General features: G+C 38.1%; 48 protein-coding genes (2 of these 48 running past the window's edge). 12 read left to right on the top strand and 36 right to left on the bottom strand.

Annotated elements, in window-relative coordinates; genetic code table 11:
• Both BANA01_RS04535 and BANA01_RS04530 read left to right on the top strand, forming a co-directional pair.
• Positions 1–629 carry the 3' portion of a S1C family serine protease gene (locus tag BANA01_RS04535; RefSeq protein ID WP_063251851.1) on the top strand. Its footprint begins 196 nt before the window's first position, so only the last 629 of its 825 coding nucleotides appear in the window; the start codon falls outside the window, past its left edge; it ends in the stop codon at positions 627–629.
• Positions 630–752: 123 nt separating this feature from the next.
• A complete protein-coding gene (locus BANA01_RS04530; RefSeq protein WP_082799395.1) occupies positions 753–1,535 on the top strand; it encodes an aldo/keto reductase in 783 nt (260 codons plus the stop codon).
• A gap of 53 nt (positions 1,536–1,588) precedes the next feature.
• Here the strand turns inward: BANA01_RS04530 and BANA01_RS04525 are convergent, their stop codons facing one another.
• From BANA01_RS04525 to BANA01_RS04500, 6 genes are all read right to left on the bottom strand, one after another.
• The gene (locus BANA01_RS04525) at positions 1,589–2,683 is read right to left on the bottom strand and encodes a hypothetical protein (RefSeq protein ID WP_063251849.1); all 1,095 of its coding nucleotides are present in this window, start codon (positions 2,681–2,683) and stop codon (positions 1,589–1,591) included.
• A gap of 140 nt (positions 2,684–2,823) precedes the next feature.
• Positions 2,824–4,167: a hypothetical protein gene (locus BANA01_RS04520; protein ID WP_063251848.1), complete on the bottom strand. Its 1,344-nt coding sequence runs from the start codon at positions 4,165–4,167 to the stop codon at positions 2,824–2,826.
• Positions 4,168–4,461: 294 nt separating this feature from the next.
• The gene (locus tag BANA01_RS04515) at positions 4,462–6,015 is read right to left on the bottom strand and encodes a DUF4145 domain-containing protein (RefSeq protein ID WP_235847060.1); all 1,554 of its coding nucleotides are present in this window, start codon (positions 6,013–6,015) and stop codon (positions 4,462–4,464) included.
• Between the two features lie 126 nt (positions 6,016–6,141).
• On the bottom strand, positions 6,142–6,618 hold the full coding sequence (locus BANA01_RS04510; RefSeq protein ID WP_063251847.1) for an MltG/YceG/YrrL family protein: 477 nt from the start codon (positions 6,616–6,618) through the stop codon (positions 6,142–6,144).
• Positions 6,608–6,988, bottom strand: a complete 381-nt coding sequence (locus BANA01_RS04505) for a hypothetical protein (RefSeq protein WP_063251846.1) — start codon at positions 6,986–6,988, stop codon at positions 6,608–6,610. The genes BANA01_RS04510 and BANA01_RS04505 overlap by 11 nt, the downstream gene beginning before the upstream one ends.
• A 211-nt stretch (positions 6,989–7,199) precedes the next feature.
• Positions 7,200–7,703, bottom strand: a complete 504-nt coding sequence (locus BANA01_RS04500) for a DinB family protein (RefSeq protein ID WP_063251845.1) — start codon at positions 7,701–7,703, stop codon at positions 7,200–7,202.
• A gap of 259 nt (positions 7,704–7,962) precedes the next feature.
• Here BANA01_RS04500 and BANA01_RS04495 point away from each other — a divergent pair, with 259 nt between their 5' ends.
• The 3 genes from BANA01_RS04495 (at position 7,963) to BANA01_RS30285 (ending at position 10,081) form a co-directional block, all read left to right on the top strand.
• Positions 7,963–8,190, top strand: a complete 228-nt coding sequence (locus BANA01_RS04495; protein WP_063251844.1) for a hypothetical protein — start codon at positions 7,963–7,965, stop codon at positions 8,188–8,190.
• 228 nt (positions 8,191–8,418) lie between these two features.
• Positions 8,419–9,309 (top strand): thiamine pyrophosphate-binding protein, encoded by an 891-nt coding sequence (locus tag BANA01_RS30295; protein ID WP_063251843.1) that lies wholly within the window; start codon positions 8,419–8,421, stop codon positions 9,307–9,309.
• 136 nt (positions 9,310–9,445) lie between these two features.
• Positions 9,446–10,081 carry a thiamine pyrophosphate-dependent enzyme gene (locus BANA01_RS30285; protein ID WP_235847059.1) on the top strand — a complete coding sequence of 212 codons (636 nt, stop codon included), beginning with the start codon at positions 9,446–9,448 and terminating at the stop codon, positions 10,079–10,081.
• Between the two features lie 136 nt (positions 10,082–10,217).
• Here the strand turns inward: BANA01_RS30285 and BANA01_RS04480 are convergent, their stop codons facing one another.
• The 19 genes from BANA01_RS04480 to BANA01_RS04390 form a co-directional block, all read right to left on the bottom strand.
• Positions 10,218–10,616: a PaaI family thioesterase gene (locus tag BANA01_RS04480; protein WP_063251841.1), complete on the bottom strand. Its 399-nt coding sequence runs from the start codon at positions 10,614–10,616 to the stop codon at positions 10,218–10,220.
• Positions 10,617–10,753: 137 nt separating this feature from the next.
• A complete protein-coding gene (locus BANA01_RS04475) occupies positions 10,754–11,599 on the bottom strand; it encodes a 3-hydroxybutyryl-CoA dehydrogenase (RefSeq protein WP_218008379.1) in 846 nt (281 codons plus the stop codon).
• Positions 11,600–11,627: 28 nt separating this feature from the next.
• The gene (locus tag BANA01_RS04470; protein WP_082799387.1) at positions 11,628–12,404 is read right to left on the bottom strand and encodes an enoyl-CoA hydratase/isomerase family protein; all 777 of its coding nucleotides are present in this window, start codon (positions 12,402–12,404) and stop codon (positions 11,628–11,630) included.
• Between the two features lie 23 nt (positions 12,405–12,427).
• Positions 12,428–13,210, bottom strand: a complete 783-nt coding sequence (locus BANA01_RS04465) for an enoyl-CoA hydratase/isomerase family protein (protein ID WP_063251840.1) — start codon at positions 13,208–13,210, stop codon at positions 12,428–12,430.
• 34 nt (positions 13,211–13,244) lie between these two features.
• Positions 13,245–14,432, bottom strand: coding sequence for a CaiB/BaiF CoA transferase family protein (locus BANA01_RS04460; RefSeq protein WP_063251839.1), 1,188 nt, complete (start codon positions 14,430–14,432; stop codon positions 13,245–13,247).
• 31 nt (positions 14,433–14,463) lie between these two features.
• A complete protein-coding gene (locus BANA01_RS04455) occupies positions 14,464–15,480 on the bottom strand; it encodes a hypothetical protein (protein ID WP_063251838.1) in 1,017 nt (338 codons plus the stop codon).
• A gap of 16 nt (positions 15,481–15,496) precedes the next feature.
• Positions 15,497–16,264 carry an SDR family NAD(P)-dependent oxidoreductase gene (locus BANA01_RS04450; RefSeq protein ID WP_063251837.1) on the bottom strand — a complete coding sequence of 256 codons (768 nt, stop codon included), beginning with the start codon at positions 16,262–16,264 and terminating at the stop codon, positions 15,497–15,499.
• 12 nt (positions 16,265–16,276) lie between these two features.
• Positions 16,277–17,065, bottom strand: coding sequence for an enoyl-CoA hydratase/isomerase family protein (locus BANA01_RS04445; RefSeq protein WP_063251836.1), 789 nt, complete (start codon positions 17,063–17,065; stop codon positions 16,277–16,279).
• Positions 17,066–17,092: 27 nt separating this feature from the next.
• Entirely contained in the window at positions 17,093–18,001 is a 909-nt protein-coding gene (locus BANA01_RS04440; protein WP_082799386.1) for an acyl-CoA dehydratase activase, read from the bottom strand.
• A gap of 98 nt (positions 18,002–18,099) precedes the next feature.
• Positions 18,100–19,404: a 2-hydroxyacyl-CoA dehydratase subunit D gene (locus BANA01_RS04435; RefSeq protein ID WP_063251835.1), complete on the bottom strand. Its 1,305-nt coding sequence runs from the start codon at positions 19,402–19,404 to the stop codon at positions 18,100–18,102.
• Positions 19,405–19,447: 43 nt separating this feature from the next.
• Positions 19,448–20,602 (bottom strand): 2-hydroxyacyl-CoA dehydratase subunit D, encoded by a 1,155-nt coding sequence (locus tag BANA01_RS04430; protein WP_063251834.1) that lies wholly within the window; start codon positions 20,600–20,602, stop codon positions 19,448–19,450.
• 42 nt (positions 20,603–20,644) lie between these two features.
• A complete protein-coding gene (locus BANA01_RS04425) occupies positions 20,645–21,415 on the bottom strand; it encodes an SDR family NAD(P)-dependent oxidoreductase (protein WP_063251833.1) in 771 nt (256 codons plus the stop codon).
• Between the two features lie 52 nt (positions 21,416–21,467).
• The gene (locus BANA01_RS04420; protein ID WP_063251832.1) at positions 21,468–22,607 is read right to left on the bottom strand and encodes an acyl-CoA dehydrogenase family protein; all 1,140 of its coding nucleotides are present in this window, start codon (positions 22,605–22,607) and stop codon (positions 21,468–21,470) included.
• Positions 22,608–22,624: 17 nt separating this feature from the next.
• Positions 22,625–23,863, bottom strand: a complete 1,239-nt coding sequence (locus BANA01_RS04415) for a thiolase family protein (protein ID WP_063251831.1) — start codon at positions 23,861–23,863, stop codon at positions 22,625–22,627.
• A gap of 90 nt (positions 23,864–23,953) precedes the next feature.
• Positions 23,954–24,574: a TetR/AcrR family transcriptional regulator gene (locus BANA01_RS04410; RefSeq protein ID WP_063251830.1), complete on the bottom strand. Its 621-nt coding sequence runs from the start codon at positions 24,572–24,574 to the stop codon at positions 23,954–23,956.
• 215 nt (positions 24,575–24,789) lie between these two features.
• Positions 24,790–26,442, bottom strand: a complete 1,653-nt coding sequence (locus BANA01_RS04405; RefSeq protein ID WP_218008378.1) for an AMP-binding protein — start codon at positions 26,440–26,442, stop codon at positions 24,790–24,792.
• 225 nt (positions 26,443–26,667) lie between these two features.
• Entirely contained in the window at positions 26,668–28,320 is a 1,653-nt protein-coding gene (locus BANA01_RS04400) for a class I adenylate-forming enzyme family protein (protein ID WP_218008377.1), read from the bottom strand.
• A gap of 482 nt (positions 28,321–28,802) precedes the next feature.
• On the bottom strand, positions 28,803–29,408 hold the full coding sequence (locus tag BANA01_RS04395; RefSeq protein ID WP_063251827.1) for a TetR/AcrR family transcriptional regulator: 606 nt from the start codon (positions 29,406–29,408) through the stop codon (positions 28,803–28,805).
• 185 nt (positions 29,409–29,593) lie between these two features.
• Positions 29,594–30,571, bottom strand: coding sequence for an aromatic ring-hydroxylating oxygenase subunit alpha (locus BANA01_RS04390; RefSeq protein WP_063251826.1), 978 nt, complete (start codon positions 30,569–30,571; stop codon positions 29,594–29,596).
• 263 nt (positions 30,572–30,834) lie between these two features.
• On the opposite strand from BANA01_RS04390, the gene BANA01_RS04385 reads away from it, so the two are divergent.
• Positions 30,835–32,178, top strand: coding sequence for a uracil-xanthine permease family protein (locus tag BANA01_RS04385; RefSeq protein WP_063251825.1), 1,344 nt, complete (start codon positions 30,835–30,837; stop codon positions 32,176–32,178).
• A 42-nt stretch (positions 32,179–32,220) separates the two neighbouring features.
• Here BANA01_RS04385 and BANA01_RS04380 read toward each other — a convergent pair whose 3' ends face one another.
• The 3 genes from BANA01_RS04380 to BANA01_RS04370 form a co-directional block, all read right to left on the bottom strand.
• Positions 32,221–32,973 carry a GNAT family N-acetyltransferase gene (locus tag BANA01_RS04380; protein WP_063251824.1) on the bottom strand — a complete coding sequence of 251 codons (753 nt, stop codon included), beginning with the start codon at positions 32,971–32,973 and terminating at the stop codon, positions 32,221–32,223.
• A gap of 23 nt (positions 32,974–32,996) precedes the next feature.
• Entirely contained in the window at positions 32,997–33,677 is a 681-nt protein-coding gene (locus BANA01_RS04375; RefSeq protein WP_063251823.1) for an NUDIX hydrolase, read from the bottom strand.
• Between the two features lie 107 nt (positions 33,678–33,784).
• Entirely contained in the window at positions 33,785–34,279 is a 495-nt protein-coding gene (locus BANA01_RS04370) for a hypothetical protein (protein WP_063251822.1), read from the bottom strand.
• Between the two features lie 246 nt (positions 34,280–34,525).
• On the opposite strand from BANA01_RS04370, the gene BANA01_RS04365 reads away from it, so the two are divergent.
• The 3 genes from BANA01_RS04365 to BANA01_RS04355 all read left to right on the top strand — a co-directional run bounded on the left by BANA01_RS04365 (position 34,526) and on the right by BANA01_RS04355 (position 38,301).
• The gene (locus BANA01_RS04365) at positions 34,526–36,553 is read left to right on the top strand and encodes a M14 family zinc carboxypeptidase (RefSeq protein WP_063251821.1); all 2,028 of its coding nucleotides are present in this window, start codon (positions 34,526–34,528) and stop codon (positions 36,551–36,553) included.
• Between the two features lie 178 nt (positions 36,554–36,731).
• The gene (locus BANA01_RS04360; RefSeq protein WP_063251820.1) at positions 36,732–37,487 is read left to right on the top strand and encodes a serine/threonine-protein kinase; all 756 of its coding nucleotides are present in this window, start codon (positions 36,732–36,734) and stop codon (positions 37,485–37,487) included.
• Between the two features lie 49 nt (positions 37,488–37,536).
• Positions 37,537–38,301 carry a glycosyltransferase family 2 protein gene (locus BANA01_RS04355; RefSeq protein WP_034672990.1) on the top strand — a complete coding sequence of 255 codons (765 nt, stop codon included), beginning with the start codon at positions 37,537–37,539 and terminating at the stop codon, positions 38,299–38,301.
• A gap of 63 nt (positions 38,302–38,364) precedes the next feature.
• On the opposite strand, the gene BANA01_RS04350 is transcribed toward BANA01_RS04355, so the two are convergent.
• Together BANA01_RS04350 and BANA01_RS04345 are read right to left on the bottom strand one after the other, a co-directional pair.
• Positions 38,365–39,858: a glycosyltransferase family 2 protein gene (locus BANA01_RS04350; RefSeq protein ID WP_063251819.1), complete on the bottom strand. Its 1,494-nt coding sequence runs from the start codon at positions 39,856–39,858 to the stop codon at positions 38,365–38,367.
• 22 nt (positions 39,859–39,880) lie between these two features.
• A complete protein-coding gene (locus BANA01_RS04345; protein WP_063251818.1) occupies positions 39,881–40,576 on the bottom strand; it encodes a glycosyltransferase family 2 protein in 696 nt (231 codons plus the stop codon).
• 243 nt (positions 40,577–40,819) lie between these two features.
• Here BANA01_RS04345 and BANA01_RS04340 point away from each other — a divergent pair, with 243 nt between their 5' ends.
• Positions 40,820–41,737, top strand: a complete 918-nt coding sequence (locus BANA01_RS04340; RefSeq protein WP_063251817.1) for an NAD-dependent epimerase/dehydratase family protein — start codon at positions 40,820–40,822, stop codon at positions 41,735–41,737.
• 24 nt (positions 41,738–41,761) lie between these two features.
• Entirely contained in the window at positions 41,762–42,472 is a 711-nt protein-coding gene (locus BANA01_RS04335; RefSeq protein ID WP_034672992.1) for a glycosyltransferase family 2 protein, read from the top strand.
• A gap of 154 nt (positions 42,473–42,626) precedes the next feature.
• Here the strand turns inward: BANA01_RS04335 and BANA01_RS04330 are convergent, their stop codons facing one another.
• Positions 42,627–43,772 (bottom strand): glycosyltransferase family 4 protein, encoded by a 1,146-nt coding sequence (locus BANA01_RS04330; RefSeq protein ID WP_063251816.1) that lies wholly within the window; start codon positions 43,770–43,772, stop codon positions 42,627–42,629.
• A gap of 195 nt (positions 43,773–43,967) precedes the next feature.
• Between BANA01_RS04330 and BANA01_RS04325 the strand changes: the two genes are divergently transcribed.
• Positions 43,968–44,795 (top strand): formate/nitrite transporter family protein, encoded by an 828-nt coding sequence (locus tag BANA01_RS04325; RefSeq protein WP_063251907.1) that lies wholly within the window; start codon positions 43,968–43,970, stop codon positions 44,793–44,795.
• 65 nt (positions 44,796–44,860) lie between these two features.
• Here BANA01_RS04325 and BANA01_RS04320 read toward each other — a convergent pair whose 3' ends face one another.
• The 5 genes from BANA01_RS04320 to BANA01_RS04300 all read right to left on the bottom strand — a co-directional run.
• Positions 44,861–45,811: a ribose-phosphate diphosphokinase gene (locus tag BANA01_RS04320; RefSeq protein WP_063251815.1), complete on the bottom strand. Its 951-nt coding sequence runs from the start codon at positions 45,809–45,811 to the stop codon at positions 44,861–44,863.
• A 239-nt stretch (positions 45,812–46,050) separates the two neighbouring features.
• Complete coding sequence (locus BANA01_RS04315) at positions 46,051–49,887, bottom strand: hypothetical protein (protein WP_063251814.1); 3,837 nt, start codon at positions 49,885–49,887, stop codon at positions 46,051–46,053.
• Positions 49,884–52,052: a hypothetical protein gene (locus tag BANA01_RS04310; protein ID WP_063251813.1), complete on the bottom strand. Its 2,169-nt coding sequence runs from the start codon at positions 52,050–52,052 to the stop codon at positions 49,884–49,886. The genes BANA01_RS04315 and BANA01_RS04310 overlap by 4 nt, the downstream gene beginning before the upstream one ends.
• Before the next feature lie 25 nt (positions 52,053–52,077).
• On the bottom strand, positions 52,078–55,437 hold the full coding sequence (locus BANA01_RS04305; RefSeq protein ID WP_063251812.1) for a tubulin-like doman-containing protein: 3,360 nt from the start codon (positions 55,435–55,437) through the stop codon (positions 52,078–52,080).
• A 25-nt stretch (positions 55,438–55,462) separates the two neighbouring features.
• On the bottom strand, positions 55,463–57,671 hold the 3' portion of the coding sequence (locus BANA01_RS04300) for a vWA domain-containing protein (protein ID WP_063251811.1). It continues 14 nt past the right edge of the window; the window shows 2,209 of its 2,223 coding nt (coding positions 15–2,223); the start codon falls outside the window, past its right edge — the gene reads right to left on this strand; the stop codon is at positions 55,463–55,465.

The following is a 57,671-nucleotide window of genomic DNA, read 5'->3' as shown; positions in this document are numbered from 1 at the left end:
TTTTCAACCTCCCTGCGATTAACTTTGTTAAAGTGTCAAATCAATTATCAAAGCAGCCTGACGTGAAGGAATACAAAAAGTCGGTTGTAACGATTGAATGGAATGGAGTGAAAGGAACGGGCTTTACAGTTACTCCTACTGGATTAATAGTCACGAATGAACATGTGGTTGAACGTACGAATAGAGTAAATGTCCATTTTAAATCGGGTAGGTCATATGCAGGTAAAGTAATCGCGAAACACCCAGAAATAGATGTTGCGATTATAGAAATTTACGCAGAAAACCTCCCTTTTCTTCATCTTGCTACCGACAAGGATTGGGAAAGCTGGGTTGGTAAGGAAATCATTTTTATTGGAAACCCATTAGCTTTTACCCAAATAGCCAATAAAGGCACATTGGTTGGTAAAGTACAGTTAACCGACTGGCAGGTCCCCGTTATGATGATTGAAGCACCTATTTACCAAGGAAACAGCGGCAGCCCGGTATTAAATGAAAATGGAGAAGTCATTGGTATTATCTTTGCAACCTTGCAGGACCCGGAGATAGAGACGAAAGAAATTGTAGGAGTTGCGATTCCATCTTACTATATTAGGGAAATTATTAATAAAAATATCAATAGCGATTTTTAGGTTCTATCAATTGCCACTATCTAGCAGAACAGATTATACTAATATTTGGTATTACTATGAATCTAAGGAGGAGATCACTTGACTAGTTTACAGGATACTACCACACTACTTAATGGAGTCAAAATGCCCTGGTTTGGCCTAGGTGTTTATAAGGTTCAGGAAGGGGAAGAAGCACTTCAATCTGTAATGGCTGCAATGAAAGCTGGTTACAGAAGCATTGATACCGCAGCTCTTTATCAAAATGAAGAAAGTGTAGGTCAAGCGATAAAGGAATCCGGTGTTCCCCGTGAAGAGTTATTTATTACTACTAAAGTGTGGAATGAAGACCAGCGCAATGATTCAGTATTAGAAGCATTTGAAACTAGCCTGCAAAAACTTGGACTGGATTATGTTGATCTATATTTAATACACTGGCCAGTAAAAGAAAAATACAAACAAACCTGGAAAGTTCTTGAACAACTTTATAAAGAGGGCCGTGTTTGTGCAATTGGTGTTAGCAATTTCCAAATTCATCATCTAGAAGATTTACTATCTGTTGCTGAGATCAAACCGATGGTAAATCAGGTGGAATTACATCCGCTTTTAGCACAAACTGAACTTCGTGACTATTGCAGAAAACAAGAAATCCAAATTGAGGCCTGGGCTCCACTTGGTCAAGGCAGACTTCTTGAACATCCAGTTTTACAAGAAATCGCGGCACAGCACAACAAAACAACCGCTCAAGTCATCCTGCGCTGGGATATTCAAAACCAAATTGTCACCATTCCAAAGTCAGTTAAAGAGTTCCGTATTATCGAAAATGCAAATATCTTTGATTTTGCATTAACCGAAAGTGATATTCAAAAGATTAACTCCCTAAACGAAAACAAACGATTCGGTGCTGATCCTGATAACTTTAATTTTTAATTTTGTATAGGAAAAAACGGCCTCATGAGCTAGTCATGAGGTCCATTTTTATATCAAGATCCGTTCTGTTTCTTTAAATAGTTTCTACGCACCATTTCATCGTAAATATCTCTAAACAAGATATCTCTGTTTCTACCTTCAATAACCTCTTTTATATAAGAATCTTTAATTTTGTAAAAAGCCTCGAGGTTAAAAACATTCTTATATTTATCAATCGATCCGAGAACGTCCAATGTCAATAAGGTTCTCTTACATTTTAGACATCTGCCGCAATTCTTAATTCTGACAAGACAAACATTTAAATATTTGTAGGAGAGTTCAAATTCTGAAACCATTTGTGTTTTCCGCACTCGTGAATAATTACTCCCTGCTGAATAGAAAGTTACGTTTTCTGTAGATAACAAAGGCAGGCTAAGAAAGTCATAGGATGCGGAATCCGAATTAAATTTGGCATTAATAGTTTGATAACCAGCAGAATAGTAATAAACATGAAACAACTTTTGGAATACTAACAGCGCCGACACATTTCGTAATGTATGGGTTCTAACAAAGCTCATCTTTAAGATATCGTTTAAATTGCTGTCTACTACGATCATTTCTTTTCCTAGCTCTTTAGCACATGCGGAAGCCCATGCTACCCTGTCTTGATAAATCTTATCTTGCCACTTACGGCTTCCCATCATTTGGTTTGAACCTGTATTAAAAAAGGTAAAATGAGTAATTTGATAATTTGGTGGAACAACCCCGCCCAAATGCTCGTAGACAGTAGATAAGGAATCAATTCCGCAGGATAACCCTGTACCAACTGCTCCCTCATTAGGTAAAGGTGTTGACTGAAGATTATCGCATAGCACTCGAATCTTTTTATATCGATAGATTTGAGCAATTAACGGAAGTAAATGGTGATTTAATGCATAAAACAATTTTTCCGAGACAGCACCTTTTACTAGAATATTTTGTCCTTTTCTTATTGCAAGCCATAGCAGACCAACCAAAAATGCATCGACTCGCTCCGTAGTCATATACGTTCCGTATGTCTCATTAGTCTCATACCAAAGGATATTCTCAATTCCCTCATCATCAAATCTAGCTTGCAATCGCACTTTCCCATTCAGGTTTACTTTTTCCGGTTGGTATATCGTAAGCATACTAGTCACCGCCATAATTTAATTACCTACTATACTATGTGAAAAAGAATTCTCATGCATTGGACAAACCCACATTTTAATAAAAAAATAAAGAAAACCACCAACTGATTTGGTGGTTTACTATTCCAGAGGCATAAACATTAACGGTTTTTTCCTGCTTTCAAAAGACCCCTTAGTTGAAACATAGCAACACCTTCTTTGCGTTCATATGCTTGAACGAAGATGCTTACAACGATTAATTCAGCTAATAATCCCAGCGAGAGGCCCATAGCACCGATGACACCATTCCATTGTGCAGCAAAATTCACGCCAATGACTAAAGAAATCAATGTAACTACAAAATTAGCAGACTGTGAAAAAATGGTTACCTTTGTTCGTTTATACACCATTAATAAACCGTTAAAATAATCTACAAAGGGAAACACAAGTGCCATTAGCATCGTAACTTTGAATACTTGAATGCTTGCATCTAACAACCTGCCATTGACCCCGATTACATGTTCAAAAAATAATCCTCCAAGCGGAGTATACGCTAAAATTGCAACCAATATACACGGGACAAAGCCGATAACCAGTAAGAACTTTTTTACAAGCGCATTTTGTTCTCCATAAAAATTGATCACAATTTGATGGATATAGGAGAAAAAACTTAAAATCAATTGTGTCACACTAAGGGCAATCGCATAACTTGCAATCGCCAGTTCAATATTAACGGTTTTACCCAAAGCAATATTGATGGCTGGTCCAATCATGACGACAATTACAGAAGATAACATAAGCGGACTATAAAATTTAAATATACTTTTCTTTGACTCTATTTTTAGTTCATGTTTAGCAGGCATTTTACGAACTAAGGTCCTTGCTTCTATGAAGCTAATGATACATTCAACGATCATCCCTGTTAAAAAAATCATCGCACCGGATACTCCTGTAATATGACCAATGTTCATGAAGTATAAAGACAGCAAATACATGGCAGCAAGTCTTATGACCATACCAATTGTTAACCATTTTGTTTGTCTATTATAAATGATGACACCCTGGGCTAGACAACGGAGTGCAGAAAAAATTGTAACGAATATAAGAACTTGGTAAATAGCCTTTATATCATCCACCATAGTCTCTTTAGCTCCAAAGACTTTTGCAAAAATAAAATCTCCAGCCGGAGTATACGCAACTGCAAATGCAACCAACATTAAACTCCCGATGAGATAAAAGGAAAAATGGGACATTAATTTATACGAGCCTTTGTCTCTTACCAACGAGGAACAAGTTTGTCGAAGTAAATTTCCCAGCCGTTCCGTAATTCCAAATAAACTCATCGCAATCGCATAACTAGCCAAAATAAACTCAGAATTATCTGCTCTAACCAATGTACTGTTGATAATGATATGGGATATCGTTACCAGACTCGCAGATAAACCTAAAGGAATAAAGAAAATGAACAAGGATTTCATATTCAGTTCTTCTTTTGTTTTTTTCATTCTCTCCAACACCTTCTAATTAGAATATCTTCCTAAATTTATTTCGACACACTAAATTTATTCCATTTTATTATAAATCCTATGGTTTATTATGGATATAATTATTTTTACAAAAAGTTGGTTTTCGAGAACATTGTTGTTAAAATCTTAAAGCCGATTTTAACTTATTCTCAGTGGAAATAATGTTCAATCAATGGTATATACTTTCAAAAGGCAACAATACTTGAGAATAGAGCCTGCCAAAATGAAAATAACACCGACGTCTTTAAACAAATGTCGGTGTTAGAAACGTTTTTAATCATTACTCTCTAATAATGGAATCTTAACTTCTACCCCTAACCGTGTAAGTAACTTAGCAAGTGTCTCAAGTCCAGATTTCGGATTGATTTTCGTTTCAAGGTAATAGGTGGTGCCTGTTAGTTTCGATTTATACGTATGCAATTGCGTAAAAGTTCGATTATCTTTATGAACGGGTTCAAGCGCCATGGCATAGCGTTTTCCCGAATCAGTGGAACCGAGAACAACTCCCTCTTTTATCATTTCATGAAGAGGAAGATGATGATCTTCAATCCAATTTAAACCTTCCTTCCAAAGTGCTGGAACAGTTTCACCACGAATAACCGTGTTTCCTTTACCGAGCTTTACATTGATATACAAGGAATCCCATTTTTTATAACTAGTCCGATTATGCTCCTCAACCTCTGGTATGACGGCGGAGGCTTTTTCAGTTGCTTTTTTCTTCAGCTGGTCAAATAACTTCTCTACTGTTCCAACCCCAACATTTTCATATTTTGCTAGAATAACTAGTTCCTTCGGCAATTGACCAACACTTTCAATTTGATCTTCATTAAGTTGTCTTAATAGGCTTGGGATTCCCGTGAATTCAGCGGAGGTAAGCTGGACCTTGGAAAGTTCCTCAGTGACTATGATATAGTCAGATTTGTAAAAGAAAAATAATTCTCCTTGCCGTTCAAGCGATAGATTCCTTCTGATTTTTTCTTCCTCAATAAAGGTTCGTAATTCTTCAAAGAAAATTTCGTCATTCTTTTCGCTAAAACGTTTCACATGCTTGTGTAAGCCTAATAGGTTTTTAGGCAGCTCACTCATGATTCGTGCTTGCTGCTCTGCCCCTAATCGAATCAGAAAGGTTTCGGATTTATCAAATCGTTGTGGTAATAGGAAAGCGTCCCTAAGAAAATACGGAACTTCTACTTGTCTGCCATTAAACGTAATGGTACGAATCGTCGTTATACCTGGAATTCCCTCTTCCACTGTGTGTACAGCTGCTTCAGGCGTTTCAACACTCACTGCCGCTTCTTTTAGTGCAGACTCTGTAGAAAGCTTTTCTACCGAATTAGAAAGGAGCTCTTCAAGTGACTTGAGTCTAATTTCCAGCTCAGACATATCATATCTTTTTTCCATTATCGGAGATGGATCCTGATAATCCGGAACGGTAATATCTACTGGTCCATATACCTCGACATACCATTTAACTATTTTGTACAATGCCTCCCAAGACAATAGCGCCTCAGAATACCGGAACATTCTTGAATTATGGGCAGCTTGATTTCCAATTTGCCTAACAAAATGGAGCGCATCACATATCTCAGGAAGTAAATATCCTTTGTCATTAAGCATATCAAGATGGTCTTTTAAATTGGCTCGAGGGTCTTCTGGCAATTCCTCTGCTCGAATCACCTGTTGTAAAATATTCTCTACAAAAACACGTGCATGTGTCAGCATTGTTCTTGGGCTGGTAAAGATACTATTCTCCAATTCACGTGCAACTAACGCCAGTTCTTTAGAAATAGGCTCTATAAATTGATAGAAGTAAGATTGTTTATCCATCAGAAAACTCCTCTAAATATATAATATTCTTATTTTATCATACCGGAGCATAATTGGAATATACTAGTAGATTTCTCCATTAAGAAAAGCCGCCTCTAAAAAGAGAACGGCTTTTACATACGCTATTTAATTCGTAAAAATTGTTGCAATGATTTGGTCGTATGACATTCCACTATTAACTGTAAATGAACCTGGTCGTAGGGCATTTTGTAACCCTCTTGCTTCAATATCTTGAGTGAATTTGAAAGCATCTGGAATCAATTGAGCTTGAAGAAGAACATTAGCAACATCAATACTTGTCATTCCATCTGCTACATTTACAACTACTTGAGTTACGGGTTTATCCTTACCTTCTTTATCTGCAGGCTTCGTTTCAACATCCTTTGCTGCTTGCAAAGTCTTTTCTAACTCTTCTTTTGTTTGCACAACATAACCAGCAGATTCAAGTTGATCCTTCATTTCTGCTTTAGTTAGTTGAGTTTTCTGGGAAGATTTTGCTGATGCTTTTTGATCGGGATAATCATCAGTAAAGTAAACCACACCACAAATCGTTGTAGCAATAAGAATTCCTGCTGCAAAGCTGCTCAATAAATTAATTCGCATTGGCAACTAGTCCCCCTTCATCCTTTATTTTCAGATAAGGTGTTAGCAGCTGTTCAATTTCTGTTACTGGTACTTCTTTCATCTCAGCGATGCTTTCAATCGAGTAATTACGTCTATATAAATCTATTACTTCACGCATAAAAAGCTTCTCTTCTGCAGAAAGTTGAATTCCAGCTTCTTTTGTTACAACTTCTATATCAAGCTCGATATCTCGGATTGAGTCTTGAATGCTATTGATTTCTTTCATCATGGATACATGTACTAAATCAATTTGCTTTTTTTCAAGCTTTGAGTCACGGTATGTCTTAACTATTGAAAAAACGAGCAATAATGCGGAAAGAAGAAACAATCCGAATAAAGTCCATTCCATCGAAATCTACCTCCTTCTTGTTAATAGACCAACACAAGAATCTATTATACATCCAAAATAAATAAATTTCGATTTTATTCTACAAAATACATCAAAAGTCTGAGAGATTTGTCAAAAAACAGGTGATAAGGATTTCATTTGCTATATGTTTTTGGTTGGTGAACCGAAAAAAAGCACCCAAAAAATGGGTGCTTAACTTCTGGATAATGGTTTAAATAGATGGTGCTTCCATCCCCATTTGGCTCCATTCTTCCCTCGATGGACCATATATTCCTGGAACCTGAACGCCTGCTTGACGCATCAGGACGGTCATTTGTCCACGATGATGCACAATATGCTTGATTAGCATATTAAGCATGGAAGCTTTTTGCAGTTCTCTTCCAAACACGTTTTTAGTTTCACTAAGGTTTTCATCTGTCCATTGTTGTCTAATTGCTTCACTAGTTTCTGCACTAACGCTTCGGAACGTCTCTGCTATTTCCCTTGCCGAAGTTGGAACACTTAATTCATTCTCCACACCTTTTACCGTTACACCAAACTCCATTAGCATCCCTGGAGTACTAGCAACGATGTGCCAAGCAATAGAGCCTAATGTACGATCTTCAGGTGAAATTTTCTGTTGCAGTGATTGATCAGTTAGAGCGTCTAATACCTTTTGTGTTGAAGCCGCTTCTTGATTCCATTCATCAATAAATTGAGAGATTGCTGTATACATTGTATGTCCTCCATTACTAAATTTTTGATTACCTTAGCCATATTATACCACTTATACTGATAATACAAAATTATCCATGCTAACTAAGATTTTCTATTGGAAATCCTAATAATTAGGCGTGAATATTGGGGACTTGGAACCATTATTGCTTCGATGGCTAGAGTGAATCCTAAATTGTATATTTTAACTTTACGACTAAAAAATTCATCAATGTACATAGTAAAATTAAACCAATAAAATGAAATCAAGGAGTAGTCGTATGAAGATAAAATGGAAAATATCTATTTTGATTACTTTTCTAGCGGTAGAATTATTAACAGCTTGTAATACAGAAAAAAGAGAATCATTAAATCATGAAAATGATGTAAATTTTCGTCCTGTTCGTTACGAACGTAAACCAAATGTAAATGAGAGTAATAATGATTATAAAAACCAAGATAACAGACTAGACTTACAGAAAAAAACCCCCTTACAACCAGAAAAATAAGATAATTCTTCCATATTCAACAAACAAAACCCCTACTTTTTAAAAGATAGGGGTTTTGTTTTAACACTTTCTCTATGTTTGTAAAACGAGTAAAAAGAAGTTGCATAAAAGATGGATAACGTTTAAAACTGGAAAATAATAAAAAACTTAGTAATCATGATTTATTTCACATACAAAAGAATCCAAATATTTTAGAATGTACTTTAAAAATAGAAATCGGGTGTAGAAATGTCAGTAGTAACAGAATATTTGGATGTAGATATATTATTTAACTCTTTTAGCTCACTTGCTGTGGATTGTTTCTTTGGTTGTGATCAACAAGAATTTTTCACCTTTAAAGACTCTAAATTCCGTTATTATCAAATGAAGCATGAGCAGGCTGCCGTTCATGCTGCAGATGGGTACGCACGAGCAACTGGACGTCCTGGGGTGGTCCTGCTTACATCTGCTGCCGGAATCACAAATGGAGTTACAGGGATTGCAACAGCCTTTAGTGACTCCATACCGTTAGTCATAATCGCAGGTCCTCTTAGGCAAGATCCATTTAAAAAAGAAGCACTGCAAGAATTAGATATTTCAGGACTCACGCTGCCCATCACTAAGCATGCTTCTAAAATTAATGCCCTGCAAGGTTTTAACGATGTTTTTAAAAAGGCAATAACGATAGCTGCTGATGGCAGACCAGGTCCTGTTTTAATTGAACTCTCCTCAGAAACGACTATAAAAAATATTCCAACGAATCGTCAGAATACAACAAAAGTCAATAAGACTATCCTTGAAAAATCAGTTAATGCAGCAAAAGATTTAATTGAAAATGCCAGAAAACCTGTTCTTTTTATAGGAGGCGGTGTCATTGCTTCCGGTGCAACAAATCATTTAAGAGAGTTTGTGGAGAAGTCCCGTATGCCGGTCGTAAGTACCCTTTTAGGTATAGGTGCAATGGAAGCACGAAACCCGTTATACTTAGGGATGTTAGGGATGCATGGGACGTTTGCTGCCAATAAAGCTGTACACCATGCTGACCTTTTAATTTGTATTGGGGTTCGTTTTAGTGATCGTGTGACAGGAAGAATTAAGCGGTTTTTCACCAAAGTCGAAGAAGATTCATATCGATATTGACCCTGCTGAAATCAATAAAATCATTTCAGTAGATTTACCCATTGTCAGTGATGCCAAAGAGTTCATTTTAAAACTAAATAATTATTTAGATTATCAACAAATTAGTAATAATACCGAAATCTGGACAAACGAAGTGGTGGAATGGAAACGGACTGTCCCCCGATTTGATAAATCCAATAGTCTGCTTAAACCTCAGACCGTAATTCGGCTCTTAAGTGACTATTCCGCTCCTGATACCATTGTAGTAACAGATGTAGGTCAGCATCAAATATGGACGGCTCATCATTATGCGTTTACTCAGCCAAGAACACTTATTACATCCGGCGGCCTAGGAACGATGGGATATGGATTGCCTGCTGCTATTGGGGCAGCTGCCGCCCATCCGGGAAAATCCATTATTTGTGTATCTGGTGATGGCAGTTTTCAAATGAATATTCAGGAATTGATTACGATAGTGAAGTATCAGCTTCCAATTAAAATTGCGATTTTAAACAATTGCTATCTAGGCATGGTCCGCCAATGGCAAGAACTGTTTTATCAGGGACGTTATTCAGAAGTTAAAATGATTTCCCCAAATTTCGTTCAACTCGCCGTGGCCTATGGTGTGACAGGATTCAAGGCCCAATCAGAGAATGAAGCCAAGCTGATTATTGCTGAGGCATTTCAACATAAAGGGCCCGTTCTCATCGCGTTCAATGTAATGGAAGAAGAAAACGTGTATCCGATGGTGCCCCCGAATCATAGCAACGATCAAATCCTACTATCCCGTTAAAAAAACTCCAAACCTTTGTATAATACAAAGGTTTGGAGTTTTTCTCCTTAATCCTTTAAGACGACAATCAACTGTCCACCCCAGGCGGACAAAATGGGTGGTTTGTCCACGAGCGGTGACAGGCACCAATTTATATCTATTCTAAATTAGCAAATATGCCGGCTGCATTTGCGACTAGTTCGTCTTGGTCATTGTAGATATTACAGTAAAGATGGTTAAGGGTCCTTCCCTTTTTGATGAGGTGGGCATCTGCGGTAAGGAAATCACCTTTTGCTCCTTTAAGGTAGGTGGTTTTGAGATCGACTGTTACGACTGATTGTAGTGAATTTTCATCTTCATCAAAGGCATTACAGGCATTGCCCATTGCTAAATCTGCCAATAAACTAATAATTCCACCTTGAACATACCCTACTGTGTTTAAAAGTAATGGCTGCACTGGCAATATAACTTTTAAATTAGTATCACTAATTTTTTCATATTTACAATTCAATAAATGATCGAATGGATTTTTAATATACTGTGTTTCCAGCTTCATCACCCCATATATACACTAAAAAATAGGTTGAATCTACTCATATAGATTTCACCCTTCATTCAACCGTCTACCTCAGAAGGACAAATTAGTTGATTTGTCCACGAGCGGTGACTGGCACCAAAAATGGCACCCAAAAATTAATATTCGTAAAATCCGCGGCCGGTCTTTCTGCCGTAGTGTCCTGCGCGAACCAATTTTCTTAATAATGTAGCAGGGCGGTATTTGGAGTCGGCTGTTTCTTCGTAGAGTGTTTCCATTACCATGAGCATGACGTCGAGCCCGATCATGTCAGCTAGGGCTAATGGACCAATTGGATGGTTGGCTCCTAGTTTCATACCAAGATCGATATCTTCTTTTGTGGCAACCCCTTCTTGCAGGACGAAAATTGCCTCGTTTATCATTGGTGCCAATATTCTGTTTACTGCAAATAATGGTGCTTCATTTACCGTAATCGATTTCTTGCCAAAGCTTTCACACAAATCCTTGGCAATCATATAGGTTTCATCTGAAGTATCATTGCCACGGATGATTTCGACTAGTTCCATAAGCGGTACTGGGTTAAAAAAGTGAGTCCCGATGACCTTATCTGCCCGTTTCGTAGCAGAAGCCATTTCGGTAATACTTAAGCCAGATGTATTAGAACAGAAAATAGTCTCATGCTTACATATTTGGTCAATCTCCTTATACAACTCTTTCTTTTTCTCCATATTCTCGATAATTACTTCAAAAACTATGTCAGCCTCTTTCAAATCATCCAATCTAGTAGACGCTGTAAAACGCTCTAGAATAGTCTCAACAGTATCATTAAGTTTCCCCTTTGAAGAAAGTTTCTCCAAGCTCTTTTTGATAATACCTAAACTTCTTGTTAAATAATCCTCTTGAATATCTGACAAAATGATTTGGAAACCCGCACACGCAGCTACCTGAGCGATACCCGATCCCATGCTCCCGGCCCCAATCACACCGATGGTTTTAATAGACATGTTACACCCTCCAAATATTATTCTTATATTATACCCCTGTAAATTTAGGAGCCCGTTTTTCCAAGAATGCATTCACACCTTCTTGCATATCTTCACTTGCAATAAGATTGGCTTGAACCATAGTTTCTTGTTCTAAAAATGCCTCCCAAGGAAGTTGGGCTGTATGATTCAACATTTTCTTCACGTAACTATTACTTAATGGCGGCCCATTCATAATTTTCTGTGCGAATTCACTTGCGCCTTGAAGTAAATCACCATCCACTACCTTATTAACAATTCCCCATGTTTCCGCCTCTTCTACACCTAAAATCTTTCCGGTAACAATCCATTCCTTCGCAATGGCAGTGGGCACTCGTTCAGATAGTAACTTGATTAAGCCCAAATCCGGAATAACTCCAATATTCACAAAGCTTAAGCCAAACTTAGCTGTCGAGTCAGCTACAATGAAATCTGAAGCCAATGCTAGGCTAAATCCGGCTCCTGCTGCAAAACCATGAACAGCTGATATCACATATTTATCCATATTCAAAATTACTCGAGTTACATTTATCGCTTTATCTAAATAAGAGATAATTTCCCTTTGTTTCGTAAATTGCTGAATCGTTTCTAAATCTCCTCCAGCACAATAGGATTTCCCCTCGCCTGATAAAACAATAACTTTCACTTCTGGATTTTTATCCAGACTTATAAGCGCTTCTGTTAAATCCTCTACTAAATCAGTAGATAAAGAATTTAACTTTTTAGGCCGATTTAGAAAAATAGAACCAATACCGTTCTCAATTTTTACGATTATAGGTTGAGACATTGTTATTTCTCCTCTATAAAAAATTATTTTCCTTGAAACAGCGGCTTTTCCTTCGCTAAAAATGCTCGTGCACCTTCCTTTTGATCCTCCGTTGAACAAAGGCTTTTAAATTGAACTGCCTCAAGCTCTAATGCTTCATCCATTGGCAAATTTAGACCTTGGGTAATCGCCTTTTTGGCAGCTTTGATAGCAAGTGGCCCTTTTTTCTTTATCTTCGCAGATAAAGTATGTGCACGATTTAGTGCTTCACCTGCTGGAACAAGGATATCTACTAAACCGATTCGGTATGCCTCACTAGCATCGATGTTATCTCCGGTAAAAATAAGCTCTTTCGCTTTCCCAGCTCCTACTAATCTAGGCAAACGCTGCGTTCCTCCATAGCCTGGAATAATTCCTAAATTCACCTCAGGCTGTCCGAATAATGCTTTTTCACCTGCAATCCGAATATCACACGCCATCGCTAATTCACAACCAGCTCCAAGAGTAAATCCTTCAATCGCAGCAATTACCGGAACTTCAAAACTTTCAATCTTATTAAAAATTTGGTGGCCAATTTTCACAAGGTCGTATCCTACTTCAGGAGTCATATCAATAAACTGTTTAATGTCTGCTCCAGCTACAAACGCTTTGTCACCGCCACCAGTAATAATAACGGTTTGAACATCAGAATTTACCCTTACCAAGTCCAAAGTCTGATCCAGTTCTTCCATAATCTGTGCGCTCAGTGCATTTACTGGTGGATTTTCAATCGTAATCACTGCTGTCTCTTTTTCTAGATTTAATTTTACAAAAAGTGTCTTCAACATCATTCTTACCTCCATCTATGAAAAATGAACTCTATTAACGGAATAGACCAGTTGCACTAAATTCCTCGATTTCTTCTAAAGAATAGCCAAGATTTTTCATCACCTCTTCTGTATTCGCCTCTGATAGTGGTATACCCGTATGACGATACTGAGGAATAGATTCAGAAAACTTTATCGGATTGGCAATTTGTTTGACGGTTGACCCCTTTGGTCCTGGAACTTCAACCACCATCCCTCGCTCTTCAACAAGAGTTCCCTCTAATACTTCACCTAATGATAGTACGGGCTCGACACAGGCGTCTGCAGCATTAAATAATCCCATCCATTCTTCTAACGTCTTCGTCCTTAAAATCTCACGAATCTCTTCTTTGATTTGAGCCACATTTTTTGGTTCCACGCCTCCTGCAGCCAGTTCAGGTCGACCAATAGTTTGACAAAAGGCCTTGAAAAATTGTGGTTCCACACCACCGAAACTAAGGTATCTACCATCCTGAGTTTCATAGTAATCATAAAGAGAGCCCCCGTTGAGGAGATTTTCCTCCATTCCAATGTCTTTACCATTTACTAGATAGCTAGCACCCTGCATAAATGAATTAAACGCAATCATTCCATCGGTCATTGAAACATCAATATGCTGACCATTGCCAGTTCTCTCTCGATAAATAACAGCAGACAAAATTCCAATGATAGCATTGTTGGAACCAGCAGCAATATCTGCTACTTGTATGCCAATCAGCGGAGGTCCTGACTCTTTTTTTCCTGAATAAGAAGCAACACCCGACATGGCTATGTAGTTAATGTCATGACCTGCACGATCCCTCATGGGTCCTGTCTGACCGTACCCTGTTAAGGAGCAATAAATTAATCTTGGATTTACTTTTTTAAGACTCTCGTAATCAAGGTTCAGTTTCGCCATCACACCTGGTCGGAATTGTTCGATGATAATATCATACTCGCCTAAAAGCTGGTGAATCACGTCAACTGCACGAGGATCCTTAAGATTGAGGGGCATAACCTTTTTGTTCCTGCTCAATTGTGCCGAGACGGCTGACAACTCTGTTCCAGGGAGAAAAGGTGGTAGAAAATCGACTACATCTGGGCGCGACCCCGATTTTATCCTTAATACCTCTGCACCCATATCCGCCAAACACATAGTGGCATATGGCCCCGGAACCAATGTACTGAAATCTAATATTTTTAAACCTTCTAGTGCTCCAGCCATTTTTTTCTCCTTTCCTATCCATTTTATTTTTTCAAAAATGCTTTCGAGCCATCGCTGATATTTCTTCTGGTAGTTTAAATGATAGTGGTTCTTGATGCAGCGATTGGAAGAAGTTTGTATCACTTGTATTTAGATAACCGAGAGTAAGACGCGGTACAAGACGAACATGAATCGGCTGCTTCATTTGCGGGTATGGTGAAATATGAACCATTAAATTAAAACTAGCAAATCCCTGTTCACTTAAAGTTGCAAAAATAGAAAGTAAACCTTTCGAAAAATGAAGCCAATCTTGTTCGGTTACTTCGTCAATCGAATAGGCTTTTGTAAAAACAGCTAAGAAATCATTATGACTTTTCGGTGCAAAGGCGTGAAGCCAAGCAATATCTCCAGTTTCACCGATCCATCTTTCTTCTTGCTTTTTTTCAGTTTTACATAATGTCGCAAAATATTCCCTTCCTGTATCACGTTCAAAAGCAAGTGTTTTTACTAATGTAATTCTTTGATAATTTGTCGGAGAATCAGAAACCATTACTTGAATATGCGGATGAAGAATACTGCCTCCTGATAATGGAAGGTAATTCCAGTTGATGGACGCATACTTTGCACTACTATCTGTAGCGGCTACACGTTGTATATAGGTTTGTGCAGCAAAAAAGGCATCTTTTATCATTTCGACTGTAAAATCCTCTAACCTCACATAATGCTGTTCAGAAAAAATAACAACTCCATTATGTTTGCTATAGGGGAATAGGTTTGGAAATACAATGGCATTTCCTTGAAAAATTTTCCCTTGATCTGCTATTTCACTATTAAATAATGGTGTCAGCTTGAGAATGTTTTCGGTGCAAAACGGACATTTCTTTCCACCTGTTTGCATAGCAGCCTCGGTATAATCAGGCGGCTGTATGTTCAGCCCAGGATCAAAAATAAGCCGAGATGATTCCCCTGTCAGCGGGTCAAACCGAATTTCTGTTTTACGTTCAATACCATTTCCCTGAGTATCTCGAAAGCTGAACCATTCTTCTTGTTTACGAAAGTCTATGGTCATGACCCAATTCCTCCATTTACTTTGCTGGCAGCTGTGCTGCACCGTCTAGCATAATCGTTGTTCCATTTAAATATGGATTCTCAACAATATGTCTAACCGTTGCTGCATATTCAGACGGCTTACCGAGCCTCTTTGGGAAAGGAATATGTTGGGTTACTTCCTGTTTAAAGTTCTCAGGCATTCCACTAGACATTTGTGTATCAAAAAGCCCTGGGGAAATCGCAACAATCCGCATCCCATAATCCCCAATCTCCCGAGCAATTGGAAGAGTCATCCCGACTACTCCAGCTTTTGATGCACTATACGCCGCTTGTCCTAGCTGACCGCCAAAGGCTGCTGCAGAAGCAGTATTTACAATAACTCCTCTTTCACCATTTTCATCAGGTTCATTCTTCAACATCTCTTGAACAGCATATCGAACCACATTCATCGTACCAATTAGATTGACTTGGATTACCTTATTAAATTTATCCATTGGGAAAAGTCCCTTTTTGGAGTGGATCTTTGCACCAAAAATAAGACCTGCACAATTGACTGCCACATGAATCCCGCCAAAAGTGTTCGAGACAGTTTCCACCGCTTCACGTACAGAATTTTCATCACTTACGTCAGTCTTGCAAAAAACAACGGATTCACCAAGTTCTCTAGCAAGACTTTCTCCGCGGTCTTCATTCATATCTAAAATTCCGACATTTGCACCGTGTTCCACAAACAGCCTTGTGCAAGATTCACCAAGGCCCGATGCCCCGCCGGTTATGATAAATACACGATTTTCAATATTCATTTTTTTCTCTCCTTAATAGCCCTTAAATTCAGGTTTGCGTTTTTCTGTAAAAGCTTTAAGTCCTTCTGCTAAGTCATAGGAGCGAACATGCTGCCGTAAATGAATCATCTCATGGCGTAACGCTGCTTCCTGTGTTTGATCCACAGAAGCGTTCGCTACTTCTTTCATTCGTTGGAGCACCAATGGACTTTTAGCAGCAAGCTTCTCAACATAGTCTTCCACTTCCTCCAAAAGCTGTCCATCACCAACAACCTGATTAACTAATCCGAATCTTTCCATCTCGGCAGCAGTGATGAAATCACCACTAAAAAGAAGATGTTTAGCGCGATTTAGCCCGATTTTCTTCGGCAGCACTGCCGCACCACCCGCACCAGGAAAAACGCCAAAGTTAGAATGAGCATCCCCCATCTTAGCGCTTTCAGCAGCAAAAACAATGTCACAGCACATGACAATCTCCAGACCACCCGCGAGTGCTAAACCATTGACGGCCGCAATAACTGGTTTTGGCATTTTACGAAGCAGACCGCAAACCTCATCGAACATATCTAAAAAGTCCTTCGTCCCAGGTTCTGAATTGTTTAAGGACGAAAGAACATTTTTGAGGTCCGCCCCAGCACAGAAGGCAGAACCTGCACCTGTAAGGATAACGGCCTTAATACTGCTATCGGACTCACATTCTATTAAAGCTCGCTCTAAATCACTAAGCATGGATAACGAAACAGAATTCATATTCTTTGGAGTATTTAAAATAATCCAAGCACCGGCACCGCGGCGCTCAAATTGAATAGTTTCAAACTGCATGGCTTTCTCCTTTCCATTAAAAAAATATCAGTTTTTGTTTAATTGGTAATTCTGTACGGAACAAGTACCGCAATCCTTAGCAGGTGCCCGAGCCTTATCCAAATCTTGTTCCTCTTCTACTTTTTTCCGATTACCCGTTGCGAAATCATTTGCAAATAACGCAGCCCCTAGAGCACCTATAATCTGAGGTTCATCAGGAATAAAAATAGACTCACCTAAGGATTTTTCTAGAGCATGAACCAATCCAATATTTTTGGCCCCACCACCAGTCATCATCACTGGCTTCTGCAATCCAACACGCCCAACCAATCCTTTCATTCTCCCCGAGATCGCCTTATGCATACCAGAAAGAATGTCTACCGTTGTGTGACCTTCTGCCACTAAGGAAATGACTTCTGACTCAGCAAATGTTGTACACATGGAACTGATTTTGATATCCGCATCTGATTGCATCGACAGCTCGCCAATTTCAGTTAATTCAACGTCCAACGCTCTCGCAAGAACTTCGAGGAATTGACCAGTCCCAGCAGCACATTTGTCGTTCATCGCAAAATTTTTAACATTTCCCGAAGGATCGACCGCGATTACCTTACTGTCCTGACCGCCAATATCAATGACTGTTTTTACTTCTGGAAAAAGGTAGTTAGCTCCTTTTGCGTGACAGCTAATTTCAGTAAGATTCTTACCGGCAATTTCTAACCTTTTCCGGCCATAACCTGTGCTTACGGTATAAGCAATATCATCAAGAACCAGTCCTGCTTTTTCCAAAGCGTCATCAATCGCCATCATGACGGCTTTTTGACTAACAAATCCCAATTGTTTAACACTATATGAAACAATTCGTTTATTTCCATCAATTATTACTGCTTTTCCCGTTAAGGAACCGCTATCCACACCCATTGTAAAAAAGGAAGAACCATCACTTTTCGATGTCATTTAACTCTCTCCTTCATTATTCTGTTTTTCTTTAAGGGATTACTTCTCCCTGTTTACACCTGTCCGGGAACCACTGCCCCGGACAGATCTACAATTTATTATCCTCTGCTTTTTTGTGCTTCGAGACTTTCAATCAGTGCTTCGATTCGAGTATTAACGAGTTCTTCCTTATAGAAGGAATCATCCACCATATCACCCTCAAAAGAAGTAGATTGAATGCCCATCTTTTTATTTAAGTTTTCAGCTAATAAGAAATGCGAACGTGAGAAGGATCGGCAAGTTCTTGCACCATGGAAGACAATACCGTCGATGGAATAATCTTTGGAAAGTGTCATCATTCGCTCTTCGGTAATCGGGTAGCCAAGGTTAAGCTGACATTCCAGATGGTTAATCGCAATGCCTCTTAATGGATGTTCAGGATCGATCGTATCAGGCTCGTGCCAGAAGGCCATATGCGTATATCGACCCGCAACAACTGTGGCATCATAGCTTGCAAACTTATCAGCCATCCAGCCCAGCTTATTCCAATTCATAATTCCTTCCCAGAAAATACGATACTTTTCATTCGGTACAGCACTAACACCGTTGTCGAGTCTCTCTTGAACCTCGTCTTTAACGGCTTGCATGGCTTCGATTGTTCCTGGCCATGCTGTGAGATAGTTGACCGGTGCAATTTGAATGGACCAGTCAAAGAAGCTGGCAGGAGCTGGTTTCGCCTTACAAAGTTCCATCGCTTCCATGCGAAGCTGACCAACTTTCTTCGTAACACCCATTAGTTCTTGGAACTTATCCCAGTTATATGGCTTGCCGCTAACTACCTCTAAAAACTTAATCAAATCTTCAAACTGTCTAACAACATATTTTACATTTTCCTCAAATTCTTCCCCTTTCATATAGGTAGAACCGTTACGCCCCATATGATACGGAATAACCACATTGAACCATGGAATTTTTTTACCAAACACACGCTCGATTGCCCAATCCCACTGTGGTCCAGTTGAACAACCTGGATAACAAGTAACAATCGCATCAGGTGCTGGGATTTCGGTCGCAATTGGACCTGGGTTTAAATCATCCGGGACACCTAACTCAGCAAACATTGCACAACCCATTTGTGTTCTTGCATAAGAGCAAAGTTCACGATTAAATCCCTTGTTCTCAGCAAAGGTTTGCGGTTCTTTTTCCTCGTGTCTAGCTGCTACACGTGCACCGTACCCTTCACCGTGTATCCAAGCCATATCCTGTGCCGCCATAAATGGTCCAATTGGTAGTCCAGTAGTATAAACGACCTTTTTACCAGTCTTTTTTGCATTGATTAAATCTTCCCAATACTCATTGACAAGCTTGTTAACCAATTTTCCGGATTTTAATCGATTTGCTCTTTTCGCTTCCTGTACTGCCATCTATCATCATTCCTCTCGATTTTGTTTGCTTTTTTTAATTTTTTTAAACAGCCATTTCTACAAAGGCTTCTAATCTAGTCTTAATGGTTTCGATAGAATCTAGTTCATGTGAGATTTCTAGGAGTAGGTGTGGGATTCCAGCCTCTTGCATGGCATCTTTAATATCTGGGTAGAAGAACATATGCGGTTCACAAAATTGCGCCATCACAATGACAAGTTGATCTGCCTTGTACTTTCTCATAGAATCTACGAGGTATTGAGGCCAGTCAGTTTTAGGATCACATCTAGTCGGACAAGGGACGTTTGTATTTTTATCAATATAATGTGCAGCAATGGCTGCCAGTGGTTCCCTGTCTTCAGTAATATTGTCACTGATATATCTGTAGCCGTGGAAAAGGTCATCTCCGACCACAACAGCTCCTGATTGTTCAACAAGTTCTAATATTTCGTTTTTCGGTGCGCCGCAGAAGCTTCCAGATAAGAAGACACGCACTCCTTCTTCCTTGATAGAATCCTTGTTAGCCTGAAGCTTTGGAAGCAGGGTCTCTAAAATCTCGTTATGCTCTTCTTTCGGAATCACCATGCTTGATTTAATAATGGACAGCATGTCGCTAGAAGATAGTAGCGAAGGATGGACGGATTTTAACTCGTATATCTCTCGAATAAGACTGCGGTTTTTGTTATAGATGCGAATGCTATTTAGGATTTCCTCGTCACTAATCTCTTTAGCTGCGAATCTTTCAATGTCTCGTTTTAATTCTTTTAATCCTGTAACAATATCTCCATGAGTCCACGCTTGATTGCCTACAGGCAAGCGGAAAAACATGTTATTGACCTTGGGTAGAAGATTCCCTACAACTTCTGCACCACCGACGGCTTGGATACAATAATCTCCACCGACAAAGCCGTCTAAGAAATCTAATTCTCCCTTTGCTGCTTGATCGACGATACTGCGAGTCGGACCACAGAAATAGGAAGGATAATAAGCGTGACCTGTAGTAATCGGTTCCTCCTTCACTTGAAGAACAATTGGTAAAACACCTGCTGCATGTAGTAACTCTTCTGGAAAGTGCATGATGTAACAGCCGATAATCTTGGAGCCAGTTTCCATTTTCCATTCCTTCGCTCTTTCATAAGGGTCAGCTGCTATTTGGGCTAATTTATTTAAGATTTCATCTGATGATAAATTTTGGTACATAATCGTGTTCCCTCCTATTTTTATTAAAAGAATTATGAAGACTTACCCTGCAAATGAAAGACCACCATTAATACTTAAGGTTTGACCTGTAATTCTATCGGATTCTGGTGAAGCAAAGAAAAGTGCAGCCTCGGCAACATCCTCCGCATTTGGTAAACCAAGCTTCGCACGGTCCACGGCTTTTTGAAAAACATGCCTTGCTTCTGTAGCCATAACGGCATCAAATCCTGGAGTATCTTGGATGACCGTTAAACACAGAGCATTCACACGAATCTGCCAGCGAGCGAACTCATTTGCCAACGCTTTGTTCATTAGTACAAGTCCTGCTGCCGCTGATCCAATCAATGACTCTCTTGGGGTCGCAATTCTTCCTGCATCAGAGGTAATGATGACAATCTTTCCGTAATTTTGCTCTCTCATATGGTCGAGCAATGCACGGATTGCATAAAGCCTAGACGATTGTTGGCTATTTATGCAGCCGTCATAATCATTTGGGTCTAATTCGTGAAAGAATTTTGCATATTGAACGGTTGCACCGCCATTTGCTATTAAAATATCAATCTTTCCCATTTCAGCAACGGCTCGGTCTGCCATCTGTTTGACGGAATCATAGACAAACAAATCACATTCTAAAAATATTGCCTTTCTGCCCAGTTCTTCAATTTCGGCAACCACCTGCATTCCTGCTTCGTGATTTCTACCACTTACCACAATATCTGCCCCACTTTTTGCAAGCTTCAATGCAGTTGCCTTTCCAATTCCATTTGTTCCGCCCGTTACGAGGGCAACTTTTCCTTCAAGATTTGTAATCATTGGTTTTCTCCTTTTTTAGACAAGGTTAAATATTCAGATATTTCCATAGAGATTAAGACTGGAGTACACGGCCAATGGCCATTACCTCTGCCTCTTTCGTTCCTTCATAGATTTCAAGAATTTTCGCGTCACGGTACCATTTTTGGACATTGTATTCCTCCATATATCCGTACCCGCCATGAATTTCGATTGCCGCATTTGCACAAAAGACAGCTGTCTGTCCGCCTAAGTATTTTGCCATTGCTGATAGAGTAAAATCAGGTTTTCCTGAATCAACGAGCCATGCCGACTTATAAACGATATTTCGTAGTGCCTCAACTTTGACAGCCATCTCCGTTAATTTCGTCATTGTCGCCTGGTAGCTGCCAATCGGGTTTCCAAAGGCATATCTTTCTTTTGAATATTTGACCGCTTCATCAAGGCATGCTTGCGAGATTCCCAATGCCTGAGCCGCAACCATCATCCTAGTAATATCAAAAAAGTGCATGAGTTGTGGGAATCCTTTTCCTTCCGTACCAACCAGATTGGACTGAGGAACACGGACATTTTCAAAGGAAATTTGTGCCGTATCACTAGACCGAATTCCTAACTTTCCATGAAGCTTACTTCTTGTGACTCCCTCACTATTGGCGTCAACGATGATTTGAGAGAATCGCTTATGCCTTTTCTCATCTGGCTGTGTAGTAGCTTGAACCACCATAAAATCACTAACTGTACCATTGGTAATGAAAATTTTACTGCCATTGATGATGAAATCATCACCATCTCGAACCGCCCTTGTTTGGTAACCTGCTGCATCCGTTCCGGCATTTGGCTCGGTAAAAGCTCCTGATGAAACCCACTCTCCTTTACAAACCTTCGGTAAATATTTTTGCTTCTGCTCCTCGGACCCGTATAAGTAAATCGCTTCACATCCGAAGCTTGCCGTGATAATATTTGTACCAATTCCCATGTCTACACGGGATAGCTGTTCTGTAATGATGGCCTGACCTAATATCCCCATTCCAGCCCCGCCATACTCTTCTGGAATCCAGGCTCCAACGAGTCCCAGTTCTGCAGCTTTTTTTACAATTTCAGGGGTATATTTCTCTTCTCTATCACATTCCGCTGAATGTGGAGCGATTTCATTTACTGCAAATTTATAGGTCATATCCTTTAACATCGACAATTCTTCTGTTAAGTTATAATTCACAGTTCCAATACCTCCACTTATACTTTTTCTAAGATATGAATACACATGGCTGCTTCTTCGACTCCAATGCTGCCGCCGCCGTTTTCAGCAAGACCAATTTTTGCTCCAATTACCTGTCTGTTTCCTGCTTCTCCTCTAAGCTGGGTAACAACTTCGTATATTTGTGCAAGACCGGAGGCACCAATTGGATGACCCCTGCTTTCAAGTCCACCACTTGTATTGATTGGAATTGATCCTCCGAGAGTTGTGGCACCAGATTCTGCTAGTGCACCGCCTTCACCAGGAGGGCAAAATCCCATCGCTTCACTTTGGTGCAGTTCACCATAAGCCGTAGCGTCATGTAACTCTGCTAAATCAATATCCTGTGGACCAAGCCCTGCTTTTTCATAAGCCTCTTTTGCAAGTCTTTCACCGATATCCTCACCATCAAGGTCTCTATCCGTACCTTGGCCATGTACGGAAGCAAGAATTTTTACTGGACGTGATTTCTGTAATTTTTTCAAAAATCTCTCAGAACAAACGATAACTGCAGCTGCCCCGTCCCCAACCGGCGCACACATACTGCGCGTCAAAGGATATGTAACAGGACTGTCATTCATAACTTCCTCTATGCTCATTCTGTTCTGATACTGCGCTTTTGGATTGAGGGATGAGTGAAAATGGTTCTTCGCTGCGATCACTGCTAGTTGTCGTTGAGTCGTCCCATACTTGCTCATATGCCAACGAGTCATCATCGCATAGACATCCATAAAAACACTTCTTCCAGCACCAGGTGCTGATTCTTCAGGAGGAAGTGCAACATCTAAGTTCTTCCCATATTCCAATAACGTATTGATTTGCTTATCAAAATTTTCTACATCCATACAGCTGGAATAAGCGGATAACGATTTCGCTTTGTCTGGATTGGTCAACTTTTCAGAACCAACCGCAATGGCGACATCGTACATTCCTGCTCGAATGCCAGTATACGCTAGGTGCAGTGCAGTTGAAGCTCCCGCACATGCATTTTCAACATTGGTTACAGGTATTCGGTCAATTCCCATTCCCCTGAAAACCACCTGACCGCGTATGGAATGCTGCTTATCAAACATTCCCCAAAAAGTATTCGAAAAGAATCCAGCCTGTAAATCCTCTTTACTTACCCCTGCGTCTTCCAAAGATTGTTGGATAACCTGCTCCGCCATCGTTCTGACTGTTTCACCAGGATACTTTCCAAATTTGTTCATCCCAATTCCGATAATATAAACATCTTGCATTTTTTTCCTGACCCCCATTCCTTTTATTGATTTTGTGTATTCATATGTACCTAAACTATAGAAAGTAGCGCTAGCTACTACTCTAGTATTCTAGGCCTGGAGCTTAAACACTGCCTGATAGGAAAAGTCTGTTAATGACTCAGCAGCTATTTGTGTTTCCCTTTGACTAGCAGGCTGCCTCATTAGATGATGGCCATATCCTTCAAACATACAAGCTAGTGCTCTAATCGTGACATCGACATTCAAGTTATGGCAGTATCCCTTTTTCATTGAGCCTTTGATATCACGCTCAATCCGTCTAAATAACCTTTCACTTATTTTCAGCCATTTCTCTTTAAAGTGTGTGTCCACCATCATAGCTTCTTTTAATGCAAGAAGTACACCTCTGTTGTGATTGTAAAAGTCTAGAATTTTCTGGGCTTCCATTCTCATCGCTTCATATAGATTTACTGATAAGTTTTTGGATTGGACATCTTTGTCTACCTTTTCTAATAGTTCGTCTACCAATTGGTCTAGGAGATCATTTTTATTCTTGAAATAATGGTAAAAGGTTCCATGTCCTACATTCGCTCTTGTCGTGATGTCTTTTACAGTTGCTTTCGTGTAACCGATTTCAGAAAACACTTCCATAGCACAAATCTTGATTTGATCCTGATTCAAGGTCCTGCGGTGGTCTGGTTTCGTTGCCTCCTGAGATCTTGACATTTTCATATTTTTAACTCCCATTTTTCATAAATTTTACCTTTATCAACATTGTAGTCACATATGACACCAATGTCAATATTTAAAAACATGAAATTTTCAAATAAATCTAACTATTTTAATATGCGCCTAATACTATACTTCGCTAACTTTATACAGATTTAAAACAAATAGGGTGTCCTTTTATCGGACACCCAAGAAAGATCCCACACTTTTATATTTTTTTAAATTTCTGCATATTTTTTTTCGTATTGAAGTTCGCCTTTTAAAATCAACTCACGAAGCTTGAATTTTTGAAGTTTGCCTGTTGCAGTTATCGGAAACTCACTAACAAAACACCAAAATCGTGGTCTTTTAAAACCAGCCAAATTCTTTTTACAGTACTCGTTCAACTCTTCAGGCGTCGGTTTTTCCTCAAGGTTCTTCGGAATAATTACAGCCGCTACTTGCTCTCCCCAGTATTCGTCAGGAAGTCCGATTACTGTTGCATCAGATATTTGGGGATGATTTTTTAGTAAGTTTTCGATTTCAGCAGGGTAAATGTTTTCACCGCCACGTATAATCATATCCTTCAATCGACCCGTTATTCTTAGAAATCCGCGTTCATCCATAGAACCGAGGTCACCTGAATGAAACCAGCCATCAGGCGTGAGAACTTTTGCAGTCTCTTCAGGCATGCCATCGTAACCTAACATCGTCTGAAAGGAGGAACGGTAGCAAAATTCTCCCTGTTCCCCAATCGGCAAAACCTCGCCTGTTTCTGGGTCAGCAACCTTAATCTCACAATGTGGCATCGGTTGGCCAAGAGTCTCTGATTGATCTTCTATAGAATCGTCTCGATGAGTTTGTGAAACAACCCCATGCATTTCGGTTTGACCAAAAACAATTGAAACCCCTATCCCTAATTCTGATTCGACACGTCGTACCAAAGCTGCTTCCACTTTGGAAGCACCAGACATGAAATGCTTCAAAGTTGAAAGATCAAACTTTTTGCGCTCAGGATAGTTTAATACTGCCTCTATCATTGTAGGAACTAGGAGTGAAAATGTCCCGCCTTCCTTTTCAATCAATTCAAGAACAAGTCCCGGTTCAAATGAAGGTACCAAAACTTGAGTACCTCTGAGCATGATAACACCAACTGTTGCTAGCCCACAGCCGCCAATATGGAACATAGGCATAGGATTTACCCACACACCACCAACTTCCAAACCTGCACCTTCCGCATTAAAATAACATGCATTAACAGTCCCCTTATGGTGAAAAAGAACACCTTTTGCGAAACCGGTGGTTCCGGAGGTATACATGATAATACATGGGTCTGTTGGTTCTACTTTAGGAAAAATAACAGGTTTACCAGACTCCATGAAATCGTTTAGGCTGGAAATTCCTATTACTTCACGCAGACTTGGAACATTCGGACGGATATGATTAGCAGTAGCAAGCATATCATGCCCCCTATACTCTTCGATTAAGAATAAGCCTGCTGAACGTGATTTTTTAAGAACATATTCTAGTTCATTTGCTTTATATGCCGGATTAACAGTAACCATGGTCATTCCAGCAATGGCACATCCAAATTCAATGAGCACCCATTCAACGACATTTGGTGCCCAAACTGCAATTCGTTCCCCAGGCTTAAACCTATTTAGCAAGGCTGTCGCTACCCGTTCAGCGTCACTAAGTAATTGACCATATGTCCACCTCCTACGCTGAGTAGGATCTGGAATCCCTTCAACCAAAGCAATCTGATCTGGAATTTCTGCAGCAACCTCTCGTAATGCCTGACCAAGCGTCCAATCTAGTAATGGTCTGGAAGTGTCTGCTGGCCAGTAGGACTCAGTTAAACGAGTCGTACTATAAATATTGTCCTTCTTCAAAATGAATCTCCCCTTCATAAAATGTTTAGCGTACAACTTAATTAAATTGAATATTCCGAACATAAAAAACTGTATAGGAGGATATAATTTTGCAGTGCTAAGTCAATGACAATTAAGAAAACCTATAATCAGAGGGTGCTCCATATATGGAGACACCCACTAGAGACTCCCAGTACCAAACTAACAAAAGCAATTAAAAAACTATTTTATTTAAACTAACAAACTCTAAATTTGAAATATATTTGTACCTTGTTGAACTTCACCATTTTTAACCATTTCCTGCAGCTTAAATTTCTGGATTTTCCCCGCCGCAGTTTTCGGAAATTCTTTCACGAAGTACCAATTCCTTGGTCTCTTAAAGCCAGCCATATTGGCTTTACAATACTCTGTAAGCTCAGATTCTGTTGGCAGGTCTTCAAAGGATGTTGGAATGACAAGAGCAGTTACCTGTTCGCCCCAATATTCATCCGGTATACCTACTACTGCTATATCTGCAACCTTAGGGTGGTCTCGTAAAAGTGATTCCACTTCACTTGGATATATATTTACACCGCCGCGGATAATCATATCCTTTAATCGACCCTTTATTCTAATAAAACCACGTTCATCCATGGAGCCAATATCACCGGAATGCAGCCAGCCATCGTCTTTAAGTGTTGCAGCTGTCTGTTCAGGCATATTGTAATAGCCAATCATGGTTTGATATCCGCGACAGCAAATTTCTCCATCCATTCCTAGGGGGACCACTTCACCTGTTGCTGGATCAGCAATCTTTACTTCAATATGTGGATATGGTTGTCCAATCGTTTCGGCCTGATCCTCAGGTGAATCATTAAGATGCGTTTGTGTTGTTCCTCCGTGCATTTCAGTCTGTCCACAAACGATTGACATCCCACATCCTAACTCTTCCTTCACACGGCGTACTAAATATGGCTCAACCTTTGACGCACCTGATAGAAGTGATTTAAAGGTTGAGAGATTGTATTTTTTTCGATCAGGATGGTTTAAGATTGCTTCTACCATGGTTGGAACAAGGAGAGCGAATGTTCCCCCCTCACTTTCGATTAATTCTAGGAACAGTCCTGGATCGAAGGCATTAACAAGGACATGAGTGCCTCGTTGCTGAAGGGTACCTAGCACCGCAAAACCGCAGCCGCCCATATGGACAAGTGGCATAACATTGACCCATACACCACCAACTTCCATCCCTGCACGTTCTGCCATAAATTTAGTACTGTTCGTTATCCCCTTATTGTGAAGGATTGCACCCTTTGATTTACCCGTTGTACCTGAGGTATACATGATGACAAAAGGATCATCCGCCTTTACGACCGGAAAAATGGTCGATTGGCTACCACTATTCATGAATTCCTCAAAATCCGAAAAACTAATCACTTCCCGCAATAACGGCAAGTTTTTACGAACATTGGTAACAGCCTCAAGCATGTTATAACCCCGGTATTCATTAATAAGGAATATTCCTGCAGCTTCAGATTGACGTAATAGGTAGTCGAGTTCTTTCTCCTTTAATGCGGGGTTAACAGTCACTAAGGTAACACCTGCAATAGCACACCCAAATTCAAGCAGTACCCATTCCACTTCATTAGGTGCCCAAACTGCAACATGCTCTCCTTGTTTAAATTTGGTAAGCAGAGCGGAAGCAACTCGTTCTGAATCAGCTAGAAGCTGGGTGTAGGTCCATTTTCTGCGCTTTGCCGGATCCGCAACCCCTTCAACTAACGCAATCCGGTCAGGCACCTCAGCTGCGACCTCCCTTAATACCTGAGCCACCGTCCAGTCGTTGAGCGGACGTGAGGTGTCGGCCGGCCAATAGGATTCTGTTAATCGAGTAGAACTATAAACCTCATGTTTCGTCAAATTAATCTCTCCCTTTGCATCCATTTAGTAAGACTCTATAACTCCTGTAGAATCTAAAGGTGCATAAAAAACAATCTTTTGTTTCCCCAAAGTCATCCTTTTAACTTTTAAGAATGTAAGTACTTTGCTTGGTTCGAAGTCCTGTATGTGAAAAAATTTGCCTGCTTTTCCGAGGTAAGATATGAAAGTTAACTTTTCGGAATTCACCTCCTTAAATGTTCGTCAAGTTCGGGTTATTTTCCTTTAGCACTTCAAAAATGACCATAAAATCACAAATGACGAAGTAGTCATTTTTTATTAAAAAGAATCAAATAAACTTTTAACGAAGCATTACATCATAAAAGTTTATTTGATTCTTGAAAAAAACATATTAGAAAGCGCATACATATTAAGTAAAAAAATTTGATCTAGCACAGTGTCATAAGTAATAAGCAACAAAATGAATTATTTTGCTGCTTATTCAGGTATAGATGATGACCCAGTTATTCCTTAAATACTGCTTTATAGCATAAGTCAGTCAATGATTGTGCAACCTCTTGAATTTCCGCTGGTGTAACTGGCTGTGCCATTAAATGGTGACCATAGCCTTCAAACATGCATGTTAAGGCACGAATTGTTACGTCAACATTAATGTCATGACAGTATCCCTTTTTAATCGAGCCTTTGATGTCCCTTTCAATTCGCTTAAAAAGGCTTTCGCTTATTTTCAGCCATTTCTCTTCAAATTGGCGATCTACCATAATTGCTTCTTTCAAGGCCATTAGGATGCTGCTGTTATTTACGTAATACTCCAAAATTCTTTGTGCTTCATATTTCATTCTTTCATATACAGATAATTGCATATTCTTTGGCTGGACATAATCATCCACTTTCTCAGCCAAGTCGTCTACCAATTTACTTAGGAGATCCTGCTTATTTTTAAAATAGTGATAAAAAGTTCCATGACCCACATCTGCTCGTGAAGTAATATCATTCACAGTGGTTTTCATGTAGCCCATTTCGGAAAATGCTTCCAAAGCACCACTAACAAGTTGCTCTCTTATTAATGCCTTTCGGCGGTCTGTTCTTGAATAATTATCAGCTTTCATACAAATTCTCCTATAAGAATCAGATTTCTATATCTAAAATTGTAGTCACTTATGACTAATGTGTCAATATATAAAAACTATTCAGAAAACTTTTTTTCCTCTATTCATGAAAAATCCGCACCCCAAAAGTAAGGTGCGGTAAATTGACTATTTTCAATCTCGAAAATTATCATTTTTAGAAATAATTATTCTGTACCAAGAGTAACCCCAAGTTTTTTTAAATATTTCCGATAGGCAATGCTCATTCGGTCACATCTCAATGAGAGTTCTACCTGCAGATCAAGTGGCAGGTCTTCGGGTTTTTGGTTTTCGACAATAGGTTTATCTTGAGCAAAGATCATATCTTGGAAATCTATCATTTCTTGGTCGGTTGTACCTGTTTCATAGTTTACTGACATAATTCCGTACGCAATAGATTTTCCTTCCGCGATTGGCTGGATGATTAGCATGATTGTCATCTTATTGTCTGTATCAGGATCTCTTTTCGTGAATCGGACGGACAGTGGCTGAACGATTTCATAGGTGTAATAGACATTCTTAGCGATTCCGGTACCATCTGGATCTGGTTGAAAAATAGCAATTTCATCGGAGTAAATTCGATTTCCTTCTGTATGAACATCGTAATCGCCAATTTCAGGATGCTCCGTTACTCCTAGAAAACCTTCATGAATAAATGAAAGATGGCTAACATCAAGGAAGTTCTCCACAATTCGTGGCGGGTTCGCATTTACTTCCTGCGGTCCCCATAGAACATTTCGATAGCTGCTATCCGTAAATTCAGGATATGCAGGGAATTCTGGGTTGTTATTTTCTAGGTTTACCCAAACGAATCCATACTCTGCTCTACATGAATATTTTATCGCCTTTGCTTTTAATGGAATTGAGCGGCCTTCAGGAAGCTGTGGAATTTTTGTACATGCCCCCGCTGAATTATATTCCCATCCATGATATGGACAAACGAGGTTACCGTCTTTTACACACCCTAAGGATAGTGCGGCTCCCCGATGAATACATAAATCCTTAAACGCATGAATGCCTTGCTCATTTTTGAAAAGAACAATCCTTTCACCAAGGATTACAGCCTGTATTGGTTCTTCCTTTACGTCCTCTACCTTACATGCAACAATCCAATCACTGCGTAAAACGGTGTCATTGATGATCATCTTTATATCTCCTTCTACTAAACTATATACGTATATTCTATGAAGAAAATTTTTTAAAGTCAACCAAAAGACGAACATTATAATATTTTAATAAAAAAGTATTCGTAAAAATATATTTACAATTTTCAAATCCTTCATTATAATTCAACTATGGTTTTTATTATCAATGCAGTATTTAATCAATACAACCGCTTTTTTACTAGGATTTTCATTAGTTTTCTAGATTGTTTTTACATGAATTAATAAAAAAGGAGAATGGTACTGTGTCACAAAATGAGCAAAATCCGAACATTACAGTAGGAGTAGATGAAAAGATTGGCTGGGGGAAGGCACTTCTTCTTGGAATGCAGCATGTACTTGCAATGGACTTATATATCGCTCCCATCATTATTGCAGGTTTACTAGCGTTAGATTCAATGAATACTACCTTTTTCATTCAAATGTGTTTTTTGGCTGCAGGGATTGCTACTCTCATTCAGACCATTGGCGGTCTGAGATTACCTGTTGTTCAAGGACCATCTTATGTACCAATTGGTGCATTGGCGGCGATTGGTGGAAAGCTAGGAATGGGAGCAGTATTAGGAAGCTTACTTCCAGGGGCTTTATTAATAGCCATCCTTGGTTATCCATTAAAATGGTTTGCAAAAGCCGTAAAAAAAATTATTCCCCCGCTTGTTGGTGGAACGGTCATTGTAATCGTTGGATTATCTCTTATGCCTTCTGCATTTAATAGCATTTATTCAGCACCAGGTAATGTAGGCCACAATGTAGTAATCGCATTTGTTTCTGCCGCTGTCTTAGTAGTTTGTATCCTGTTAGGTCGTAAGAAGCAAGGGTATGGAACATTTTTCCGACTCATTTCTGTAATATTAGCCATTGCCGTTGGTACTTTAACTGCCTCATTATTTGGTTCTGTCGATTTCTCTACTGTAAAACAAGCAGCGTGGTTTTCACTTCCAAGTTTTTTCCCATTTGGAAAGCCTGTATTTGATTTACAAGCAATCCTAACGATGGTCTTTATCTATTTAATTATTTTAATTGAAACAACAGGTACTTGGTTTGTCGTATCAACTGTAACGGGCAGTGAATTAAATGAGAAAAGATTGAACAGAGCTTCTCTCGGTGAAGGACTTGGTTGTTTCGTAGGTTCCCTTTTCGGCGGTACCCCAATGACTGGTTATTCTTCCAATGCTGGTATCATCGCCATTACTGGAGTTGCCAGCAGAATGGCAATCATTAGTGCAGGGGTTATCTTAATCGCTTTAGGGTTAATTCCAAAATTATCAGCAGTGATTACCTGTGTTCCTCAACCAGTTATCCAAGGTATTTTCGGAGTTGTCTGTGTGGCCATTGTTATGAATGGGTTGAAGGTTATTCAGCATGTTGAGATTGATGATCGTAATATGATGGTAATTGGTGTTCCGATTTTATTAACCATCGGTACAATCGTTCTTCCAAAAGAAATTCTTTACAGTGTTCCAGACTTTGCTAATTACATTTTATCTTCTGGTACAGCAGTTGGCGCATTAGCTACAGTCGTTCTAAATCTCGTCATTCCGAAAGAACGAAAAAAAATAGTTGCAGCAAATAAAGAATCATTAACATAAAAGGAGAAGGACTGGAATAACTCTCCAGTCCTTCTTCTTTTTTCAGTCTTCAACTTTTTGCGTGTAATATTGATAGCCAAGGTATTGATAGTTTTGTCTCTTATACATTTCTTTTGGAGTGTCCTGTCCATCTGCTACTAAAATAACTGTCTTATCATGAAAGATATCCATCACAAATTTCTGTATTCTGCTCCCAATACCCTTCCTCTGAAAAGCTTCATCCACACCTAAGTTATCAATTTCAGCTGTTTCTTCTGATATAATGACTTCCACTGCGCCTGCTGGCGTTCCTTTATATAAAGCTAGCAGCTGCATGAAATTGGGTTCCTCAAAAATTTTCCTATTCAACACTACCTTTTGATTCGCAAAATTACTGCCAAACATGATATCTTGCTGATACTGAAAAGCAAGAAAAGCTTTCAAATTTTGTTCAGTTACAATTTGAACCTCGATATCAGGGTGATCCTTCACCTCTGGAAATTGATTTGGATTGATAGCATATAATTCTAGAAAACCAATATCATAATATTTCTGGTTTAAGTAATTCACTAACTCGGCTGGTACCTTTTCATTGGCAGGAAATTTAAACTTCACATGCTTCTGACCATTTTTTCGATGGAAATTTCTCAAATAACCTTCTGCCTCTTTTAAATTCTCTAGCGTAGGAAAGGCTTTAAATTCAATATAATTACTATCATATCGGGATAACATTTCAGGGAAGTGGTAGTGTTGGTATAAATCGTTTTCTATCATTAAATGAGTATGTTTATGAATATTCTCAAATGTAATTTGCATCGAGGCAATCCCCTTTTGTTTGTTTATAAATCCTTAAGCAATTTCATTAAATCCTCTCTTGTTACAGACATCTCTAAGACGCCACTAATTTGATAATCTATGATAGCTCGAAGGGTAAGAATAGTTGGTGGTGCTAGTTTAATTTGTTTATTTTCAAACGCAATTAATGCATCTTCCGGCTTAATCCAGACCGCTCCATCAATTTCATTTCTGTCTGGTTCTGGAGTTTGTCCTTGTGGGAGTTTTGCTAGAAAAAAGCGGGTATCAAAACGAATCGGACTTATCTCAGGTGTAATAATTTGACCGAAATATCTTAAGCATAGAGGATTGAAAGAAAGCTTTTCTAGCTCTAATACTCGAATAAAAGGGATTTCACCTTTTTGAAGATCATTTCGATATTTCATTCCCTTTTCTTTTGGCAATATTACCGGGAAACCATCAATCGTATTCCCCATTAAGATCCCCACTTCTTCAAATAATTCTCTTGCTGCAGCAATATAGTATGAAAGATTAATAGAAAGTTGTGCTTCAACAATATTCACATAGTCATTTTCGTCCAAGTGATCATGACTTTCTACCGATCCTCCTGGGAAAACTTGAAATCCGCCCATAAACTTCATGGTGACTGGTCGTTTTGTTAGGTACACTCTAGAATATTCATCCATTAATACAACAGTTGATGCTGGTCTTGGAGTTGCAACCAATTGAGTTCCACCCCACTTCTTATAAGTATCCATTCATAGAACCAAATAAATCGATAATATATAATTATTCCACTTTCCATGAGAATACTCCTTTATTACTCTTTCATTTATTGTTTATTCCAATGTTCAGATATTAACTCTCTAAATATTTCGTTTAAATTAGCCTTTTTTTGCGTTTTTAACCATTCGACCTGATCAATGGGAAGATTTAATTTTAGGCTAATGTTCTCATTCGGCATTTCTACACTTCTAATCTCTTCTAATGTAATTCCTAATTCTGCATCTGGAAACGATGAACTATTTTCATTCACGATTTCAAGTTCTTCGTATTCATCTATAGAGTCCAGGTCACAATACAAATTAAGCTGTGGCAATCCTCCGGACAAAGTTTTTACGTACATAATCGAATCAATATTCCTGCCGCTTTCTAATTGTATTTCAATAATTAAATTTTGCTCTTTCTTATATTTTCTTTCTGTAACTTCACTAACTATCAGATCCAATTCAAGTGTATATCCCGAAGTAGATTCAAAGATATAAATGGCACTATTAAAAATATGTATATCCTCACCATCAATTTTAACCGACTTCACCGCAGTCATAAACCATTCCTCCATACCTATGTTCCACACAATATTAATACTAATGATTATAACCTATTAAAATACAAACAAACTTACTATCTATTTTAGTATTTTTTCTCAAAATACCAAACCCTAAAAATGATTGATTTATCTATATCTTTTTTCACTCCAGTTGAATTAAATATTATAAGGTCAGCCGAGGAAAACCAATGAATACAACAAAGCGGAACTTACTTCGAAACTCAGAAAATGGGAGGGAATGGCATGGTTCAACATATATCTTTAGTTCAAAAAATTAAAAGGATGTTAAAAAATGATTTAAAAAACCCTCATATGTTAATTGAGACAATTGGAAAATCAGTATTGGGAGAAGATATAGAGTGTATTGTAATTAGTGAAGACCCAATGAAATATGGGATTTCCTATTGTGAAAAACAATATAAAGAAATAACTTCTAAACATCCACCAAGTACCAGTAACAATAAAGATATGAAATTACCTATACTTATTAACGCTTCTATACACGGTACTGAACCAGTTGGTGCAAAAGTAGTCCTAGAGTTAGTTAATTATTTAATGGAGAATGAGAGCGGGGCAGCAAAAGAATTATTGAAACATTTTATTTTTATTTGTGTACCGATGGCTAACCCTGATGGTCTTAAAAAAGGGACAAGATATAATGAAAACGGATTTGATTTAAACAGGGACTTTATTTTTCAAACACAACCAGAAACAAAAGCAATAGTTAACCTCATAAAGACATGTAACCCCGTTGTTTTATTCGACCTGCATGGGTATGTTTCGAAATTAAAGGATAAAATTGGATTGATCGAACCATGTACTCAACCACATAACCCTCATTATGAATATGACCTCTACATTAAGTGGGCATTACCAATGGCTGAAAAAATGGAAAACAATTTGTTGTTTTCTCGAAATAACTTTTTTTCCAACAGATATAAAAATATGAAAGGAGTTTGTATCCCATTTAGAGACCTATCTTCAGGGTGGGATGATTATGCACCATTTTGCACGTCAAGTTATGCTATTTTACACGGCGCGATAGGAAGCACGATTGAAGCACCTAGCAGCGGTAACGATAGCATCCCTTGGATGTTAGAAGCCATTTTGGGAGCTTGTCAATTCCTAATGGATAATAAACAAGAATTTCTTTCCGACTACCTGCTTTTTTTTCAAAGAGGTATTCATTTAAACCACCCAAATCACCCAAACAATTTTTTTCCAACTTGTTATATTTTCACTGCATCAAACAATACTTCCCACAAGGTATACAGACTCGTCAATCATCTTATCAACAACGGTGTAAAAGTAGATATTACACTAGAGGACACTACCGTCGAGGAACGGTTTGTTCCTAAAGGATCATTTGTGATACGAATGGGCCAAGCAAAATCCGTGTTAGCCAATAACCTGCTTTGGAAAGGAGAAATAGAACCTAAGGGGAAATTTTCAGATATATGTGTATGGAGTTTACCTCTCTTTTGGGGAGTTCAAAGTATAACAACCTCAACAACACTCCTTGCTGAAACTAAAGAAATTTCTAATAAGGACCTCCCTGCACAAGAAAATAAGACGTCACATGATAAAAGAATTGGAATAATTTATGATGGCGGTTTGTATAGAAAGCAATCTCATGCAGGACTTAAGAGCTGCTTAAATAAGCTCGGTTTCACGGTAAAAGAGGTTCATCCAAGAAGTTTAATCAATAAACAATCTTTAGAAGATATCGATGTACTAATTTACAATGGTTTTGAGTATTTGTTTTATACGAAAGAAAGGGTTAAACCAATTTATCAAAAACATGTACTTGAATCGATACAACAACAAAAAAGGTGTAAAAAAACACTTGATTATTTCCTATCAAAAGGAGGGAAATTCATAGCGATTGGAGCAGGGCCAGCCAAGATTACAAAAAGTATCTTTCATTTAACAAATTGTACAATAAATACCGGTAAGAGGAACAATAATGCTATCATTCATGTCGATTATCTGGACCACCCTATTAATATGGGTTATTCATCTAAAGATATAGGGTTTGTCTATCGACCTGTTTGGTTTTCGAATACCGATGGCGTGGAAGTCATCGCGAGAATTTCAAGCGACCAAAACGCATTGATTGCAGGAAATTGGTCAGATTTTGAAAATGCAAAGGGTTATCCTGTCATCATTAAGGAAAAATCCCGTGATGTGGTATTAATTGGCTTGGAAATTTGCCACAGGGGTCAACCGGAACATTTATTTAACATTTTATTTAACGCTATTTATTCTTAGTTCCAAATATTCAAAAGTTATACAAGCATGAATTGGGGTTGAGAATGGTGCACACTGGACTCAACCCATTTTGATTATTCATTGCTCAATTTCTGTTTACAAAAAGAGTAAACCATTTATTTCCTCTTAACATAAGATAGTAAGAACGATTTTTACGAAGGAGCGAAGGTTAATTTTAATGCATGAAATAAAAAACGGCAGATATAAATATATTCCTGAGCATATAGGCGAGGGTCGAACCAGCCAAGTGTTCAAAGGGATCGATACGACTTCTAATCGAGAAGTTGCCATTAAGCGTATGAAAAATCGTGAAGAGGCACGTATTGAATCGGATATCATGAAAAAAGTCCCAAAACATCCCTTTCTCTGTGAATTTATAGACTGTTTTGAGGATCAGTTGTATGCCTATATTGTAATGGGGTATATGAACGGTGAAAGACTTGGTTTCTATAAATATGGCAATATTTATCCCCAAAACAAAGCAATAGAAATAACACTGAACATTCTAGAAGGAATAGAACCTTTTCATAAAGCAGGGCTGCTCCACTGTGATCTTTCTCCGCACAATATACTACTCTCTAAAGATCAAAAGACTATTCAAATTATAGACTTCGGATGTACAGTCCACAAAGACATGGATGGCCATTTCAATGGCAAGCCTATGATAGGTACTTTAGGTTTTTACCCGCCGGAGCAAAAAATGAAAGGTCGATCACCTCTAAACGATAGTACCGATCTTTATAGTATTGCTTGTATACTTCTATATTTATTAAATGGCAAAGCCCCCTTCTTTATCGAAAAAGCTTGTAATCAAGTAAAAAATCCTGCTCTACAAAATGTTCTAAGAAAGGCAACAAGCTATAAAAAAAGCGACCGTTATCAATCTGCACATGACCTATTAATGGCTATTTCCTCTCTCAGAAAAAGCATGTAATCAGATAAAAGTCCCCGCTCAACAGGTTGAATTAAGAAAGGAGTAAAACATGCAAAGTAAGTCCATTGGGATCATGATCACTACCGTTAAAGTAAGGAAACAAGTTTTGATTGAGAACTTAGAGCGCCTGGTTAAGTTTGTCCCTCCGCCCTTTACGATCTATATATATAATGATGCAGGGCCTCAACTTTATGATGAGATTAAGAGTGTCATTCCTAAATCGAAAATGAATGAGATCACCCTTCAATGCTTCAACGATTTTGGAGAAATTAACAAGGACCCCGTTGGGTGTGGAGGCGGTCGACACTTTTTATTTGAACAAATGAAAGAAAAGTTTGATATTATTATTTCTCTCGATGATGATATGCTCATTCATGAAGGTTGGTTTGAAGCGATCATAAAGGGTATGGAGGACCACCCAAATCATTCCATTTTCACGGGAATTGTAACAGATTCACGAGGAAGAGTTCAAATTGCAGGATCAAGGATGAGATTTATAGGCAGCACCTTGAAGAGGAGAGCAAATCAAACTATTACAGGAATGTACACCGTGACGGAATGGGGACCTTTAGGTTGTTTAGTCATTTGCCGCAATGCATTAAAGAAGGAAGTAATCATCCCAAAATTGTTTGTTCGAGAAGATTCGGCCTTTTTTCTTATCTGCAAAAGTTTGGGCATTAATGAAACAATCGTATGCAATAACGCAGTTGCGGTTCATAAAGCAAATAATGTTGCCAGTTCAAATCTTCGTCAACCCGAGAAACTGCAGGAAGCTAAGGAATACTATAAAAAGCATTATGGGCTAGATATGTGATAAATGCAAAAACACCTCCTTTATAATTCTAAAAGAGGTGTTTTTTTTGCGATGACCTTATATTTAACTATTATTATTTTTAATAAGATTAACTGTTTCAATAAACCCATTTTTTTCAATAAATTCCGGTTTGTAAACATCCCCCCATTCTTTAAGCACTTCCTCTATCATTTCTTTTATTTGTTGCTGATTTTCGTTTTGTTGTAGTTTAGTAATGTTATTCTTATGACGACGCTGATTATAAATCGTTTTGTCAATCCAATAAAACTTATAGTGGTCTGCAAGCTTTAGCATAATCTTAAAGTCCTCAGCGTGGCTTATTGGCCATCCACCAATGTGATCAAGTGCACTTTTTCTATATAACCGAGGGCAGTGTGTTTTCATTTCGGTTAATACTTCATATTTATTTTTATAATTCATCCCTTTGTAAACAGGACCAGGTACAACCGTATATCGCCTTTGTATCCAAATCTTTCTATTTCCATAGCATAGACCCACATCATCCGGTTGTTTGGACATTTCATCTACCATTGTTTCAAGCGTATCGGGTTCTAACCAATCATCACCATCAAGTTCCACTATATATTCACCTAATGCATAGGTTAATCCAATATTTAATGCTCTGGCTTTCCCGTCACTTTTAATTTTAAGTGGGATTATTCTTGCGTCATTAAATTTAAAAATCTCTACCCAAGGATTATCTGTAGAACCATCATCAATTAAGATCAATTGATAATCTTTAAACGTTTGATTTAATACACTTGCGATTGCTTGTCTAATAAATTTTCGCTCATTAAAAAAGCTAATCAATACTGTTACTTTAGGCGTATCCCCTTGCTTTAAGCGATGATAATTACTTGCCGCTGTACTTTTAATCTTTATGTCTTCTCGAGGTGTGATTGTGGTATAAGAATGTTCCCCATTTAATCTATATTCCATCAAAAACTGAGGGATAAATTTAATTTCGCCAATTCCTAGAAGTCGAATCCAAAACTCATAATCTTCAACCTTTTCAAATTTAGAATCGTATCCTCCCGCTTTAGTAAAAGCAGCTTGTTTAAATAAAAAGGACGCCCCTATAAAGTTTTGTTGCAGAATGTCTTCTTTATTCTGTGACATAAATTTAACCATTTTACCTCGCCGAATTTCATCATGGTCCCTGCTTTTTCCATTCTCATCAATAAGATTAAAAAGTGAATAGACTAAAACAGTATCCTCCGGTGCTTTTACCATTTGTTCATAAAGCGTTTGTAAAAAGTTTGGATAATGTCGATTATCACTGGAAACCCAAGTTAAAAACCTACAGTGGTTTAAATGTGAGAATCCTTGATTTAGAGAATACGCAATCCCTTTATTCTCATTTCGTAAAATAATCTCGTAGGGAATCGTTAACACGTTAGTTGCTTCTTTTACAGCTTGAACGGTTTCCTGATTCGCACCATCAATAACAATCACTAATTCGAAATTACGAAAATTTTGGGATTCTATTGATTGTATACATTCATCAATATAATGTGGCTTCTGATTGTAAACAGGAAGAACTACTCCAATCTCCAAATTATTTCCTCCTTCAAATCGATTAATATCCTGATTGTTCTATAACACTACTTTTAAAGTCATCTGTGAAAGCAACAATTTCACCGTGTTCAATTAGTCTTTTATCACTAACTTTCCAAGTATGTTCATTTACATCTTTACCTCTTATCGCTGCAAAATTATACTTGCTAGTTGAATAGATTCTATAACCTTCTTTAATGCATTTCTTTTGAAATTCAGTATCTTCACCTAATGTCAGGTTAGGAAACTTAATTTTATCTATTATGGACTTTTGAAAAACTAAGGTAGCACCACTAACATGCTTAACATATTTGTTACTTAACCCGTGACCACGCAATAATAATGCATTAATACTTTTCAAAAAAACAAAGAATTCTTCTTTACCCACGATTTTAGCATTAGTTATTTTTAATGCATTCATTGCCTCTGTTAAATACTCTGGACCATAATAATCGTCATCATCAAACTTTGCGATGACATCATACTTTGCTTTTTCTATACCATAATTTAAACATTCTCCAAGCGTATAATTTTGGGGAAGCTGATAAATGGTAACACCCTTAACACTTCCAATACTACTCTTAACGAGGTTTATATCCAGCCCATCGTGATTTAAAATAATGATAAGCTCCTTATCCTGAAACAATTGAGTCGTGTAGTTATCAATGATGTTGCTAATTAAATGTTCTCTTACTGTGCAAGTAATGATTGAAATCATACCCACTCCCCCGTCCTTGTCTATATCCTTATTATGATATGTGAAATTTTGGAGACAGGTTCCATTTTCATAATAAGTATGTGACTTAATTCTTCATTTCCTTTAAGACGGCTCAAAATCGTAAATTTTTTATTTCCGGTACAGGTACACAAACCAAAAGGGATAATTTTAATATGATAATATTGCGTTCTAATAGAAACAGCGAATGAAAACGATAATAACAGAATGGGCAGTGAATGTTAAATGAAGGTATTAATTACAGGGGGCGCAGGCTTTATTGGACTCCATTTGGTTGAAAAATTAATAAAAGAACAAATAGATGTTGTTATTGTAGATAATTTAACAAGCGGAATCAAAGAACGAATCCCAAAATTTGCAGCATTTTATGAAGCCGACATTGAGGATTCAACCATAGAAGATATATTTTCTATTGAGAAACCTGATTACGTCATTCATCTTGCAGCACAAGTATCCGTACAAGTCTCTATGAAAAACCCTTTAGCAGATTGTCTAGCTAATATTGCTGGAACCATTAATCTCCTTCAAAATTGTGTTAAATATAATGTTAAAAAGTTTATTTTTGCGTCATCTGCCGCCATCTATGGTGAACCAGCATATCTTCCAATTGATGAAAATCATCCACAACAACCCATTTCGTTTTATTCCCTTTCGAAACTAACTTCAGAACAATATATCAAGTTATATGCTAAGCATTTTGGTTTAAACTACAGTATTTTAAGATTTGCAAATGTATATGGACCAGGTCAAAACACACATGGTGAAGCGGGTGTAATTTCAATATTCTTTTTAAATTCTATTTTTCTAGAGAACGCTCCCATTATATATGGTGGTGAGCAGACAAGAGATTTCGTCTTTGAAAAGGATGTAGCAGATGGTATCTATAGTGCTCTTCATTATGGAAGGAATCATACCTATAATCTCAGTACCAATACGGAAACGAAAATAAATCAATTATTAACTTCAATGTTAAAAATGGTAAACAGTAATTTGACTCCAGTCATTAAACCTCAGTGCGACGGTGACATTAGACAAAGCAGGCTGGATAATACGAAAGCGATAAGCGAACTTCACTGGATGCCTGGGTTTTCACTAGATAGAGGATTGCAGGAAACCTTGATAGCTATCAACAAGAACTCATAGAAGCTAATTCGAAAAAAAATGGAGATGATTGAATTGATCACAAGAGAAAAGAATTTGGTCAGTATCATTATCACTAGTTTTAATAGGGAAAAATATATTAAGGATTGTTTAGAGAGTATATTGGCACAAACTTATAGGGATATAGAAATTATTTTAGTAGACGATTGTTCTACTGATAATACATTACAGATATTTAATGAGTTTAAAAGGGAAGCTGTAGAGAAAAGACCTGAAATGGAAAATCGAATCATCTCGATATCACTTCCGAGGAACGTTGGATATGCAGGTCCTCTAACCTTAGGAATGTTCCTCAGTAAGGGTGAGTTTATCGCCATTCAGGATTCGGATGACCTCTCGCATTCAGAGCGGATTGAAAAACAGGTCAGCTATTTAAACGCTAACCCGCAATATGAGCTTGTAGGAACTCTATTTTCGTCATTCTTCAATTACAAAAATGGGAAATTTTACGGCATTCGTCGTCCTGTAAGCTGGATTAAATTCGATGAAGAAATCTATAAAGTTTATCAAAGCGGAGGACATTGCATTTGCCACGGAACAACCCTTTTCCGGGGAGCCGTTTTTGACCGGCTTGGCGGCTTTACAAGAAAATTAGGTAAGGAAGCAGATTTTGAATTTCTTCAAAAATGTATTAATAATGGTGTTAAGGCTAACAACCTCCCGGAAGTGCTATATTACTATAGGAGACATCCTGAACAAATGTCAAGACAAAAATAATGCTGACGTACAAAGGAATTGAAACCAAGAAACAAACAAGTTAGAATTCAACTTGTTTGTTTCTTGGTTTTATTATATATAGAAGAAAAATTGACTTTAAAAGTAAGAAAGAAAGCCACAGACAAACAATGCCTGTGACATTTAATTTTTCATTTTATCCTTCCAGCAGCAGCCGGTAAAGCATTAACTGTCTATCTGCCGTATGCTGCCAGGTAAAATAGTTGCTTACCCGCACGACACTTTCTTTACCCATTTGCTGTATCTTTCTAGGATTGGATAGTAAGTTAATTATGTGTTTGGTCAATTCTTCACGTACATTAGAAGGGTCTATTAACAATCCGGTTATTCCATGGTCGATAATTTCAGGCATACCGCCGGATTTTGTAGCAATGACAGGGGTGCCAGTTGACATCGCTTCTAGATTTACAAGTCCAAAAGCTTCATTTTGGGCAGAAGGAACTACTAGTAAATCTGATATTTGAAACAATTCCTGAACCTTATCATTCGGTATAAAAGAAGTAAAAACAACGTGGTCCTTTACATCTTCAGCCAGATTTCTTAAATAGTCAGAATATGTTTTTTGTTCAGTTGGGCTTCCTGCAATAATTAGACGAATAGAAGGGTCAGCTTTAATGAGATCCGGCATTGCTTCTAAAATATGGTGCACCCCTTTAATTTCAACCAATCTGCCAACATATAGTAGAACTTTATTATTTGAGATACCTAGTTTTTTTCTTAAAATATCTAATTTTGTGGTACTGTCTAGCTGCCACTTAGGTTTAAACTGGTCGGTGTTCACTCCCAAATGATTAACATATATTTTATTTGCATTTCCATTTGTTTTTTCTATTAAATAATTTCTTAAAAATTGACTATTTACAACAATAGCATTTGTTTGATTTAGATAATTTATAAGCAGGTGATCTTTCATGTATGGAGGGGAGATAAATGTTACTGAATGCAGAAAAAGGATAATTTTAGCATCAGGAATTGCCTTACGAATGATTTTTACAAATCTAGGGCGATTCTCAATTTGAATAATATCAGGCTTATCTTGTTGCAGCTGTTCAATTACTTCAGGAATATAGGTTTTGTTATTAAATTGAAACCGATAATAGGTTATATTACCTTGTCTTTCAATGAAGGATTGGTTTTTAGTCTTTTTTCCAAATATAATTACATCTACATCTTTTTGTAGAAGATTGGATGTTTTTTGTACAACTAACTCAACAGAACTGGATTTATTACCAGGGATTGGATAAACACCTGGAGTTATGATCGCTATCTTGAGCCTATCCATCTTATTTCCACTCCTTTCTGAAATCCTTATGTTACTAGCTTACGCACCTGGTTCAGAAAGGTGTAGACAAGTCTTCCAAAATAAAAAAGTTAATGAAATGTTCACAGCATCTTATGCGCTATTGCGTTAAAATAAAGGCGAATATATGTGATGTACTTCACAATCGTAGCAAAAACGAAAGAAGGAAATCTAATCATGTCATTACATAAACCCGATCAAATTCTAGAAATATCAATTAAAAATGGAATTAAAAAGACAAGTTACCCATTACTAACAACCATACTATTAGGGTTCCAGGCAGGTGCATTTATTTCGTTAGGATTCCTTTTATATATCCGCGTCACCGCTCCCTTATCAGAAAGTTTAACCGGACTTAGCGCGATTTTAGGGGCCTCTGTCTTTCCAATCGGACTGATTTTGACATTAATCGCAGGTGGAGAACTTCTAACAGGAAATATGATGGTCGTTCCATTAGCAAAATTTGCGAATAAAATAAAAACAAAACAAGTTTTGCTTAACTGGCTGCTCATCACGATAAGCAATTTTCTTGGTGCGATTTTCGTTGCTTATTTCTTCGGACATATCGTTGGGTTAACAGAAACAGGCGCATACTTAGAGAGTACGATTCATATTGCTGAACATAAAATAAGTGCTTCCTTTCTTCAAGCTTTTGTCTCTGGTATAGGGTGCAACTGGCTTGTGGCTGCGGCTGTATGGTTATCGTATGGCAGCGAAGACATGATTGGTAAAATCGCAGGAATTTGGTTCCCGACCATGGCTTTTGTTGCAATCGGCTTCCAACACGTGGTCGCCAATATGTTTGTTATTCCGGCAGCGATATTTGCTGGACATCTCACATGGATGGATTATTTAAGTAACTTTATTCCTGTTTTCTTAGGTAATGCAGTCGGCGGAGCTCTCTTTATCGGAATGGCGTATTGGTTTGCTTACAAAAAGAAAGAATACACTGTCATTGAAGGGGCTAAAAGAACAGGAATATTAGATAAAAAAATTGGATTATAAACATCGGATATTGATTGAAGAGATAATAAAAGAGCCGCGATTATCACGACTCATTCTTCTTTTACTTATTCAAATAAAGGACTCACTGCTCTTTCATTATGAATTCGGTCAATAGCCTCTGCTAGTAATGGGGCCACAGACAGCATCTTAATTTTATTAATTCTCTTTTCCTCAGTCTGCTCAATCGTGTTCGTTATCACTAATTCCTCAATTGCTGATGATTCAATGTTTTCAACAGCAGATTGTGAGAGAACAGCATGTGTACAGCAAGCATAGACTGTCTTTGCCCCATGCTCTACTAATGCTTTGGCTGCAAAAGTCTGCGTAGCTGCAGTATTAATTAAGTCATCAACAATAATGGCATTTTTCCCTTCTACGTTTCCAATAATCTCCAAAACTTCGGAAACATTAGGTTCAGGTCGACGTCGATCAATGAGGGCAATCGGGGCATTTAAGTACTTGGCCATCTTCCTCGCTCTTCCAACAGCACCGTTATGTGGGGCAACGACAACCACATCCTCAAGTCCCTTTCTCTCAAAGTATTCTGAAAGAATTGGAATTCCAATTAAATGATCTACAGGAATATCAAAAAAGCCCTGTACCTGCGGTGAATGAAAATCCATCGTGAGTATCCTGGTAGCACCTGATTTTTCAAGGAGATTCGCAATTAATTTGGCAGTTATTGGCTCACGTGATCTTGCTTTTCGATCCTGACGTGCATAGCTGTAATAAGGAATAACTACATTAATCATTTTTGCTGATGCTCTTTTTAATGCGTCAATCATAATGAGCAGCTCCATGATATGGTCATTATTCGGGTGTGAAGTGGACTGAACGACATAAACGTCAGAGCCACGCACACTTTCTTCTATATTCACCTGAATTTCTCCATCGCTAAATTGAGTGACCGAGCTCCTTCCAACCTCACAACCTAAATGCTTAGCTATTTCCTTTGCCAAGCTTTGATTTGAATTTAGTGCAAACAATTTAATTCCTTTTTTCAATTGATACGACACTTTATGTCCCCCATGCTTTTGATTATTTACAATTCCTTAACGCCTCATTTACTTATTTTACATGAAATGAAGACATTAGAACAATATTTCATTTAGAGAACTTCAGAACTAATCGTTAGGATGGGACAATTTCTAGTAGGCAGCCTCATTAACATTTAATATAAACCGACTTTATCCGTAATCTTAATAAAAAAAAGAGCTTAGTGTGAACCCTTTTACACTAAGCTCTTTTTATTTAGTTACATTCCAGCCTCATCAGGTACATACAAGTCAAATGGAGTCGCATTGTATGGGAGGATAGATAATTTCTCTTCTATAAGTCGGTAACCCCTGCCATAGGGGTCTTGACCTTTTTCAAGTTGTTCTTTCAACAAATTGGCGTATGGAACTTCTCCGATTTGAGTCATCATGTGGACCTCTACCCATGAGGCAAATCCCTCAAGTTCTTCGAGTTGCAACAGATCCACTTGTAAATTCTCCAATTGCCAAATATGGGTTAATTCATGCGCTAAGGTGGATAGTGTATGGTTTCTCGGTGACCCATTTTCAACTAGAACCTTTAAGTTTCCATCATCATCCATGCTGGCTTTACCGGTCAATCGTGGATTACCTGCCTCTGGTATAAAAGGTAAACCACTCATTTTATGAATTTCATCCATACTTAACACGAATAGCGCTATATCTTCAGGCAAGTTTACTAAATATACATCTTTAAAAAATTGACGTACCTCTCTATAAAGTGGCTCCACTCGTAATACATGGTCGATGGCCGTCTCATTACAAGTAAGGCATCTTTGTCTGCCATCATTTAGGTGAATGACTTGCGCAGCAGCAACAGTTCTGCCACAAAACACGCATTGCGCTTCACTGCTGTTGATCTTCTTTACGATTTCTCCATCTAGCATATGTCCAAGATAGCCTGTTCGAACTTCCCTTAGTTTTTTCCTCGTTATCAACGTATCTAGAACCGTAAAAGTTTCGCTTAAAGCCAATTCCTTAGGATAGTGGTCGTAACCGAAATAAAGATATTCACTACTTCCGTTACTTTCATGTAATAACCAAAATAGATAGTCATTTAACATATCAAAGATTTTTTCCCAATTATGACCAATCGCTTCTAACAAACCAAGGTGCACAGGCGAATCCTCAATAATATATAGTGAGATCCTCCCTTCCTCCTCAAGATAATGATCTACTTGGAATGAAGGAGTAATCAATTGTAAATGTTTAGACTGGGAAACTGACTGGTCAAAGAAGGATTCATCCAAAGCTGGACAAGCCCTCACAAAATGATGAGTATCCGGGAATAAAGATAAAAACAACTCATTCAATAATAAAGCAAGAGTAAACTCAATTTTTCTGGCATTTTCAATTTCCCCCAGTTTTGAACGTATCTCAATCTGCAAAAGATGACCGTTCTCATACTGCCTGGTTATCTGCTCATCTTGATGATAAGAATGGACCTTCATGGATTTTAAGTTTAACATTTCACTCATTTCCACATAACCGTTCATTTTGACACTTACCTCTGCCTGCACCGATCCCATACAGATTTCAAACTGTTCCAATGAAATAGTCTTCTTCTTAAAATTGCGATGCTCTGCCATCTGGCTTATTTTATACTCCGTAATAGGACGGTAGTATTTCTGCTCAAAAATGTGTTCATAGGTAACTTCCACAAATCCATGCTCTATATCGACTTTTTCGATTTTATAAAGTTCGCCATTGAAGGAATGGTATTGGCCAGGCAGATATTGTTGATAGAGATGTCCTTCAAGAATCACAGAAAGACATTGGCCGTTATGGATAATCTGAACAAAACGGACCCCTTTTGGTAAAATCTTTTCCTTAGCTGAATACGGCATCCTGAATCGGGTTTTCTTAACAAAATCTTTTTTAGACCGGTCAAAGGTTACTAGTTCCTCTGATTCAATCGTAAATCGGTATGCTAATTTAGGACCAAAGGCATTCGAGAACAACTCGTGTACACCTTCAACAACCGAGCGATAACAGCTAATTTTCGCTCTACTTAAATAGCTCTCTACTTCCTCTTCCATGATATAAAAATGACATAATCGTTCTAATAGACCATACGCAATGCTCCAGAGTGATTGGGATAAGCGTGGAGCTAAAGGTGCAATGGTCCGATTCGTACTCAAATAGAAATCCAACTGATCTGCTAAGTAATCTCGAAGTAAATATGGAGGGCTCACGATGTGAATGAAGGAAGCCACTTTTCCGGTTCCTTTCCACAAATTTAAACGCCGTACTAAATTATACTGATTATCGCGAATGAAAAAAAGTGTAAAATCATCCACCGGAATCGTAAGGTTACTATCCAGGACCTGAATCATTTTTCCCAAGTGATCCAACGTTTCTAAATCAAACCCAAGATCAAATAAGTGATGCTTCATATCGATCATTTCGTGAATACTTTCCTTAACATTGGTGTATTGCTGGTTGATGAAGTGAACAGGTTCAATATTTGCCTTTAATGCAGGAATCGATAAGACCACTTCTGCTTCTAGTTGACGGTGCGAGAATTTTGGAAGGATCTTTTGCTGAAACCATTTTTCACCTTCATTTTTCCAAACCATATAGTAGAAATTTGGGCTGTTGCCGGGCGGAGCAACGATATCTCTAGGCTCACATTGCAGGATCGATCGGACAGTATGTTCTAGTCCATCATACCACTCTGTTAAAATGATATATTGCGGCTTTTTTCCAATTAGCTCCCTAACATTTAAGTTAAAAGAGTGGATGATGGTGGAATAGGTTGGAAAAAGCTTTTCGGCATGTAACAACAATATACCTTCCATAAGCTTTGTTTTTTCTAACTGCCGTAAGTAGTGCAAAAATCGTTTCTCCTTTAACGTATCCGGCGAAACAATCAATACATCTGGATTCATATTTTGTTCAAGTGCCTCTAAAAAGGTGCTAACCTTCCATAACTGTTCCACCCCTGACACAACCTTAATTCCCTTTGACACCCAGTCTACCGCTTCCATTGCACCATCTTGGCAGTGTGCAATAATTAATACCTTCTTGTTTTTGGCAAGCAATTGATACAACGCTGGAAAGAAATAGGAAGAAAAATCGTTATAATTGACATCTTCAATCATCACATCATGTTCTTGAATGATTTCTGACATCATCGTCGTATAACTTTCATCGATAATCATGTTCTTTTTCTTTAATTCCTCACAAATAGAATGAATAATTAATTGATGTTCTAGGTCTGGCGAGAAATTATGATAGGAAAAATGATTTTTTCGATGATGAAAATGCTCATTCTCTCTTACAATCCCTGACGTAAGCAGTCGGTCTTCCCATATTACCTTGTATTGATCAAATAATTCATCATAGGTTGTTAGTCTTCTAGCAACGGCATCGTTACCAGCAATATAACCTTCACTATAGGAAACCTTTTGCCCATTTAAAAACCAAGCAATCTCCAATAATAGTATAAAAGAGATAATAGGATATGCCGGCAAATAAGAAAGTATTGAAAGTTCGTATACATTTGAAATGATTAGCAGCACCAGAAGAAGCAGTGGGAAAATCGCTGCAATCTTAAAAAAGGTTGATAGATAGGTCCACTCCTTTTTTAAGTAAATCTGGCCCCTGCTTTTAAAATAAACAAGAGAAACGCTGCCCTGTTCCGATAGCTTCGTTTTCGAACGGTTCACAAGCTCTGTCGGATAAAGATAAGAGACAGCCTTTTTTACTATTTTCACAAAGGGTTTCAAAAAACGATTATTTCCAACAGTCTTATTCTGTAGACTTCCTGTGATTTTCCAACACCATTTTAGAGATACTACCGAAAACAACATCGTTAAATTTATCAACAGTTGGATATTCGACAATAGAGAAGGCATTCTTTCTTCAAGAAGTTCTTCATATACACCCGTAATCCACTCATCCAATAGAAGCCAGGATAAGCAGATAAATAATGACACTAATGGAAGGTAAAGTTGTTTATAGCGTTGATTCTCCGAGAAGTTCGCCGTATAGAGAAGAGTGATAAATATTGCTAAAACAACAAAACTTCCTAATACTTCAAGGTATAAGTTCATAGTTTATACACCTTATCTTCTTGGATTCGAATTTGCTCAAGTTCATGAATATAAGTGGTTGGGTATTGTTCGATAGCACTACCGAGATACACTTCAATTCCATTTCCATTTGGCCCCTGTACCCCTAACTGTTGAAACGGAGAATAGATTGGATTCTCGATGATACCTTTTTCAAATTTAATCCCCGGAACCCTTAAATCTTGTTTAGTAGAAAATGATTCTTTATTCATTTGAAGGATATGAAGCAATCGATTTGTCGTCTGGACGAATTCGTCTAGTTTAATAAGGTGGTAGCGGTAAAGAAGATTCTTTTCCTTCTTTTCTTCTCCGATTAGGGATAGTTTTTCGAGATATTTACGTAACGTGAAAAGCTTAAATAAATGGTTTAAGTAGTCATTATAGCGGTGTTGGGCCTCCACTTGCATTTGATAAATGGTCTCGGTATATTCATAGGTTTTTTCTTGAAACTTCCATATTTGTTGATAGGATTTTTGTCTCGTTAAGTAATACCCGATATACGTAACAAGAAGGGTGACAACTAACCCAATACCGTAAAAATAGGCTGTTACCTTAGTAGATTCAAAGGAACCCGACATTTGCAGAAAAGGAATGAAAAGGACCAAAAAAATCAGGGTACTCACCGTCAGAAACTGACGTTGGTTTGGAAGTAGCTGCAGGAGAAAATGCATTTGGTTTTTCGCTTGCGTCACAAAATTTTTCCATTTAGATAGAGCTTCGGATGTGCCAGGGGCCGAATGGATGACATCCCTTTCCATATTACTAATTTTTTTTTGGATGTCTTGTTTATAGTCATTGATTTCAACCCATTCTTCCTCTTCCAAAAAGTCATTCCTTCTTTTTACAGCATGCAATTTTAGAATCGCTTCTCGTGACTTTTTTAGCAGTTCAGTTTCGCGATTCATGAGTATGGTTTCAGCTTTATAAAGCTGATCCTGCCATTGGTCATAGAATTGATAGGTAATTTCTGAATTTTGGGACAGTGGTTGCGAGATTTCTCTTACTTTTTCAATACTTGGTGCCGTATAAGGAGAAAATTCATCGTCTCGAAATCGATTGGTATGAAACTGGTTTTGGAGCAACAATTGGTCCTCTAATTGCCTTTTTGCCTTTAACAAACTCATAAAATAATGATTGAGTAATGTTACCAGCTTCTCAGTTTCTAACGAGATTTGTATCACACTCGTACTTCCCTTTTCCAACCTTTCAACTAGTTTTGGATGTTGGCTAATCGTAAGAAGAAAATAACTAAGTTCCAAAAAACCTTTCATTCTTTCCCGATGAGAATTTTGAATGATTTCCTGACGAATGAGGCGAATATCACCGATTTCACTTTGGATACCAACATGGTACTTCAAACTGCTTGAGAGCTCCCCTGATGGAGTAAAGTTTGTTAAAGAAGGAGTTAACGGCAACGTACGTATTTGCTTAATCTTTTTCTCGAAATCTTCCATGACGATATCTAATTGTTCCTTGGTCATCCATTCATCATGACTCGGCTTCTCTCCACGTAACAACAAATAATCCTTCTTTTTGTCTATCTTTTTAGCTAGGCAGGTCATGACCCGCTCACATTTCATTTCCAATGCCTCCATAAATTCTGCACTTGGTTGGTCTAAGATGATATCTTGAAGCTGAATAGGTTCCCCCCATTCTTCATCAAGCTGTTTAATCTCCTCCTGTATGAAGGCATTACCCACTATTGGCCACCCAGGGCTCTTTTGAAGATAGCCAAAATGGTCAAGTTCCCAATACCGTTTTAACCCTTCTTCTATTGGCGCATAGGTAGAGGTTCTTCTGATCATGTCAATTAAATGTAAAATACTTTGGGAAGGATAGAATCCTTTGTCTTTTAAAGGATCAAGCAGGTCTCTTCTTATTTCCGAAAGGTGCGTTGTGAGTCGTAACTTTTTATTTAATTCATTATCTAAATTCAATAGAATAATTAACTGCCAATCCTTAATTCGGTGACGGTCAAGATGTTCAATCATTCGATCCACTAATGATAAAAAAAGAGGATTAGAGGCCGTGGCCTCCTCCTCCCAGTAAAAGGTTAATTCATTACAATTCTGCAGCTTGTAAAAGAATGGCTCAACTAAATGCCAATCCTCATACTTTTTGCCAAAATGAATCACGATTGAGTGCATCAAAGATCACTCCTTTTTAAACATGCTATACTAAAACTCGTTCTTGATCTAGTGAGTTCAGTTTATTATTAATATCATTCAACCACTTTTGGTACTCTTCTGTATCTTGTGGTGTTCTTTGTCTGACTTCAGATTCCTTCCAAAGCTGATAAATCAAATTTGCTGCTCCCCGTTTTGCCGACTCCGATCTCTTTACCTTTTTGAAGTACTCACAAATCTCTGTTAATAGACATTGTCGTAGACGGTCGGCTCGCTCCGTTAACGAAGGATTGGAGATAAATTCTTGGTCATAAGCCAACACTAAATCTAAGATATTACTAATTCCCTCTTTTCTAACTTTCGATATTTCGACCGCTCCCCTAATGAAATCATGTTCATGAATGTTTCGGTTATTTCTAATTTGTGTTTCTTGTGTTTCTTGGAATCTCTCTAGTATTTCATCATAAATAACAGGATTATGAGGTAATGCTTCATGAAGGTTGAACGTATCTTCTTCCACCTTTTCCCCAAATTTCAATAATAATTTTGTTCCTTGATTTCCACTATATTGATAAACTCTCTTACCGTCAGAGCTGACTAACTGAAGCCAGCCATAGATTACCCCCAGCAATAACGCACGGTCCGTCCGGTTGGTTTCAAGCTCAGCGCGCTCCGGATTTAAGTCTGGCATATACGCAGGAAGATGCCAATTACGGTCTAAGTGCGGGGTTATCGTTCTATTTTCGTCCTCATTTAGCTTACTCACCAACCGATGGTAGGCCTCATAATAAACACCTGGGGGCTTTCCATTTTTTCCAGAGGAAAATTTGGTAAAATCACTGACGGATAATCCATAATGGGCACGATAACAAACAATTTCATTTCGCTTAAAGGCGTCATCTACAATTTGCTTTTCGTTAAATAACTCATTTTGCAACTGCTCCGAGAGTTGGTTAAAACTTTCCGTATGGAGTCCCCAATATTTCAGACTGCGATATTCATTTGTAATCGGAACATATGGTTGTGCCAGTTCTTCTATAGCCTTCATTCTTTTATAAAGATAATCATCTGGGTCCAGCCCTAATCGACCGGCCTCTATTCTGATCGCCTTGGTGATGGATAAATCTAATTTATCATGATGCTTACTCGCCAATTCCTTTCGGCAAAAGTTTAAAACATTTTCCCTAAAAAACACTTCGACCTTGGTTTCTTTATAAAACTCCTCAGCCCCCCGATTGTTTTTCCGCTCGATAAATCTTTTATAGAGACTTTGATAAATCGTCTGAGAGATACTATCTGGCAGGAAACCATGATCAACCGATTGACATATCCGTTCCCACGTTTGCTCCATCATTTCCTTGTTGGCTAAAACATACCTTTTCGTTGGATCACTCACACCATCAAACTTCCTTGCTAATTGATTTATTTCCACCAAGAGAGTTTCTCTTGTTTCAATTAAATGATCAAAGAATCTTTGCCAATCCTCGATCATTTCCTTAATAGATTGATTGAGAGCAGAAAAGACTAGTTCTAACAACATGGAATTTTTATAGCGATTTAGGGTACTCAGCTGATGAGACGCCTTCTCCGTATACTCATCAATAAAATCTTTAAATTGGTTTCGAAACACACTGGAAACAAAGCCCTGTTTTAACGCTTTATCCACACGTCTGACCGCATCATCTACATCACCGTCATTGCGGTCTAAATCATAAATATCTTGATAGCGGTCAATCTGTTCTTTGTATCTGCGATTCTCTTCTTTTAAATGGGAAATCTTCTTTATAAGTTTATTGTGAATACTGTAGAGCAGATATCGCACCCCAACAGGATGGATAGGTGAATCTTTTTTCAAAATCCAGGTATTAAGCTGGAACCTGCTGCCATTCGCCCCATTCGGGGAATGATAATCCGCATCAATAATCTGGTAAACAATAAAATGACTGTATTCATTAATTTTCTTGTTAATTTCTTTGGCAAAGTCTTCTAGAGCGGATTCCATTCGATTAATTTCTTGTTTTGCTCGATCTTTTATTTTCAGTTTTCCTAAATCAAGCACACAATGATCTTCATAATCCTCCTTTAATTCCACATCATCTTTCAGCACTTTTTTTGCATATTCCTCTACCTCAGATAAGAAAATATCGGCTTTCGAAGCGCCTTTTTTACCCTTATCTTCAATTTCATGAACTTGGTAATCGAGCTGACGAAAAAAAGGGTTAGGTTTTTCTTGGTCATTTACAATTTGCTCAAAGTACTTAACATAAAGCTCTCTTATTTTTGGTTTTTCATTATGAATCCCGTTTCTTAAGTCATCGTCATGCCTCTTATTTTCATCATTAAATAACTTATCTAAGCGGAGCCAAGAGTCATCTAATCCACTAACCGACCATTTTAGTGCACAATAGTCTACAATCTCTTCATAAGGATACGTTAAAGAAGCAACACCAGCACCGCAGTACCGTGCCTGGCCGTTTGATTCTACCAAACTTCTTATTTGGTTATCCTCCTGTGAAAAGCTTCTTGCTGAAATCGGGCTAAAGAGTTGGAGATAAACGGACCGTGCCACCTGGTCTATATACTCTGAGACGTTAGTTAAATGCTGCCCTTTTGTGTTTTCATAATCAAATAGAAAGCAAAAATCATAAGGCAAATGTTTATCTGTAATTGCATGTGCTGTTCTGCCCTCTAAATCAATTTGATTCGGTCGATACTCGAGCTCAATCGTCACATTTTGTTTATGATTACCCGAAGCGCTTAAGCTTATGGCGTTCAATTCTTTCAAGCTAGCGTAACCATTCCCTTGGACCGCTTCCCACTCCGTTTGGTCCACTGTATTACTTCTCACTAATATATCCGGTAGTAAAAAGACGCCGCGAATCAGTACACTTTCCGAGTTTAGCTTTCTCTCTAGCATTTCTCGCAGATAAAGAGCGATTTGCAGAAAAATCCCTGAACCAGTACCGCCCACTAAGGAACTAATAATAATTACTCGGACATTGTACGACTCAGCATGGCTGTCGACAGGAAAAATTCGTTCAATTCCATCCCACATCGCATTTAATTTCCCTTGAGACATCGCCGAACGAAAGGCAAGTCTCGATACCGCTCGGACTTGACCAGCTCCATCAGTCATCGTTTTTCGTTTAATTTGGGGATTATTCGGAAACCACTTTAATACCTCTGGATTCGCCTGAAGATATTCATTTACCGAATGGCTCGTGCTTGTTTGTGTAGCACTGTTTCTTAAGTGCTCTAATTTTGAAATGCTATTCGCATCGGTGTCAAACGCATGGATCGCGACTCTGCCTCGCTGTTTTGGGGGAACACGACCATATACCATATTCGCAATATTACTCCCGATTCCGCCTAGACCGATTAATATGGTTGGAACATTAAAGTTCATCTAGTTACCACCTCTTAAAGTACTTTTAATGGGATTTAAATATATAAACTGAATGGTCGTTACTTCTCTCAATTTGAATCTCATCGTTATGATAAATCAGTATGTCGGCCTTTTTACTTCTTCCCTCAAGCTTCTCATGTCTCACAATGAGGGTAGGGTCCTGTGATTCTTTCACGAGTAATACACGGTCCTTTTTTCGATCTGCTTTAAATGTTAAGTCGCCAATACTCTTTTTTTCCGCCAAATAGGGGATAAGCCATCTGTTAAACCAATTTGTATGGAAGCTTTCTGTCATCCCTCGTGCATCTCGGAGCCTCTCCCTTTTCCTGCTTTGCTTGTATTCTAGTGAAATACGATTTTTGTCAAACCTTGGTTTTATGATGATTCCAAAGATATACACAAGAAGAACCAGCCAGATTAACGCTTTTACAGCGTCCTTGCCATATTTCTTAACATGTGAGATATCTTCAATATGGAGGGTAAACATCTCTTCAGCGATTTCATTTGGATACGGACCGGGAAGGGTTACATGAATAGGCACATCACCTACCGATGTTCGGAATATTGGCGATAAACTCTTAGGGTAGATGAGAATTTGATTACCTTTTTGTTCAATTTCAATTTTTATATCGCTGAGAGTATTAATTTTGAGTTGCTTGAAGACCTTTTTAAGCTCTTCTGAACTCATTTCCTCTCCATTCACCATCGGTGTAATCACAAAGGGTTCCGCATCGTTTAACTTATCTAACGGTGTCCTCCACGTATCGTTATTGGCCACAAGGCTCAACTTTCGAGTGGGGTTAATTTGAAGACTTGATTCCTTTACTTTTTGATAGAATCCTTTAATACTAACTTTTACCTTAATAGGAATTTCTTGTTTTTGTGGTAAAGTGAAATCCCCAATGAATTTATTAACTTTAGAATCATAGCTAAGAGGGAGCTTTACTCCATTAATATCTGCTTCTACTTCAAACAAACCTTTTACATCAATATCCCGTAAATCGATTTCTTCATCATTACTCTCACTTTTTAACAGGGTGGCTTCAAGCCTCATCTTACTGCCAGCAAAGAAAACGGATGGATCATCCGTCAGTTTTCCGTCATCATTGTTTTTTTTAGGATCAACTCTAAAATCAATCGCCGGTTCCGCTAAAATTCGGATGGATTTTTGCTGTTCTTCCGTGAGTGGCTTATCGAAAACAATTTTGTATGTCCCTCTTTCAATAACCCCGTTACCATTGACGTTTTTAAAATGTGTGAATGTTCCTTGAATCGGTGGATGTAAGTTTGCAGGGTCCTCTGGGGTAATTACTTTGTATGGACCCTCCATTCCTTGTTCAATCCGTTGGTTGTTCATATAAAATTCTTTGAACGAGGCATTTTCTTCAGCTGATTGTTCAATCAGAGTAATTCTCCTTAACGGGAAAGGAGATTCTAACACTAATTGTTTCCCGTCCCATACTGGGTGTAAATCAAACCTATCTTGTTCGCTCGGATCACGGTTTGTCATGAGCGCTGCGACCTCATTAATGCGCTGGATGATATCCTGCTCACCATTGCTAACCAATACATTTCCTTCAGAACTTTCTGTCCATTGACGTTTAAAATCAGCCATAATTTCTAATTCTTCCGTACTCAAATAGGACTCAATGGGAATCAATTCGCTGTGAAAACTAGCACTATTTTGATCCATTTTCTCCTTTAATTCTCTCAAACTCGTAAAAAGAGCTTTCTTGTTCTCTACAATTTGTTGAGTTGTCAGTTTTTGGTCGAGATGGTTAAGTTCATTAAAAATTCCATCCGTTAGAACGATTAACCAGTATTCCGAATTTTTATTGTGATCAGCAGCTTTTTTCAATTCATTGATTGCGGTATGTAAAGATTCTAGTGGTGTACTTTTTTTCCCCGTCCAGGCTCGGATTTGATCAATTTCATGCTGACGGAGTCTTTCATCTAATTCAATCGGCTCCGGTACGGTTGGTGTGCTCATTGAAACAACCCTTAACTGGTCCTGTTTTTCTAAAAGAGCAACAAAGCTTTGAAGAGCGTAATTCGCATATTTCCAATTATCAATAGGAACATTACCAGATTGTTCCCACATACTTCCAGAATCATCATAAACAAGAGCAACTATTTTATTTTTAGGAATACTTGAATCACTTTTAGCTGCCACAGCTGAAACTAATATGCAAAAGGAAAAAATAAACAGGACTAGCAAGATAACATGATGTTTA

It is taken from the genome of Neobacillus niacini NBRC 15566 (assembly GCF_001591505.1).
In the GTDB taxonomy this organism is placed as follows: domain Bacteria; phylum Bacillota; class Bacilli; order Bacillales; family Cytobacillaceae; genus Neobacillus; species Neobacillus niacini.
The sequence above is the reverse complement of the archived record's forward strand: the minus strand, read 5'-3'. Positions and strand labels throughout refer to the sequence as shown.

Excerpts from the sequence above, each read along its gene's own strand:
- BANA01_RS04530 (WP_082799395.1), top strand. The coding sequence starts at position 753 with ATGCCCTGGTTTGGCCTAGGTGTTTATAAGGTTCAGGAAGGGGAAGAA.
- BANA01_RS04525 (WP_063251849.1), bottom strand. The coding sequence starts at position 2,683 with ATGCTTACGATATACCAACCGGAAAAAGTAAACCTGAATGGGAAAGTG.
- BANA01_RS04520 (WP_063251848.1), bottom strand. The coding sequence starts at position 4,167 with ATGAAAAAAACAAAAGAAGAACTGAATATGAAATCCTTGTTCATTTTC.
- BANA01_RS04515 (WP_235847060.1), bottom strand. The coding sequence starts at position 6,015 with ATGGATAAACAATCTTACTTCTATCAATTTATAGAGCCTATTTCTAAA.
- BANA01_RS04510 (WP_063251847.1), bottom strand. The coding sequence starts at position 6,618 with ATGCGAATTAATTTATTGAGCAGCTTTGCAGCAGGAATTCTTATTGCT.
- BANA01_RS04505 (WP_063251846.1), bottom strand. The coding sequence starts at position 6,988 with ATGGAATGGACTTTATTCGGATTGTTTCTTCTTTCCGCATTATTGCTC.
- BANA01_RS04500 (WP_063251845.1), bottom strand. The coding sequence starts at position 7,703 with ATGTATACAGCAATCTCTCAATTTATTGATGAATGGAATCAAGAAGCG.
- BANA01_RS04495 (WP_063251844.1), top strand. The coding sequence starts at position 7,963 with ATGAAGATAAAATGGAAAATATCTATTTTGATTACTTTTCTAGCGGTA.
- BANA01_RS30295 (WP_063251843.1), top strand. The coding sequence starts at position 8,419 with ATGTCAGTAGTAACAGAATATTTGGATGTAGATATATTATTTAACTCT.
- BANA01_RS04480 (WP_063251841.1), bottom strand. The coding sequence starts at position 10,616 with ATGAAGCTGGAAACACAGTATATTAAAAATCCATTCGATCATTTATTG.
- BANA01_RS04475 (WP_218008379.1), bottom strand. The coding sequence starts at position 11,599 with ATGTCTATTAAAACCATCGGTGTGATTGGGGCCGGGAGCATGGGATCG.
- BANA01_RS04470 (WP_082799387.1), bottom strand. The coding sequence starts at position 12,404 with ATGTCTCAACCTATAATCGTAAAAATTGAGAACGGTATTGGTTCTATT.
- BANA01_RS04465 (WP_063251840.1), bottom strand. The coding sequence starts at position 13,210 with ATGTTGAAGACACTTTTTGTAAAATTAAATCTAGAAAAAGAGACAGCA.
- BANA01_RS04460 (WP_063251839.1), bottom strand. The coding sequence starts at position 14,432 with ATGGCTGGAGCACTAGAAGGTTTAAAAATATTAGATTTCAGTACATTG.
- BANA01_RS04455 (WP_063251838.1), bottom strand. The coding sequence starts at position 15,480 with ATGACCATAGACTTTCGTAAACAAGAAGAATGGTTCAGCTTTCGAGAT.
- BANA01_RS04450 (WP_063251837.1), bottom strand. The coding sequence starts at position 16,264 with ATGAATATTGAAAATCGTGTATTTATCATAACCGGCGGGGCATCGGGC.
- BANA01_RS04445 (WP_063251836.1), bottom strand. The coding sequence starts at position 17,065 with ATGCAGTTTGAAACTATTCAATTTGAGCGCCGCGGTGCCGGTGCTTGG.
- BANA01_RS04440 (WP_082799386.1), bottom strand. The coding sequence starts at position 18,001 with ATGACATCGAAAAGTGATGGTTCTTCCTTTTTTACAATGGGTGTGGAT.
- BANA01_RS04435 (WP_063251835.1), bottom strand. The coding sequence starts at position 19,404 with ATGGCAGTACAGGAAGCGAAAAGAGCAAATCGATTAAAATCCGGAAAA.
- BANA01_RS04430 (WP_063251834.1), bottom strand. The coding sequence starts at position 20,602 with ATGTACCAAAATTTATCATCAGATGAAATCTTAAATAAATTAGCCCAA.
- BANA01_RS04425 (WP_063251833.1), bottom strand. The coding sequence starts at position 21,415 with ATGATTACAAATCTTGAAGGAAAAGTTGCCCTCGTAACGGGCGGAACA.
- BANA01_RS04415 (WP_063251831.1), bottom strand. The coding sequence starts at position 23,863 with ATGCAAGATGTTTATATTATCGGAATTGGGATGAACAAATTTGGAAAG.
- BANA01_RS04410 (WP_063251830.1), bottom strand. The coding sequence starts at position 24,574 with ATGAAAATGTCAAGATCTCAGGAGGCAACGAAACCAGACCACCGCAGG.
- BANA01_RS04395 (WP_063251827.1), bottom strand. The coding sequence starts at position 29,408 with ATGAAAGCTGATAATTATTCAAGAACAGACCGCCGAAAGGCATTAATA.
- BANA01_RS04390 (WP_063251826.1), bottom strand. The coding sequence starts at position 30,571 with ATGATCATCAATGACACCGTTTTACGCAGTGATTGGATTGTTGCATGT.
- BANA01_RS04380 (WP_063251824.1), bottom strand. The coding sequence starts at position 32,973 with ATGCAAATTACATTTGAGAATATTCATAAACATACTCATTTAATGATA.
- BANA01_RS04370 (WP_063251822.1), bottom strand. The coding sequence starts at position 34,279 with ATGACTGCGGTGAAGTCGGTTAAAATTGATGGTGAGGATATACATATT.
- BANA01_RS04365 (WP_063251821.1), top strand. The coding sequence starts at position 34,526 with ATGGTTCAACATATATCTTTAGTTCAAAAAATTAAAAGGATGTTAAAA.
- BANA01_RS04360 (WP_063251820.1), top strand. The coding sequence starts at position 36,732 with ATGCATGAAATAAAAAACGGCAGATATAAATATATTCCTGAGCATATA.
- BANA01_RS04355 (WP_034672990.1), top strand. The coding sequence starts at position 37,537 with ATGCAAAGTAAGTCCATTGGGATCATGATCACTACCGTTAAAGTAAGG.
- BANA01_RS04345 (WP_063251818.1), bottom strand. The coding sequence starts at position 40,576 with ATGATTTCAATCATTACTTGCACAGTAAGAGAACATTTAATTAGCAAC.
- BANA01_RS04340 (WP_063251817.1), top strand. The coding sequence starts at position 40,820 with ATGAAGGTATTAATTACAGGGGGCGCAGGCTTTATTGGACTCCATTTG.
- BANA01_RS04335 (WP_034672992.1), top strand. The coding sequence starts at position 41,762 with ATGATTGAATTGATCACAAGAGAAAAGAATTTGGTCAGTATCATTATC.
- BANA01_RS04330 (WP_063251816.1), bottom strand. The coding sequence starts at position 43,772 with ATGGATAGGCTCAAGATAGCGATCATAACTCCAGGTGTTTATCCAATC.
- BANA01_RS04325 (WP_063251907.1), top strand. The coding sequence starts at position 43,968 with ATGTCATTACATAAACCCGATCAAATTCTAGAAATATCAATTAAAAAT.
- BANA01_RS04315 (WP_063251814.1), bottom strand. The coding sequence starts at position 49,887 with ATGAACTTATACCTTGAAGTATTAGGAAGTTTTGTTGTTTTAGCAATA.
- BANA01_RS04310 (WP_063251813.1), bottom strand. The coding sequence starts at position 52,052 with ATGCACTCAATCGTGATTCATTTTGGCAAAAAGTATGAGGATTGGCAT.
- BANA01_RS04305 (WP_063251812.1), bottom strand. The coding sequence starts at position 55,437 with ATGAACTTTAATGTTCCAACCATATTAATCGGTCTAGGCGGAATCGGG.